At 65.5% G+C, this 55,096-nt stretch carries 59 protein-coding genes and 1 other RNA gene (1 of these 60 cut by a window edge); 23 read left to right on the forward strand and 37 right to left on the reverse strand.

What is annotated here, in order from left to right; translation table 11 throughout:
- The 4 genes from JKL46_RS17380 to pal all read right to left on the reverse strand — a co-directional run.
- The coding region (locus JKL46_RS17380; RefSeq protein WP_201835167.1) for an ATP-dependent metallopeptidase FtsH/Yme1/Tma family protein at positions 1–707 on the reverse strand (707 nt) is incomplete at its 3' end.
- A gap of 145 nt (positions 708–852) precedes the next feature.
- Positions 853–1,878: a tRNA lysidine(34) synthetase TilS gene (tilS, locus tag JKL46_RS17385; RefSeq protein ID WP_201835175.1), complete on the reverse strand. Its 1,026-nt coding sequence runs from the start codon at positions 1,876–1,878 to the stop codon at positions 853–855.
- Between the two features lie 29 nt (positions 1,879–1,907).
- Positions 1,908–2,873 carry a tol-pal system protein YbgF gene (gene ybgF, locus JKL46_RS17390; RefSeq protein WP_201835177.1) on the reverse strand — a complete coding sequence of 322 codons (966 nt, stop codon included), beginning with the start codon at positions 2,871–2,873 and terminating at the stop codon, positions 1,908–1,910.
- A 113-nt stretch (positions 2,874–2,986) separates the two neighbouring features.
- On the reverse strand, positions 2,987–3,487 hold the full coding sequence (gene pal, locus JKL46_RS17395; RefSeq protein ID WP_201835179.1) for a peptidoglycan-associated lipoprotein Pal: 501 nt from the start codon (positions 3,485–3,487) through the stop codon (positions 2,987–2,989).
- Between the two features lie 246 nt (positions 3,488–3,733).
- Here pal and JKL46_RS17400 point away from each other — a divergent pair, with 246 nt between their 5' ends.
- Positions 3,734–5,248, forward strand: a complete 1,515-nt coding sequence (locus JKL46_RS17400) for a phospholipase D-like domain-containing protein (RefSeq protein WP_201835181.1) — start codon at positions 3,734–3,736, stop codon at positions 5,246–5,248.
- A 100-nt stretch (positions 5,249–5,348) separates the two neighbouring features.
- On the forward strand, positions 5,349–5,963 hold the full coding sequence (locus JKL46_RS17405; protein ID WP_201835183.1) for an HdeD family acid-resistance protein: 615 nt from the start codon (positions 5,349–5,351) through the stop codon (positions 5,961–5,963).
- 222 nt (positions 5,964–6,185) lie between these two features.
- On the opposite strand, the gene tolB is transcribed toward JKL46_RS17405, so the two are convergent.
- From tolB to tolQ, 4 genes are read right to left on the reverse strand one after another with little or no spacing between them, the layout of a single operon-like run.
- On the reverse strand, positions 6,186–7,511 hold the full coding sequence (gene tolB, locus JKL46_RS17410) for a Tol-Pal system beta propeller repeat protein TolB (protein WP_201835185.1): 1,326 nt from the start codon (positions 7,509–7,511) through the stop codon (positions 6,186–6,188).
- 27 nt (positions 7,512–7,538) lie between these two features.
- Complete coding sequence (gene tolA, locus JKL46_RS17415; RefSeq protein WP_343074075.1) at positions 7,539–8,660, reverse strand: cell envelope integrity protein TolA; 1,122 nt, start codon at positions 8,658–8,660, stop codon at positions 7,539–7,541.
- A 28-nt stretch (positions 8,661–8,688) separates the two neighbouring features.
- Positions 8,689–9,132, reverse strand: a complete 444-nt coding sequence (locus tag JKL46_RS17420) for an ExbD/TolR family protein (RefSeq protein ID WP_201835187.1) — start codon at positions 9,130–9,132, stop codon at positions 8,689–8,691.
- Between the two features lie 12 nt (positions 9,133–9,144).
- Positions 9,145–9,885 (reverse strand): protein TolQ, encoded by a 741-nt coding sequence (tolQ, locus tag JKL46_RS17425; RefSeq protein WP_201835189.1) that lies wholly within the window; start codon positions 9,883–9,885, stop codon positions 9,145–9,147.
- A gap of 375 nt (positions 9,886–10,260) precedes the next feature.
- Between tolQ and JKL46_RS17430 the strand changes: the two genes are divergently transcribed.
- Positions 10,261–10,638 carry a nuclear transport factor 2 family protein gene (locus tag JKL46_RS17430; protein WP_201835191.1) on the forward strand — a complete coding sequence of 126 codons (378 nt, stop codon included), beginning with the start codon at positions 10,261–10,263 and terminating at the stop codon, positions 10,636–10,638.
- A 163-nt stretch (positions 10,639–10,801) separates the two neighbouring features.
- On the opposite strand, the gene ybgC is transcribed toward JKL46_RS17430, so the two are convergent.
- The 11 genes from ybgC to JKL46_RS17485 form a co-directional block, all read right to left on the reverse strand.
- Complete coding sequence (gene ybgC / locus JKL46_RS17435) at positions 10,802–11,212, reverse strand: tol-pal system-associated acyl-CoA thioesterase (RefSeq protein ID WP_201835193.1); 411 nt, start codon at positions 11,210–11,212, stop codon at positions 10,802–10,804.
- Between the two features lie 151 nt (positions 11,213–11,363).
- Entirely contained in the window at positions 11,364–12,410 is a 1,047-nt protein-coding gene (gene ruvB / locus JKL46_RS17440; protein WP_201835195.1) for a Holliday junction branch migration DNA helicase RuvB, read from the reverse strand.
- 235 nt (positions 12,411–12,645) lie between these two features.
- Positions 12,646–13,263, reverse strand: coding sequence for a Holliday junction branch migration protein RuvA (ruvA, locus tag JKL46_RS17445; RefSeq protein WP_201835197.1), 618 nt, complete (start codon positions 13,261–13,263; stop codon positions 12,646–12,648).
- Between the two features lie 254 nt (positions 13,264–13,517).
- Complete coding sequence (gene ruvC, locus JKL46_RS17450) at positions 13,518–14,021, reverse strand: crossover junction endodeoxyribonuclease RuvC (RefSeq protein ID WP_201835198.1); 504 nt, start codon at positions 14,019–14,021, stop codon at positions 13,518–13,520.
- Positions 14,022–14,129: 108 nt separating this feature from the next.
- Positions 14,130–14,876 carry a YebC/PmpR family DNA-binding transcriptional regulator gene (locus tag JKL46_RS17455; protein ID WP_201835199.1) on the reverse strand — a complete coding sequence of 249 codons (747 nt, stop codon included), beginning with the start codon at positions 14,874–14,876 and terminating at the stop codon, positions 14,130–14,132.
- 111 nt (positions 14,877–14,987) lie between these two features.
- Positions 14,988–15,680, reverse strand: coding sequence for an exopolysaccharide biosynthesis protein (locus JKL46_RS17460; RefSeq protein ID WP_201835200.1), 693 nt, complete (start codon positions 15,678–15,680; stop codon positions 14,988–14,990).
- Positions 15,681–15,874: 194 nt separating this feature from the next.
- Entirely contained in the window at positions 15,875–16,696 is an 822-nt protein-coding gene (locus tag JKL46_RS17465; RefSeq protein ID WP_201835201.1) for a TIGR00282 family metallophosphoesterase, read from the reverse strand.
- A 9-nt stretch (positions 16,697–16,705) separates the two neighbouring features.
- The gene (locus JKL46_RS17470; protein ID WP_201835202.1) at positions 16,706–17,290 is read right to left on the reverse strand and encodes a 5-formyltetrahydrofolate cyclo-ligase; all 585 of its coding nucleotides are present in this window, start codon (positions 17,288–17,290) and stop codon (positions 16,706–16,708) included.
- A gap of 5 nt (positions 17,291–17,295) precedes the next feature.
- Positions 17,296–17,452: non-coding RNA, 6S RNA (gene ssrS, locus JKL46_RS17475), on the reverse strand.
- Between the two features lie 216 nt (positions 17,453–17,668).
- Positions 17,669–18,037, reverse strand: coding sequence for a cell division protein ZapA (locus JKL46_RS17480; RefSeq protein ID WP_201835204.1), 369 nt, complete (start codon positions 18,035–18,037; stop codon positions 17,669–17,671).
- 2 nt (positions 18,038–18,039) lie between these two features.
- Positions 18,040–18,336 (reverse strand): DUF4164 domain-containing protein, encoded by a 297-nt coding sequence (locus JKL46_RS17485; protein ID WP_246529366.1) that lies wholly within the window; start codon positions 18,334–18,336, stop codon positions 18,040–18,042.
- Positions 18,337–18,568: 232 nt separating this feature from the next.
- On the opposite strand from JKL46_RS17485, the gene tkt reads away from it, so the two are divergent.
- The 10 genes from tkt (at position 18,569) to JKL46_RS17535 (ending at position 29,715) form a co-directional block, all read left to right on the forward strand.
- Positions 18,569–20,572, forward strand: a complete 2,004-nt coding sequence (tkt, locus tag JKL46_RS17490; protein WP_201835208.1) for a transketolase — start codon at positions 18,569–18,571, stop codon at positions 20,570–20,572.
- A 44-nt stretch (positions 20,573–20,616) separates the two neighbouring features.
- Complete coding sequence (gene gap / locus JKL46_RS17495) at positions 20,617–21,624, forward strand: type I glyceraldehyde-3-phosphate dehydrogenase (protein ID WP_201835211.1); 1,008 nt, start codon at positions 20,617–20,619, stop codon at positions 21,622–21,624.
- A gap of 13 nt (positions 21,625–21,637) precedes the next feature.
- Positions 21,638–22,828, forward strand: a complete 1,191-nt coding sequence (locus tag JKL46_RS17500; RefSeq protein WP_201835213.1) for a phosphoglycerate kinase — start codon at positions 21,638–21,640, stop codon at positions 22,826–22,828.
- Between the two features lie 66 nt (positions 22,829–22,894).
- Positions 22,895–23,983, forward strand: a complete 1,089-nt coding sequence (fba, locus tag JKL46_RS17505) for a class II fructose-bisphosphate aldolase (protein WP_201835215.1) — start codon at positions 22,895–22,897, stop codon at positions 23,981–23,983.
- A gap of 284 nt (positions 23,984–24,267) precedes the next feature.
- Entirely contained in the window at positions 24,268–24,918 is a 651-nt protein-coding gene (locus JKL46_RS17510; RefSeq protein ID WP_201835224.1) for a thiamine phosphate synthase, read from the forward strand.
- Positions 24,918–25,817 (forward strand): tetratricopeptide repeat protein, encoded by a 900-nt coding sequence (locus tag JKL46_RS17515; RefSeq protein WP_201835226.1) that lies wholly within the window; start codon positions 24,918–24,920, stop codon positions 25,815–25,817. Before JKL46_RS17510 ends, JKL46_RS17515 begins: the two co-directional genes overlap by 1 nt.
- Positions 25,818–26,080: 263 nt before the next feature.
- On the forward strand, positions 26,081–26,875 hold the full coding sequence (locus tag JKL46_RS17520) for an inositol monophosphatase family protein (RefSeq protein ID WP_201835228.1): 795 nt from the start codon (positions 26,081–26,083) through the stop codon (positions 26,873–26,875).
- A 219-nt stretch (positions 26,876–27,094) separates the two neighbouring features.
- Positions 27,095–28,057 (forward strand): flagellar motor protein MotA, encoded by a 963-nt coding sequence (locus JKL46_RS17525; protein ID WP_201835230.1) that lies wholly within the window; start codon positions 27,095–27,097, stop codon positions 28,055–28,057.
- Positions 28,057–29,085, forward strand: coding sequence for a peptidoglycan -binding protein (locus tag JKL46_RS17530; protein ID WP_201835232.1), 1,029 nt, complete (start codon positions 28,057–28,059; stop codon positions 29,083–29,085). The genes JKL46_RS17525 and JKL46_RS17530 overlap by 1 nt, the downstream gene beginning before the upstream one ends.
- 207 nt (positions 29,086–29,292) lie before the next feature.
- A complete protein-coding gene (locus JKL46_RS17535; protein WP_201835234.1) occupies positions 29,293–29,715 on the forward strand; it encodes a GFA family protein in 423 nt (140 codons plus the stop codon).
- 47 nt (positions 29,716–29,762) lie between these two features.
- Here JKL46_RS17535 and JKL46_RS17540 read toward each other — a convergent pair whose 3' ends face one another.
- Positions 29,763–29,930, reverse strand: a complete 168-nt coding sequence (locus JKL46_RS17540; RefSeq protein ID WP_201835236.1) for a DUF3606 domain-containing protein — start codon at positions 29,928–29,930, stop codon at positions 29,763–29,765.
- A gap of 98 nt (positions 29,931–30,028) precedes the next feature.
- Entirely contained in the window at positions 30,029–31,828 is a 1,800-nt protein-coding gene (locus JKL46_RS17545) for an ABC transporter transmembrane domain-containing protein (protein ID WP_201835239.1), read from the reverse strand.
- A 165-nt stretch (positions 31,829–31,993) separates the two neighbouring features.
- Here JKL46_RS17545 and rpmE point away from each other — a divergent pair, with 165 nt between their 5' ends.
- On the forward strand, positions 31,994–32,233 hold the full coding sequence (gene rpmE, locus JKL46_RS17550) for a 50S ribosomal protein L31 (RefSeq protein WP_201835393.1): 240 nt from the start codon (positions 31,994–31,996) through the stop codon (positions 32,231–32,233).
- 88 nt (positions 32,234–32,321) lie between these two features.
- On the opposite strand, the gene JKL46_RS17555 is transcribed toward rpmE, so the two are convergent.
- From JKL46_RS17555 to JKL46_RS17565, 3 genes are all read right to left on the reverse strand, one after another.
- Positions 32,322–32,579 carry a low affinity iron permease family protein gene (locus JKL46_RS17555; RefSeq protein ID WP_246529368.1) on the reverse strand — a complete coding sequence of 86 codons (258 nt, stop codon included), beginning with the start codon at positions 32,577–32,579 and terminating at the stop codon, positions 32,322–32,324.
- Positions 32,580–32,889: 310 nt separating this feature from the next.
- Complete coding sequence (gene rcdA, locus JKL46_RS17560) at positions 32,890–33,420, reverse strand: protease adaptor protein RcdA (RefSeq protein ID WP_201835241.1); 531 nt, start codon at positions 33,418–33,420, stop codon at positions 32,890–32,892.
- Between the two features lie 352 nt (positions 33,421–33,772).
- Positions 33,773–33,979 carry a DUF1192 domain-containing protein gene (locus JKL46_RS17565; RefSeq protein WP_201835244.1) on the reverse strand — a complete coding sequence of 69 codons (207 nt, stop codon included), beginning with the start codon at positions 33,977–33,979 and terminating at the stop codon, positions 33,773–33,775.
- A 103-nt stretch (positions 33,980–34,082) separates the two neighbouring features.
- Between JKL46_RS17565 and JKL46_RS17570 the strand changes: the two genes are divergently transcribed.
- Both JKL46_RS17570 and JKL46_RS17575 read left to right on the forward strand, forming a co-directional pair.
- Positions 34,083–35,081, forward strand: a complete 999-nt coding sequence (locus JKL46_RS17570; RefSeq protein ID WP_201835246.1) for an NAD(P)H-quinone oxidoreductase — start codon at positions 34,083–34,085, stop codon at positions 35,079–35,081.
- A gap of 233 nt (positions 35,082–35,314) precedes the next feature.
- Entirely contained in the window at positions 35,315–36,037 is a 723-nt protein-coding gene (locus JKL46_RS17575) for a DUF1013 domain-containing protein (RefSeq protein WP_201835248.1), read from the forward strand.
- Positions 36,038–36,301: 264 nt separating this feature from the next.
- Here JKL46_RS17575 and JKL46_RS17580 read toward each other — a convergent pair whose 3' ends face one another.
- The gene (locus JKL46_RS17580) at positions 36,302–36,511 is read right to left on the reverse strand and encodes a hypothetical protein (RefSeq protein WP_201835250.1); all 210 of its coding nucleotides are present in this window, start codon (positions 36,509–36,511) and stop codon (positions 36,302–36,304) included.
- A 12-nt stretch (positions 36,512–36,523) separates the two neighbouring features.
- Complete coding sequence (locus tag JKL46_RS17585) at positions 36,524–38,437, reverse strand: propionyl-CoA synthetase (protein ID WP_201835252.1); 1,914 nt, start codon at positions 38,435–38,437, stop codon at positions 36,524–36,526.
- A 113-nt stretch (positions 38,438–38,550) separates the two neighbouring features.
- Here JKL46_RS17585 and JKL46_RS17590 point away from each other — a divergent pair, with 113 nt between their 5' ends.
- Positions 38,551–39,309: a TSUP family transporter gene (locus JKL46_RS17590; protein WP_201835254.1), complete on the forward strand. Its 759-nt coding sequence runs from the start codon at positions 38,551–38,553 to the stop codon at positions 39,307–39,309.
- Positions 39,310–39,385: 76 nt separating this feature from the next.
- Here the strand turns inward: JKL46_RS17590 and JKL46_RS17595 are convergent, their stop codons facing one another.
- Positions 39,386–39,568 (reverse strand): YdcH family protein, encoded by a 183-nt coding sequence (locus tag JKL46_RS17595; protein ID WP_201835256.1) that lies wholly within the window; start codon positions 39,566–39,568, stop codon positions 39,386–39,388.
- 179 nt (positions 39,569–39,747) lie between these two features.
- On the opposite strand from JKL46_RS17595, the gene JKL46_RS17600 reads away from it, so the two are divergent.
- The 6 genes from JKL46_RS17600 to JKL46_RS17625 all read left to right on the forward strand — a co-directional run bounded on the left by JKL46_RS17600 (position 39,748) and on the right by JKL46_RS17625 (position 43,719).
- On the forward strand, positions 39,748–39,948 hold the full coding sequence (locus JKL46_RS17600) for a YdcH family protein (protein ID WP_201835258.1): 201 nt from the start codon (positions 39,748–39,750) through the stop codon (positions 39,946–39,948).
- Positions 39,949–40,021: 73 nt separating this feature from the next.
- Complete coding sequence (purE, locus tag JKL46_RS17605) at positions 40,022–40,513, forward strand: 5-(carboxyamino)imidazole ribonucleotide mutase (RefSeq protein WP_201835260.1); 492 nt, start codon at positions 40,022–40,024, stop codon at positions 40,511–40,513.
- A 7-nt stretch (positions 40,514–40,520) separates the two neighbouring features.
- Positions 40,521–41,600: a 5-(carboxyamino)imidazole ribonucleotide synthase gene (locus tag JKL46_RS17610; RefSeq protein ID WP_201835262.1), complete on the forward strand. Its 1,080-nt coding sequence runs from the start codon at positions 40,521–40,523 to the stop codon at positions 41,598–41,600.
- 167 nt (positions 41,601–41,767) lie between these two features.
- Positions 41,768–41,998, forward strand: a complete 231-nt coding sequence (gene rpsU / locus JKL46_RS17615; RefSeq protein ID WP_009763401.1) for a 30S ribosomal protein S21 — start codon at positions 41,768–41,770, stop codon at positions 41,996–41,998.
- 215 nt (positions 41,999–42,213) lie between these two features.
- Positions 42,214–43,077, forward strand: coding sequence for a tetratricopeptide repeat protein (locus JKL46_RS17620; RefSeq protein ID WP_201835270.1), 864 nt, complete (start codon positions 42,214–42,216; stop codon positions 43,075–43,077).
- An 18-nt stretch (positions 43,078–43,095) separates the two neighbouring features.
- Positions 43,096–43,719 carry a nucleotidyltransferase family protein gene (locus tag JKL46_RS17625; RefSeq protein ID WP_201835272.1) on the forward strand — a complete coding sequence of 208 codons (624 nt, stop codon included), beginning with the start codon at positions 43,096–43,098 and terminating at the stop codon, positions 43,717–43,719.
- Here JKL46_RS17625 and JKL46_RS17630 read toward each other — a convergent pair.
- From JKL46_RS17630 to JKL46_RS17675, 10 genes are all read right to left on the reverse strand, one after another.
- A complete protein-coding gene (locus JKL46_RS17630; protein WP_201835274.1) occupies positions 43,689–44,168 on the reverse strand; it encodes a GNAT family N-acetyltransferase in 480 nt (159 codons plus the stop codon). The genes JKL46_RS17625 and JKL46_RS17630 overlap by 31 nt on opposite strands.
- A 211-nt stretch (positions 44,169–44,379) precedes the next feature.
- The gene (locus JKL46_RS17635) at positions 44,380–45,777 is read right to left on the reverse strand and encodes an NAD(P)(+) transhydrogenase (Re/Si-specific) subunit beta (protein WP_201835276.1); all 1,398 of its coding nucleotides are present in this window, start codon (positions 45,775–45,777) and stop codon (positions 44,380–44,382) included.
- 4 nt (positions 45,778–45,781) lie between these two features.
- The gene (locus JKL46_RS17640) at positions 45,782–46,231 is read right to left on the reverse strand and encodes a proton-translocating transhydrogenase family protein (RefSeq protein WP_201835278.1); all 450 of its coding nucleotides are present in this window, start codon (positions 46,229–46,231) and stop codon (positions 45,782–45,784) included.
- 21 nt (positions 46,232–46,252) lie between these two features.
- Positions 46,253–47,389 carry a Re/Si-specific NAD(P)(+) transhydrogenase subunit alpha gene (locus JKL46_RS17645; protein WP_201835282.1) on the reverse strand — a complete coding sequence of 379 codons (1,137 nt, stop codon included), beginning with the start codon at positions 47,387–47,389 and terminating at the stop codon, positions 46,253–46,255.
- 73 nt (positions 47,390–47,462) lie between these two features.
- Positions 47,463–47,756: an aa3-type cytochrome c oxidase subunit IV gene (locus JKL46_RS17650; protein ID WP_201835284.1), complete on the reverse strand. Its 294-nt coding sequence runs from the start codon at positions 47,754–47,756 to the stop codon at positions 47,463–47,465.
- A 112-nt stretch (positions 47,757–47,868) separates the two neighbouring features.
- On the reverse strand, positions 47,869–49,086 hold the full coding sequence (locus tag JKL46_RS17655) for a glycosyltransferase (RefSeq protein WP_201835286.1): 1,218 nt from the start codon (positions 49,084–49,086) through the stop codon (positions 47,869–47,871).
- 169 nt (positions 49,087–49,255) lie between these two features.
- The gene (locus JKL46_RS17660) at positions 49,256–50,623 is read right to left on the reverse strand and encodes an ABC1 kinase family protein (protein WP_201835288.1); all 1,368 of its coding nucleotides are present in this window, start codon (positions 50,621–50,623) and stop codon (positions 49,256–49,258) included.
- Positions 50,624–50,699: 76 nt separating this feature from the next.
- Complete coding sequence (locus JKL46_RS17665) at positions 50,700–52,022, reverse strand: adenylate/guanylate cyclase domain-containing protein (protein WP_201835290.1); 1,323 nt, start codon at positions 52,020–52,022, stop codon at positions 50,700–50,702.
- A 95-nt stretch (positions 52,023–52,117) separates the two neighbouring features.
- A complete protein-coding gene (locus JKL46_RS36335; protein WP_201835292.1) occupies positions 52,118–54,055 on the reverse strand; it encodes a PQQ-dependent sugar dehydrogenase in 1,938 nt (645 codons plus the stop codon).
- A gap of 96 nt (positions 54,056–54,151) precedes the next feature.
- A protein-coding gene (locus JKL46_RS17675) for a M3 family oligoendopeptidase (RefSeq protein ID WP_210381390.1) crosses the window boundary here: on the reverse strand, positions 54,152–55,096 show its end. 951 nt of this gene lie beyond the right edge of the window; only the last 945 of its 1,896 coding nucleotides appear in the window; the start codon falls outside the window, past its right edge; the stop codon is at positions 54,152–54,154.

A 55,096-nucleotide genomic window follows, 5' to 3' on the forward strand; every position in this document is an offset into this window, starting at 1 on the left:
CGGGAGGCGCCGACGCCGACGAACATCTCGACGAAGTCCGAGCCGGAGATGGTGAAGAACGGCACATTGGCCTCGCCCGCGACGGCTCGCGCCGTCAGGGTCTTACCGGTGCCGGGAGGGCCGACGAGCAGCACGCCGCGCGGAATGCGGCCGCCCAGGCGTTGAAACTTCTGCGGATCGCGCAGGAACTCCACGACCTCCTGCAAGTCCTCCTTGGCCTCGTCGATGCCGGCGACGTCGTCGAAGGTGACGCGGCCATGGGCCTCGGTCAGGAGCTTCGCCTTAGACTTGCCGAAGCCCATGGCCCGGCCGGCGCCGCTCTGCATCTGGCGCGACAGGAAGACCCAGGCGCCGATGAACAGCGCGATGGGCAGGATGTTCATGAGAACCGCGATGAACCAGGGTGTCGAATCCGATTGCGGACGGGCGGTGATCTGCACGCCCTTCTGCTGCAGCTTCGTCACCAGCATCGGGTCGCTCGGCGCGTAGGTCGTGAAGGTACGACCGTCGGTATAGGTACCGCTGATCTCCGGGCCGGAGATCACCACGCTGGTAATGCGCCCAGAATCGGCATCGCTGAGAAGCTGGCTATAGGCGATGTCGCTGCCGCCGCCGCGCTGGCCCGGGCTCTGGAAGAGGGTCACGAGCGCCAGCACCAGGAGGAAAATGACGACCCACAAGGCGAAGTTGCGGAAATTTGAATTCATCGGATCAGGTTCTGCCCCAGAGGGAGATGAAGCGTGAGGAGATCTCCCCGCGCGGCTAAACTCAATGTAGGCACACCGTCACGCCTTGCCAAGGGAATGCGGCGCCCATGCGGCACGATCCCATTCACCCGGCTAAGAGATTTGGCTAACGGCCGCGCCGGCGCGGCGGTTCCGGTGCAATGAAGACCTGCCCCGAATGACCCAGGCGCACGAGCGCGCCTGCGATGGTGAGGCGCAGCCCCTCCCCCGCCCGGACGGCCTCGCGCAGACGCACGGTGCAGGATTCCAGTCTGTTCAGGCGACTATTGTCCAGATCGAGACCGGCCTGGGCAAGGGCCAGTTCCAGCACCCGCAGGGCGATCTCGAACGGCTCGTCGGCAAGGATGCCGCCCCTGAAGGACAGGCCCCCCTCGGCGAGCACCGGCGCGGCGCACGCCAGCGCCTTCCGCGCCGTGAGATCGAGCGCCGCGTCGGCCTGGGCCGCCCGCTCCGCGAGGCGCGCGAGGCGCTCGGCCGTCAGGCCCTCCTCCGCGAGAAGCGGCATGAGCCGGCGCCAGCGGACCCTGGCATAATCCTCGCTCGCGTTCGAAGGATCGACGACGAAGGGCCAGCCCTGTCCATGGCAGAGGTCGAGGAGGCGCGATTTCGGCCAGTCGAGAAGCGGCCTCGCATGGCAAATGCCCTGCCTGTCCGTCTCAGGACGCATGCCGGCGAGGCCGGAGAGACCGGAGCCGCGGGAGAGCCGCATCATCACCGTCTCGGCCTGGTCGTCGAGGGTATGGGCGGTGACGAGATGCGAGGCGCCTTCCTTGCGGGCATAGGCGACGAGAAGCCGGTAGCGCGCCTCGCGCGCCGCCTCCTGGATCCCGGTCGACGGCTTGTCGCCCGTCCAGACCATGATGCGATGGGACAGGCCGAGAGCGGCGGCCTCGCGGGCCACGAAAGCGGCTTCGTCGGCGGCTTCCGGCCGCAGGCCGTGATCGATCGTTGCGACGAGAACAGGCGGCTTGTCGGACCTGGCGCGCCAGCGGGCCAAAAGGTGCATCAGCGCCATCGAGTCAGGCCCGCCGGAAACGGCGGCGACGATGCCCGAGGCGCGATTGAGGGAAGCGAAGAGGCTGTCCAGCCCATCGTCCGAGAGCTTGTCGTCGGGCGGCGGAAGGGCGGACATGGCTTAAGCCCTACGAATTCTTCAGCGGCTCAGCTGCACTTGATGCGCTTCTGCTCGCGGTCGGAGGCCTGACGGACGGGGGCGGAGGCCTGCGGATACTTGCGGTCGAGTTCGGAGAAGACAGCGCAGGCGCGATCCTTGGCACCGATCCCGTTCAGCGAAATGCCGAGCCGCAGCAGGGCATCGGGAGCCTTGGACGCATCGGGGTGTTCGGCGGAAACGTTCAGGAACTGCTCCGCGGCCTCGCGGTAGCGGCCGCGCTGGAGATAGGTCTCGCCGAGCCAGAACGTCGCCTCGGGCACGAGCTTGTCGCGCGGGTTGGACTGGAGGAAGCGGCGGAAGCCCATCTCGGCCTGATCGTACTGCTTCTGCGAGAACGAGGCGTAGGCCGCATCGAAATCAGCACGCGGGTTGCCGACGCTGGTCGCAGCGACGCTCGGGCCGGGACGCTCGGCAATGGCGCCCTGCGGAAGGGCTCCCACGCGGTCGTGCCCGCCCCCGTCCATCGGCGCGCCGTCAACGCCGTCCTGCTCGATGAGGTCGCCGATTCCCGCCAGCTGCCCACCGGGCAGCGGCATGGGACGGCCCGCATCCGCCGTGAGAGGGGCCGATGGCGTCGTCGAGCCGAGCGGCCGGGGCGAACCGGGCGCATCCGGCGTCTCGGACGGATCGAAGACATCGCTGCGGCGCTGAGGCTGTGCGGGTGCCGGCTGCGGCTGGGCCGGACGCGAGGGCGTCGCGGTCGGGGGTGAGGAGGACGGCCGCGAGCCGCCGCTTCTCTCCTGGAAGCGGAACTCCACATCTTCCTGGAACTTGCGCAGCTGATCCTTCAGCTGCCGGTTCTCGTATTGGAGTTGCTCCATCTGGCCGGAGATCTGGCGGAACTGGCTCTCGAGCCGGTTCAGCCGCACGATCGCGTCGGCGGCATCCTGCGCCGCGGCGGGGCCAACGGAAGCCATGGCTAAGGCGAAAAAGACAAACAGGCGTCGAAACATGCTGGGATTACCGTGAGGTCCTCGATCGAGGAGGCCGATAACACAAAAGCGCCGCCACGGCGAGGTCGTGGCGGCGCTCTTCGCTTTCACGAGAGGTTGAAGCCGGTGAGGCTTTATGCCCCGGCGCCGCCGCCGAGCACCGTCACGGCGCGGCGATTCTGCGACCAGCAGGAGATGTCGTTGCAGACCGCGACCGGGCGCTCCTTGCCGTAGGACACGGTGCGGAAGCGGTTGCCCGGGATGCCGCGGGAGATCAGGTAGTCGCGCACGACCTGCGCGCGGCGGGCCGAGAGCGAGAAGTTGTACTCGCGGGTGCCGCGCTCGTCAGCATGGCCTTCGAGGATGAAGGTGTATTGCGGATAGCGCTGCAGCCACTGGGCCTGCTTGTCGAGGGTCGCGACGGCGGTGGGGGTGAGATCGGTCGAGTCGGTCTCGAAGAACACGCGGTCGCCCACGTTCACGACGAAATCCTGGGCACTTCCGGGGGTGGCCGCACCGCCGGCACCGAAACCGCCGGCCCCATCGGCCATGCCATCTTTGTTGGACGAACACGCCGCCGCCCCGAGGGCGAGGACGATAGCAGCGGCGAACTTGACGGCGCGCAGCGTCATCATTGGCAATACTCCTTACACATACGTTTGCCGAACGTTGTGACTTTCATATCGGGGGGATGGTTAAAGGAGGGTTCCGTCAACCGGTGGGGCGACACGCGGGATTAAGGTGAATTATGGCCAAGTTGTGGAAGTTGGGGTTAGGGTTAATCCACCGTAAATGAACTTCGTGTGACCCTATGCAGTGTGCCGTTGGGTAAGAACGAAGCTGAGCTGCTGCGAATTGCCGGTCTCGTGCGTTGAGAGGTCATGAATATCGTGACGACCCAGCCTGTGAGTTTCGGACGACCCCATCGCCAGGGCATGGACGACCCGCGTCTCGAGCGGGCCTTCGCCCGCATCGCCGACAGCGATTTGCGCCACGGCAATGCGATCGCGCTCCTGCGGGATTCGCGGGAGAACTATCCCGCCTGGCTCGAGGCGATCCGCGAGGCCAAGGACGTCATCCATTTCGAGAACTTCATCGTCGCCGACGACGAGACGGGCCGGGCCTTCGCGGATGCCCTGATCGAGCGGGCCCGCGCCGGCGTTCGGGTGCGCGTTCTCTACGATTGGCTCGGATCAACCTTCCGCGCCCTGCCCGGCTACTGGCGCCGTCTGCGCGAGGCTGGGGTCGAGACCCGGGTCTTCAATCCGCCCCGGCTGACGGATCCGTTCTGGGTTCGCCGCAACCATCGCAAGCTCATCACCGTCGACGGCCGCATCGGGTTCGTTTCGGGCCTGTGCATTTCCGACAGCTGGATCGGCAAGAATGGAAGCGAGCCCTGGCGCGACACGGGCCTTTCCGTGGAAGGACCGCTGGTAGCCGACCTCGACGCCACTTTCGCGGAGAGCTGGGTTCTCGCCGGCATGAAGCCGATCCCGAAATCGGAGCTGCCGGATGCGGACGACATCCCACAGGCAGGCTCGGTGGCGGCGCGGGTGATCAGCGGCGAGCCCGGCATGTTTCGGACCTACCGGGTCGATCAGTTCATCGCCGCGACGGCGCAGCGCAATCTCTGGCTCACGGATGCCTATTTCGTCGCCACCACCTCCTACGTTCAGGCGCTCGGCGAGGCGGCGCGGGACGGCGTGGACGTGCGCATCCTCGTGCCCGGATCGAGTGACGTGCCGGCGCTGCAGCCGGTGGTGCGGGCGGGCTACCGCTCGCTGATCGAGGCCGGCATCCGCGTCTACGAGTGGAACGGCTCCATGCTGCACGCCAAGACGGCGGTGTCGGATGGGCGCTGGGCCCGTATCGGCTCGACCAATCTCAACATCGCGAGCTGGGCGACCAATTGGGAGCTCGACGTGGTGGTCGAGGATACGGCCTTCGCCGAGGCCATGGAGGCGATGTATCTGGAAGATCTCGCCAACGCGACCGAGATCGTTCCCGGCTGGCAATCCCGCCGCCGGCAGGCGAGGAACATGCGCTCACGACGCGGGCTACGGCCGAAGAAGAAGGGCGGCGTACGCAGGCTGGCGGCGGGCGCCCTGGCGCTCTCGAGCACGGTGGGCAAGGCCGTCGGCTCGCGGTCGCTGACCGCGACCGAGGCGGGCAGCGTCGCCATCATCGGCTTCGCGCTTCTCGCCCTCGCCGCCCTGATCATGTTCGTGCCCGTGCTGGTCGTGGCCCCAGTCGTGATCGTCCTCGCCTGGCTCGCCCTCGCCCTGCTGATCCGCGCCTTCCGGCTGAAGCGGCGGGTCCGCCTGAGGCGCCGCAAGCTCGCCCTGCGACGCAAGCTCGCCCAGATCAAGGCGCATGAATCCCCTCCAGGGGAATAAGAAGAGGGTAATAAGAGGAAGTGACTTAGGGGAAACAAACGGTCAAGCTTGGCGTTGACCTCAGTCAAGGTCGTTGCGTCCCTTTTCGAGGAGGACATCCATGGCTACAGGCACCACAGGCTCTTTCGATTCCTTTGACCGCACCCACGCCATGAGCCAGCTTCTGGCACAGAACTGGTGGGCACTGGCGCTCCGCGGCGTTTTCGCCATCATCTTCGCGCTCATCGCCTTCTTCTCGCCGGGAGCGACGCTCCTGTCCCTGGTCTGGGTCTTCGCGGCCTACATGCTGGTCGACGGCGTGTTCGAGATCGTCTCGGGCATCAGGGCAGCCTCCAACCACCAGCGCTGGGGCCTGCTGATCCTCGCCGGCGTCCTGAACATCCTGGTCGGCATTGTCGCCTTCCTGATGCCGGGGCTGACGGTCCTGTTCTTCGTCACCCTGATGGCGGTGTGGTCGCTGATCACCGGCGTGCTGATGATCGTGGCGGCGTTCAAGCTCAACGCAACCTACGGCCGCGGCTGGCTGATCTTCAGCGGCATCGTCTCGGTGCTGTTCGGCATCGCGCTTCTGGTCGCTCCGCTCGTCGGCGCCGTGGTGCTGACCTGGTGGCTCGGCGCCTACGCCCTCGTCTTCGGCATCTCCCTCATCGCCCTCGCCTTCAAGCTCAAGGGCCGCAAGGACGAGATGGGCACTGCGACTCCGATGCGGGCGTGAGCGCAGAAGGCAAGAGGTAAGAGCGCCTCTAGGCGCCCTTTTGTCTTCGTGGTCGGGAGCGTCAACGATGATCCTGCATCGCAAAACGAGTGTGGCGCTATTTCCCTCCCTCCTTGTGGGGGAGGGCTAGGGAGGGGGGTGCCGGCGCCGGAGCCTGAAAGGTTCGCCCTCATACCCCCCTCTCCAACTCTCCCCCACAAGGGGGGAGAGGGCCTGTTGCGATTACCGCGCCTCGCTCAGGAGCGGCGACCAGGTCGGGTCGGAGGCGAAGGACGGGGTCGGCACCGGCTGCTCGACGCGGCCGGTGATGTCGACCATGTAGAGCTTGCCGCCGGCCTGTCCGCCCGGATCGCGGAAGAACAGGATGTACTGGCCGTTGGGCGCCCAGGTCGGGCTCTCGTTGTGGAAGCCTTCCGTCAGGATGCGCTCGCCCGAGCCGTCCGGCTTCATGATGCCGATGGCAAAGCCGCCGGCGCGCTGCTTGGTGAAGGCGATGTAGTCGCCGCGCGGCGACCAGGCCGGCTGCGAATAGGAGCCGTCGCCGAACGAGATGCGGCGCTGGTCCGAGCCGTCTACGTTCATCACGTAGATCTGCTGCTTGCCGCCGCGATCGCTCTCGAACACGATCTGCTTTCCGTCCGGCGAGAACGACGGCGAGGTGTCGATGGCACCCGTCGAGGTCAGGCGCGTGGTCGCCTGCGAGCCGAGATTCATCATGAAGATGTTGGCGTTGCCGCCCTGCTGCAGGCTCATGACGATGCGCTGGCCCTCAGGCCCGAAGCGCGGCGAGGAGGCCATGTCGGGGAAGTTGCCGAGCACCTGCCGCGAACCGCTCTCCAGGTTGATCACCTGAACGCGCGGCTGCTGGCCCTCGACCTGCGACATGTAGGTGATGTCCTGCGTCGCCGGCGAATAGCGCGGCGCCACGACGGACGTGTCGCCTTGCGTCAGGTAGCGCACATTGGCGCCGTCCTGGTCCATGATCGCGAGACGCTTGCGACGGTGCTCCTTCGGGCCCGATTCATCGACGAACACCATGCGCGTGTCGAAGAAGCCGCCGAAACCGGTGACCTTGGTGTAGACAGCATCGGAAATGATGTGGCCGACGCGGCGCCAGAAATTGGCGTCCGTAACGTATTGCTGGCCCGCAAGCTGCTGGCCCGATTCGATGTCCCACAGGCGGAACTCGGCGCGAAGCCGGCCGGAGGGATCACGCGAGACGCGGCCCGTCACGAGCGCCTGGGCGCCCGCCATCTTCCAGGCATCGAAGCGCGGAGCGGCGTCGAAGGACGGACGCTCGGGAAAGCGCGACTTGTCGAGCGGTGCGAAATAGCCCGAGCGCTGCAGGTTGTTGGTGATGATGCCGGAGACGCGCTGGCCGAGATCGCCCTCGCCGGAGAAATCGGCAATGGCGATGGGCATGGGCTGGAACTGGCCGCCCGGTCCGACGCGGAACGAGAGCTGCGCCTGCGCTGCGGGCACGAGCACCGCCATCGGCAGGACGACGGCCAATGCGACGAGAAAACGGGAAACGAAGCGGGTAATCATGGGATGATGTCTCAAGCTTGATGGGCTTTAAGAGAGAGGAGGGTCGAACTGGACGTTCAGGACCTTCCAGTCGGAGTAATACGGCGCGAATTTCGCCGGGATCTCGAACTGGCGGCACCGGCGGATGGCCCTGACGGCGGCATCCGCGACCGCGCGGTCGGTGGAGGAGCTCCCCGCCTGAAGAACCCGCGGCTCGGTGCTGAGCGAGCCGTCCTGGTTGAGGCGGATATCGAGGATCGGGGCCGTGACCTGTCCGCCCGAGGCCGCGATCGGCGCGCTGTAGCAGCGCTCGATCTGCGAGACCAGCAGGCCGATGAGGGCATCGCGCAGGCTCGGCGACAGCTTCGCAGCCGATCCCGTCGCGGTGCCGAGCGAAGCGGTCTTCTGGACCTCCGCGCCGGTCGCGCCGGTGGATTGATGCTTTTCCTTGCTGTCGAGGAACTGCTTCAGGTCGCCCATGTCGAGCTTCTTGGCGGCCTGCGCTTCCTTGCGCGCCTTGGCCTCGGCCTCTTCCTTGGCCTTGGCTTCCGCAAGCTTCTTCGCTTCCGCCTCGGCTTTCGCCTTGGCTTCCGCTTCAGCCTTCGCCCTGGCCTCTGCGACCTTCCTGGCTTCCGCCTCGGCCTTGGCTTTCGCCTCAGCTTCGGCCTTGGCCTTCGCTGCGGCCTCGATCTTGGCCTGCTCGGCGGCCTTGGCCTTCTCGATGGCCTCGGCTTCCGCCTTTTCCTGCAGCTTTTTCTCTTCCGCAGCCTTGGCCTCGGCGGCCTTTTCTTCCTGCGAGCGGGTCGGCGGCGCGGGCGGCGGCGGCTGGGCGGCGACCGGCTCTTCCTTGTCGGCGACCTTCATCTCCTCCGGACGCTTGGGCGGCGCGGGAGCGTCGCGCTTGTCCTCGCCGGGATCCTTAATCTCGGCCTTGTCGGCGACGCGCTCGGCACGCGGCTTCGGTTGCGGTGCCTTGGCGTTGGTCTCGCCCTTGGTGATCTGCGAGAGCTGATTGTCGGTGATGATCTCGACGGGGATGCCTTCCTGCGCCTCGGGAAACTCCGAGACGGCGGACAGGCCGATCATGGCGGCAGCCAGAAGCGAGGCGTGCGCGACGCCCGAGACCCAGAAGCCCGGCTCGGAGGTGTTGAATTTCAGCTTCAACGCCACGTTTGTTTGCCCCTTGTCCTTATCCCGCTCAGCGCTGGTCGACCTCGGTCACGAGGGCGACGCGCTTGTACCCCGCCGTCGTCACGATCGACATCACCTGGGCGACGCGTCCGTAATCGACCTTCTTGTCCCCGCGGACGAAGATACGCTCATCGAAGCCCGACTTCGAGACCTCCGCGAGCTTGCCGACGATGGCCTCGTCCGTAAGCTCGCTCTCCCCCAGGAACACCTGGCCGTTCGCCTTGATGGAGAGCGTCACCGGCGTCGCATCGGAATTCAGCGGCGCGGCCTTGGTCTGCGGCAGATCGAGCGGCACGCCGGCCGTCATCATGGGGGCTGCCACCATGAAGATGATGAGCAGCACCAGCATGACGTCGATGAACGGCGTCATGTTGATCTCGTTGATCGCACCGGCCGTGCGGGCGCGCCTGCGCCGCCGTCCGCCTCCTGCCGCTCCTGTGATCATCGCCATGCCGGTTCCCCTTTAAGCGGCGTTGGCCGGGGGACGGCCGGCATGGCCGATACGCTCGTCGATCTGGCGCGACAGGATGGCCGAGAACTCATCGGCGAAGCCTTCGAGCCGCGATTGCAGCTTGCTGACCTCGGAATTCAGCTTGTTGTAGGCGAGCACGGCGGGAATGGCCGCGAAGAGGCCGATGGCGGTGGCGAACAGCGCCTCCGCGATGCCCGGAGCCACGACCGCGAGGCTGGTGTTCTTGGAGGCCGCGATCGAGGTGAAGGAATTCATGATGCCGATCACGGTGCCGAAGAGGCCGATATAGGGACCGGCGGAGCCGATGGAGGCCAATACCGTCAGGCGGGCGTTGAGGCGCTCCACCTCGCGCTGGATGGTGACGTCGAGCACCTTGTCGATGCGCTGCGGCAGGCTCTGGAACGAGCGACCCGAGCCTTCGAAGGAGCGCTTCCACTCGCGCATGGCGGCGACGAAGACGGCGGCGAGGCCCGTGGCCGGACGGCTCTGGAGGGAGCGGAAAAGCTCCTCGAGCGACTGGCCGGACCAGAAAATGTCCTCGAAACGGTCCATGGCGCGCTTGGTGCGGCCGTAGAGCAGGGTCTTGTCGATGATGATGGCCCAGCACCAGACGGAAGCGGCGAGCAGGCCCAGCATCACGAGCTTGACGATGAGATGAGCCTGCCAGAACAGGCCAAAGAAGGACATGTCGTGGGCCACAGGAACGGCCTGGGCCACATCAGCCGGGTTCATGAAACTCGTCCTCGCTCTTCGAGCAGCCCTGGAAGGAGATCCAGGACCCACCGCAGAATGGTCTTAGGAAAATCTGTTCTTGTATTACTGCTCGTTCGCCCTTGAATCTGTCGAAAATAAGGGCGGCGGGCGACAACACGCGCAATCGTCCCAGACCGTTACCTGTTAAGCACAGAGTAGGGTTAAGGTCTGGTTTAACTTGAGCTTAATCGAGGCGAATTGCCTGAAATAAATATGGAAATTATGGATGGTCTGCATTTGAAGCAGACCCCGGATGCATCTGCCCATACGGCATCCGACCCCATCGCTTCAGCTCGTCCGTCGTGACGCCGGATGCAACACTGTCCATGGGCGATTGAAAGGAACGAGACCGCGATGGCTGAGCCGCAGATCGATCCGGCCGACGTGGTGGGCAGGCAGCTCGAGGCCTATAACGCCAAGGACATCGACGCCTTCATGAGCTGCTGGGACGAGGATGCGCAGTACTTTGGCTTCCCGTCCGACCTTCTGGCGGAAGGTGCCGCGCAGATCCGTGAGCGCCATATCGCCCGGTTTCAGGAACCCAATCTCTTCGGGGAGCTCGTCGGCCGGATGAATGTCGGCAATCTCGTCGTCGACCGGGAGATCGTAACCCGCAATTTTCCGGAAGGCCCGGGTCGCGTGGATGTGATCGCGATCTACGAGGTCGAAGGCGGCAAGATCGCGAAAGCCTGGTTCAAGATGGGCACGCCGGTGCTCGACAAGGCGTCGTAGGTCGAAAAATCTGGCCCATTAGGCTCTACCCTCATCCTGAGGAGCAGCGCAGCTGCGTCTCGAAGGAGGTTCCAGGGAGCACTGGAGACGCCCTCGTCCTTCGAGACGGCCTGATGGCCTCCTCAGGATGAGGGCTTCAGTGGATATTGATTTGGGCTACGCTTCAGGGCGCACTGATCGTCAGCGCCGCCCGCAGCTCGTCCGGGATGCGCACGGCCCGCCCTCCCCTGACCGCGGCGACCATGACGTCTGCGGCGACCAGAACCTCGTCGCCGCGCCGGACCTCCTGGGCAAGCGTCATCGAGGCGCCGCGCATCTCCTTCGGGCGGGTGACGATGGTGAGCACGTCGTCCATGACCGCACCGCCGCGGAAATCGATAATCATCTTGCGGACGACGAAGGCGAGGCCGTTCATGTCGGCGTGAAGGTCCGACTGCGCCACCTCGACCGCCCGCAACAGCTCGGTGCGGCCGCGCTCCATGAAGCGCAGATAGCTCGCATGGTAGACACGGGCGGAGAAATCCGTGTCCTCGTAGTAGACGCGGATGGGGAGGATATGCGCGCCGTCCTGCATGAAGCCGGAGAGGTGGGAGCCAACGACCCCTCTCCCCCCTTGTGGGGGAGAGCCGGAGAGGGGGGTATGAGCGCCAACAGACGAAGGTCCGGCGCCAACACCCCCCTCCCTACCCTCCCCCACAAGGGGGGAGGGAAACTGGTTACGCCTCTCACTCATCCCCAGCCCCGTTGAACAGCCCGAACTGCGCCGCCGTTTCGCGGGAAGGCTCCGGAATGCCCAGGTGCTTGAAGGCATGCGGGGTGAGGACGCGCCCGCGCGGAGTGCGCTGCACGAAGCCCTTCTGGATCAGGTAAGGCTCGATGATGTCCTCGATGGCATCGCGCGGCTCGGACAGCGCCGCCGCGATGGTCTCGATGCCGACCGGGCCGCCGCCGAAGGAATTGGCGATCATGGTCAGGTATTTGCGGTCCATCAGGTCGAGGCCGATGGGATCGACGTCGAGGAGGCGAAGCGACCGGTCGGCGAGATCGCGGGAGACGGTCTGGACGCCCTCCACGATGGCGAAGTCGCGCACCCGGCGCAGCAGGCGTCCGGCGATACGCGGCGTGCCGCGGGAGCGGCGGGCGATCTCGTTCGCGCCCTCCTCGCTCATGCCGAGGCCGAGCACGCGGGCGCCGCGGCGCACGATCAGCTCGAGCTCGTCGACCGTGTAGAATTCGAGCCGGATCGGGATGCCGAAACGGTCGCGCAAGGGCGTGGTGAGGAGGCCCGCGCGGGTGGTGGCGCCGACGAGCGTGAATTTCGGCAGCTCGATCTTCACCGAACGCGCCGCCGGGCCCTCGCCGATGATCAGGTCGAGCTGATAATCCTCCATGGCGGGATAGAGGATTTCCTCGACCGCCGGGTTGAGGCGGTGGATCTCGTCGATGAAGAGCACGTCGCGCTCTTCCAGGTTGGTGAGCTGCGCCGCAAGGTCGCCCGCCTTGGCGATGACGGGGCCGGACGTCGAGCGGAAATTGACGCCGAGCTCGCGGGCGACGATCTGGGCGAGCGTGGTTTTTCCTAAGCCCGGCGGGCCGACGAAGAGCACGTGGTCGAGGGCATCGCCGCGCGATTTCGCGGCATCGATGAAGACCTGGAGATTGGCGCGCGCGGCCTTCTGGCCCGTGAAATCGTCGAGCGAAAGCGGCCGGATCGATGCTTCGGCATCGTCCTCGCGCTTTTCGGGGCTGATCAGGCGGCGGGAATCGGTCAAAGAGGCTCACCTTCCAGGGGCTTCATATAAAGGCAGCCTTTCTAATACGCTACCTTTAACAAGATCAAAACAGGAACACGCCCATGGGCAATCGGGACCCGTCATCACCTCTCACGTCATGGCCGGACTTGGTCCGGCCACCCACGTCTTAAGAACCACAACGTTGCAGAAGGCGTGGATACCCGCGAAAAGCGCGATGAAAAAGAGGGAGCCCTGACGCCGGAGCTGACAGAGACTACCGCGCCAGCTCCCGCAATCCCAGTCGGATCAGCGTCTTGGCCTCGGCCTCGTCCCCGGCCTGCTTCATGGCGGCGGCGACGGCGGCGGAGGCCTGGACCTGGGGGTAGCCGAGATTGACCAGGGCCGAGATGGCGTCGGCCACGGGGGCCGGCGCGCTCTTGTCCTCGACGGCGCCGGTGAGGCGGATGAGGGCCGGGTCGACGGAGGCATAGGCCGGGGCCTTGTCCTTCAGCTCCGACACGATGCGCTGCGCGAGCTTCGGCCCGACGCCAGGCCCGCGGGCGACGGAGGCCTTGTCGGCGGTGGCGATGGCGGTCGCCAGGCTGCCTGGATCGAGCACGGAGAGGATGCCGAGCGCCACCTTGGAGCCGACGCCCTGGACCGATTGCAGCAGGCGGAACCATTCGCGCTCCGAATCCGAACGGAAGCCGAAGAGGCGGATCATGTCCTCGCGGACATGGGTCTCGATGGACAACACCGCCGCCTCACCGGTGGGCGGCAGATTCTGAAGCGTTCGGGAGGAGCAATGAACCACATAGCCGACCCCATGCACGTCGAGGATCACGAAATCCTCGCCGTAGGAATCGACCACGCCTTTGAGTTTGCCGATCACGTTCGTCTCTGCTCCTGCTTCCCTCCCCCTTGCGGGGAGGGATTGAGGGTGGGGGTCGAAAAGTCAAAACGCTGCGCCTCATCATGGACGCATGAGGTCAATACAGTGCCGGTCTCACCTGATCGCCCACCCAGTCGCACCACCCCCACCCCTACCCCCTCCCCGCAAGGGGGAGGGAAGAGGCGCCTCATTCGTCCGACGATCCCGGATCGGCTCACGCCGTCCGGGATGACGCTCTGCATTTCTGTAACAAATTAATAGCTCGCCGCCAAAGCGCGGGCCTTGCGGTGGTGGGCGTGGGCGATGGCGATGGCGAGCGCGTCGGCCGCGTCGGCCTTCTTGAAGTCGGCCTTGGGAAGAAGGATCCTCACCATGGCCTGGACCTGGTCCTTGTCCGCATGGCCGACGCCGACCACGGTCTTCTTGACCTGGTTGGCGCCGTATTCCGCCACCGGCAGGCCGTGGAGAGCCGGCACCAGCAGGGACATGGCGCGAGCCTGGCCGAGCTTCAGGGTCGCCTGGGCGTCCTTGTTGACGAAGGTTTCCTCCACCGACACCTCGTCGGGCGTCCAGGTGCGGATCACCTCGGTCAGCCGGTCGTGGAGCTGCTTGAGGCGCAAGGCCAGGTCGAGATCGCCATCCGAGGTCACGACCCCGCAGGCGACGAAGGACAGCTTGGTCCCCTCGACGGTGATGACGCCCCAGCCGGTATTACGCAGGCCGGGATCGAGGCCGAGGATGCGGACGCGTTCGCTCAAAGATCGTACTCCACCGTCATGCCCGGGCTCGTCCCGGGCACCCACGTCTTCTTACCCCGCAAAGGCGTGGATGGCCGGATCAAGTCCGGCCATGACGACAATGCTGCCTTACCCAGCCATCTTCTGCATCAGAGCTTCGGAGAGCTCGAAATTGCCGTAGACGTTCTGGACGTCGTCGTGCTCTTCCAGCGACTCCATGAGCCGCATGAGCTTCTCGCCGGCCTCGTCGTCGACGGCGACGGGGGTCTGGGGCTTCCAGACCAGCTTGGAGGCTTTCGGCTCGCCGAACTTGTCCTCGAGCGCCTTGGTCACCTCGTTGAGCGAGCCCTGGTCGCAATAGATCTCGTGGCCGTTCTCGGAGGAGACCACGTCGTCGGCGCCGGCGTCGATGGCGGCTTCCAGCACGGCGTCCGCATCGGCGACGTCCGGCCCGAACTCGATATAGCCGACCCGGTCGAACATGAAGGAGACCGCGCCTGTTTCGGCGAGGTTGCCGCCGCTCTTGGTGAAGTAGGAGCGGATGTCGGAGGCGGTGCGGTTGCGGTTGTCGGTCATCGCCTCGACGATGAGGGCGACGCCGCCGGGGCCGTAGCCCTCGTAGCGGATCTCGTCGTAGTTCTCGCCGTCATTGCCGGCGGCCTTGTTGATGGCGCGCTGGATGTTGTCCTTGGGCATGTTCTCGGCCCGCGCTGCGAGGATCGCGGCGCGCAGGCGCGGGTTCATGTTGGGATCGGGCATGCCCATCTTGGCCGCCACGGTGATCTCTCGGGCGAGCTTGGAGAACACCTTGGAGCGCACCGCGTCCACCTTGCCCTTGCGGTGCATGATATTCTTGAACTGTGAATGCCCGGCCATGGGGGCCTCCGGAATATTCGGCCGAGGGCAGCTTGGGTTCAAGCGCCCGTCAGGCCGGAAAAGTTGACGATGGCAGGCTTATAGGACGGCGGAGGGCATCAGGCAAAGCCCTTAAAACCCGAGCCAGGACGGCAGGTTGTGAATGGTCGCCAGGATGAGGTGATAGGATGCGCCGACGACCGTGGCCGTATAGGCGAGGCCCGCGAAGCCGATGAGATAGCCGACGATCAGCAGATAGCCGTCCTCCTCCATGATGGCGATGGACGCGATCACCAGCGCGATGGAGGGCGGGAAATTGGTGCCCGGGAACGGGATCAGCACCGACACGGCGACCAGGAAGGCGAAGAACCCCACCACCCGGTCGCCGAAAGGGCCGAAGAGCTGGAGCAGCCGCGGCCTGCAATAGCTCTCGAGCTTCTGCAGCCTGGGCTCGGCGATGTCGATCAGGCGCTTGAACTTCGCGGTCGAGACCGTGCGCCGCAGGATGAAGCCCGGCAGCCACGGCCTCTTATGGCCCAGCATCATCTGGATGCCGAAGATCAGGACCGGAGTACCGACGATGCCCGCGATGCCAGGCGGAGCCGGCACGCAATTGGGCAGGGAGAACAGGATCAGCACGAATCCGAAAGCGCGCTCGCCGAAGGCCTCGATGATCTCGCGGATGGAAATCGTCTCGCCCTTGGCCTCGTCGATCACGGCACGCAGCACCGCCGAGGCGCTCTGGTGCTCATGCGCCCGGTGGAATTCGCTCTCCTCGCGATAGATGCTCTTCTTCGCGCCCTTCGACTCTGTATCCGCGTCCACCGGTTTCCTCCGTGACGGGAGAGATGGGAACGGCAACGCTCCCCGCCAAGGGAGTGTGTGTCGCCGAGCGATTCCCATCCAAACGTCTCACGTCATCACCGGCCTTGTGCCGGTGATCCCGACTGGATAAGCGCTGCGCCCCACCGTATCGGGATGGCCGGGACAAGCCCGGCCATGACGTCAAAGGATGCTACTCAATCCCAGAACCGCGGCCAGGTCTCTTCCAGGTTCGGCCCGAGCCGCACCGCGGCGACGCGCTTCGCCAAGCCGGTGCGATCGTCGGTCTCCACCGCGATGCCGGAGAGCGTGCCCTCGCCGAGGGCCGGTTCCATGCGCGGACCGGGAGTCTTCTGAAGGAAGCGGCGGATCGATTCCTCCTTCTGCATGCCGAGCACGGAATCGTAATCGCCGCACATGCCCGCGTCCGACATGTAGGCCGTGCCGCCGGGCAGCACACGATGGTCGGCGGTCGGCACATGGGTGTGGGTACCGACGATCAGGCTCGCGCGCCCGTCGCAGTAATGGCCCATGGCCTCCTTCTCGCTCGTCGCCTCCGCGTGGACGTCGACGATCACCGCATCGGCCACCTGGCCCATGGGGCAGGTCTCGAGCTCGCGGTCGACCGCCGCGAAGGGATCGTCGAGGGGATCCATGTAGAGGCGGCCCATGACGTTGATCACGAGAACCCGGGCCCCTGAGCGAGTGTCGATGAGGTTCGCGCCGCGTCCGGGCGTGCCGGGCGGATAATTCACCGGGCGTAAGAGCCGCGGCTGGCGCTCGATGAAGACGAGGGTCTCGCGCTGGTCCCAGGAATGGTTGCCGAGGGTGACGGCATCGGCGCCGGCGGCCAGAATCTCGTCGCAGATCGCCTCGGTGAGGCCGAAGCCGCCGGCGGAATTCTCGCCGTTGATGACGACGCAGTCGAGCTGCCAGCGGTCGCGAAGGCCGGGCAGGCGCTCGATCACCGCATTGCGGCCCGGCCGCCCGACGATGTCGCCGAGAAAAAGAAGACGCATGATGGGTCCCTATGCGGGTTTGGTCCGAATGAGCTCGGCTTCCGTGACGATGATGTCGAGGAGCCGGTCATGGGGCTCGATCGGAACCTCGTCGATCTCCTGAACCGCATAAGCGAGCCCGACCGTCAAGACCGGATGCTGCGCTTCGAGCGCCGCGATGGCCCGGTCGAAATGCCCTTTGCCGTAGCCGATGCGCCCTCCCCTGCGGTCGAAGGCGACGAGCGGCACGATGAGCGCCTTGGGGAAAACCTCGGGCGCATCGGGCCCCGGCTCGCGCACGCCGAAGCCGCCCTTGATCAGCACGTCGCCGGGCTGCCAGAGGCGCCAGCTCAAGTGGGGATGAAGGATCTGGGAAAGGGCGACATCCTGCCCGCGCTGGAGCAGCGCCTCCATGAGCGGGCGCGGATCGACCTCGCTGCGGATCGGCCAATAGGCGCCGACGGGCGTGACGCCCTCGAGGTCTGGGCAATCGAGAACGCGGCGCAGGATCTGGCTGGCGGCCTCTCCGCGAACGCCCTCGTCGAGCGCATCGCGGCGCGCGAGCATTTCGCTGCGCAGGCGCTCTTTCGATTCGGGAGGGGAAGGAGATTGCATGAAGGTGCGGAGCCACAGAAACCGTCGGAGAAGCGATCCCGGGAACCTACAAAGTAGGTGGGCGCCGTATGTCCCGGTCCAGGGACCGGGTCAGGGACAGCTCCCTTCAGGATCGATAAGGCCCCGGGGAATATGAACTCCTAACGCGCCCCGCAGCCCCGCCCTGTCTATGTAGGGATCGGAAGCGCCCGGGGGAAGGGGAAAGTTTGAGGGAGGAGCGAGAAAGGCGCCCTCTGTCATTCCGGGGCCGCGCAGCGGAGCCCGGAACCCATAACCGCCGACGGTGCAGAAGAGGCACAACGCCGATCGCTCTTTCTTGAGACGACATGTTTATGGGTTCCGGGTTCGCCTGCGGCGCCCCGGAATGACAATGGTGTGCTACCCCTGCCCCGCCCCGTTGAGGCTGCGTGCGAGGCCTTCGATCCGTTCCGCCGCCATCTGGATGCCCTCGGCGAGCCGCAGCTCGATCCGCTCCAGGCGCTCGTCCCTCGCAGTGTTGACGCTGTTGAGCGCCGCCACCTCGGCTTCGAGCGCGGCGATGCGCTGCCGGGTCTCGTGCAGCTCGTCGGCCTGCGCGATGGCCGCCATGACGTGGAGGCGAAGGTCGCCGATTTCGCCGAAGGATCCGCGCATTTCCTCGACCCTCGCATCATAGGCCGCGGCAAGGCCTTCAAGATGGCCCTCCTCGCCCTCGGCGCAGGAGATCCGGTAGGTGTGGCCGGCAATGGTCACGGTGACCTGGGGCATCCTCAGCCCTCCTCGGTCACGAGCTGGCCGGCCTGGGCGAGCACGGTCTCGACCGCGCCGATCGCATGCCGGACCCTGCGGCTCACATCGTCGGTGGCGGCCTCGAAGCGGTGCAGGCGGGTGAGCGCCCCATCGAGCTCGACGGCAAGGCGGGCCCGGTCGTCCTGCATCAGCTGCAGTTCGGTCTCCAGGCCGCCGCGCCGCGTATCGGCATCCAGGCGCCGCGAGATCGAAGCCTCCAGAAGCCCGAGAGCTACTTCCAGCCGCTTCATCGCCTCGTCGAGTGTGGGTGCCGCCATCATGCCTCCAGGAATCGGGAACGACACTACCCCATAGTCCGGAAAAGTGGACCCGGTTTTCTGCTGGAAAATGCCTCGAGCAGGATAGCCTCAAGCATGGCGCTGACAACGCTCCTGAAGGGGAATTAGCCGCCAGGTGCCTTTGACTCGCCCCGGTCGCGTGTTAAGGAGCCCACGCCTTTCTCCGGACAGACCGCCCCGTTGCGGGGCCCTCAAGACTGTGGATCTCGCCGTGCAAGATACCGTCCCCGCCGATCGCGTCACCCATTCCGATCTGGCGAACGCCGTGCGCGTCCTCGCCATGGACGCCGTCGAACAAGCCAAATCCGGCCATCCCGGCCTGCCCATGGGCGCCGCCGACATCGCCACGGTGCTGTTCACAAAGTTCCTGAAATACGACGCCACGGACCCGACCTGGCCCGACCGCGACCGGTTCATCCTGTCGGCCGGCCACGGCTCGATGCTGCTCTATTCGCTCCTGCACCTGACGGGCGTGAAGGGCATGACCATCGACGAGCTGAAGAACTTCCGCAAGCTCGACTCGAAGACCCCGGGCCACCCCGAGAACTTCATGACCCCCGGGGTCGAGACCACCACCGGCCCGCTCGGCCAGGGCATCGCCACGGCGGTCGGCTTCGCGCTTGCCGAGCGCATGCTCAACGCGGACTACGGCGACGACCTCGTCGACCACCATACCTATGTGCTCGCCTCCGACGGCGATCTCATGGAGGGCATCAGCCAGGAAGCGATCGCGCTCGCGGGCCACCTGAAGCTCAACCGCATGATCGTCCTGTGGGACGACAACGAAATCTCCATCGACGGTCCCCTGTCGCTCTCGGATTCCGTCGACCAGGTGAAGCGCTTCCAGGCCTGCAACTGGAACGCTCTGCGCGTCGACGGTCACGATCCGAAGGCGATCCAGCGCGCCATCGCCCGGGCCCAGAAATCCGACAAGCCGACCCTGATCGCGTGCAAGACCACCATCGGCTACGGCGCCCCGAAGAAGGCCGGCACCTCGAAGGCCCACGGCGAGCCGCTCGGCGCCGAGGAGCTTGCCGGCGCCAAGGCCGCCTATGGCTGGAACCATGAAGCCTTCACGATCCCGGACAACATCCGCGACGCCTGGGCCAAGGCCGGCAAGAAGGGCCGTCGCCTGCGCAAGGCCTGGACCGATCGCCTGAAGGCCTTGCCGGCGGAGAAGCGCGCCGAATTCGAGCGCCGCGTGAAGGGCGTGCGCCCGAACGGCCTTGCCGACGCCGTCGCCAAGCTGAAGGACAGGCTCGTCGCCGAGCCGCAGAACGTCGCCACCCGCAAGGCGAGCGAGATCGCGCTCGAGGTCCTCACCGAGGCCGTGCCGGAGCTGGTGCTGGGCTCGGCCGACCTGACGCCCTCGAACAACACAAAGACCAAGAACCTGACCGCGATATCGCCCGGCAATTATGCCGGCCGCTACATCCATTACGGCATCCGCGAGCACGGCATGGCCGCGGCCATGAACGGCATTGCGCTCCATGGCGGCTATGTGCCCGCCGGTGCGACCTTCCTGGTCTTCACCGATTATGCCCGCCCCGCCATGCGCATCGCGGCGCTCGCCGGCATCCCGGCGATCTACGTGATGACCCACGACTCGATCGGGCTGGGCGAAGACGGCCCGACCCACCAGCCGGTGGAGCATCTGGCTGCGCTTCGCGCCATGCCGAAGATGCGCGTGTTCCGCCCGGCGGACGCCATCGAGACGGCGGAGGCCTGGCAGCTCGCCCTCGAGCGCACCGACGGCCCATCGACGCTGGCGCTGACCCGCCAGAACCTGCCGCAGGTGCGCAAGGACAGCGGTGCGAACAACCTCTCCGCTACCGGCGCCTACGAACTCTCGCCGGCGAATGGCAAGGCCCGCGCCACCATCTTCGCCTCCGGTTCCGAGGTCGAGATCGCGCTCGCCGCCCAGAAGCTTCTTGCCGAGCAGAATTTCGAAGCCCGTGTGGTTTCCGTGCCCTCGCTCGACCTGTTCCTGGCCCAGCCGGAGAAGGTCCGCGCCCGCATCATCGGCGATGCGCCGATCAAGGTTGCGGTCGAGGCAGCCGTGCGCTTCGGCTGGGATTCGGTCATCGGCCCCGACGGAATTTTCGTCGGCATGCATGGGTTTGGGGCGAGCGCGCCCTACAAGGACCTGTACAAGCACTTCGGCATCACCCCCGAAGCCGTGGCTGAAAAGGTTCTCCGGACACACAATCTCTGAGGCACGGAAACTTCTAAGCCTCGTTACACAAGGGAGCTAAGACTATGACGGTGAAGGTCGCGATCAACGGATTCGGTCGCATCGGACGCAACATCCTCCGCGGTATCGTGGAGAGCGGCCGCAAGGACATCGAGGTGGTCGCCATCAACGATCTCGGCCCGGTCGAGACGAATGCTCACCTGCTCCGCTTCGATTCCGTGCACGGCCGCTTCCCGGCCGAGGTGAAGGTCGACGGCGAGTTCCTGGTCATCAACGGCAAGAAGATCCGCGTCACGGCGATCAAGGATCCGGCGACCCTGCCGCATCGCGAGCTCGGCGTCGACATCGCCATGGAATGCACCGGCATCTTCACCTCGAAGGAGAAGGCCTCGGCGCATCTCACCGCCGGAGCCAAGCGCGTCATCGTCTCGGCTCCGGCCGACGGCGCCGACCTGACGGTCGTCTATGGCGTCAACCATGACAAGCTCACCAAGGAGCACATGGTCATCTCGAATGCCTCCTGCACCACGAACTGCCTCGCCCCGGTGGCGAAGGTGCTCCAGGACGCGGTCGGCATCGAGAAGGGCTTCATGACGACGATCCACTCCTACACCAACGACCAGCCGACGCTGGATCAGATGCACAAGGACCTCTACCGCGCCCGCGCGGCGGCCCTGAACATGATCCCGACCTCGACCGGCGCTGCCAAGGCCGTGGGCCTCGTCCTGCCGGAGCTCAACGGCAAGCTCGACGGCTCCTCGATCCGCGTGCCGACCCCGAACGTATCGGTGGTCGATTTCAAGTTCGTCGCCAAGAAGAACACCTCGAAGGAAGAGATCAACGCGGCGATCAAGGCGGCCGCCGACGGCCCGCTCAAGGGCGTCCTCGGCTACACGGATCAGCCGAACGTCTCCACGGACTTCAATCACGATCCGCACTCCTCGATCTTCCATCTCGACCAGACCAAGGTGATCGAGGGCAACCTGGTGCGCGTGCTGTCCTGGTACGACAACGAATGGGGCTTTTCGAACCGCATGGCGGACACCGCCGTCGCCATGGCGAAGCTCATCTAAGGGAGGCCGCTTCATGACCGCCTTCCGCACGCTCGACCAGGCCGACGTCAAGGGAAAACGCGTTCTCGTCCGGGTGGACCTCAACGTCCCGATGGAGAACGGAAGGGTGACGGACGCGACGCGCATCGAGCGCGTCCTTCCCACCATCCGCGAGATCGCCGACAAGGGCGGGAAGGTAATCCTTCTCGCCCATTTCGGACGCCCGAAGGGACGTGATCCCAAGGAATCCCTGAAGCCGGTCGCGGAAGCGGTCTCGAAGCATCTCCACAAGCAAGTGGCCTTCGCCGACGACTGCATCGGCGAAGCCGCAGAGAAAGCCGTCGCCGCCTTGAAGGAAGGCGACGTGCTTCTCCTCGAAAACACCCGCTTCCATGCGGGCGAGGAGAAGAACGATCCGGCCTTCGTCAAGGACCTGGCGACACTCGGCGATCTCTATGTCAACGATGCCTTCTCGGCTGCGCATCGTGCTCACGCCTCGACGGAAGGCCTCGCACGCGCGCTGCCTGCCTACGCCGGCCGCACCATGCAGGCGGAACTCGATGCCCTCACCAAGGGACTGGAGGCGCCGAAGCGACCGGTCGTCGCCATCGTCGGCGGCGCCAAGGTCTCGAGCAAGATCGACCTGCTCGAAAACCTCGTCACCAAGGTCGACGCCCTCGTCATCGGCGGCGGCATGGCCAACACCTTCATCCACGCCACCGGCCTCGGTGTCGGCAAGTCGCTGGCCGAGAAGGATCTTGCCGCAACCGCCATGCGCATCATCGAGAAGGCGCGGGAAGCCAACTGCGCCATCATCCTGCCCGTCGACGGCGTCTGCGCCTACGAGTTCAAGGCGGGCGCGCATAACCACACCTACGGCATCGATGCGATCCCCGAGGATCAGATGATCCTCGATGTGGGCTCGCAATCGGTCGAGCGCGTCTCGGCGGCGATCAACGATGCCGCGACGCTGGTCTGGAACGGTCCGCTCGGCGCCTTCGAGATCCCGCCCTTCGACCAGGGCACGGTGGCAGCCGCCCGGCATGCGGCGCAGCGCACCAAGGACGGCAAGCTCGTCTCGGTCGCCGGCGGCGGCGATACGGTGGCGGCGCTCAACCACGCTGGCGTTGCCGACAGCTTCACCTATGTATCCACCGCAGGCGGCGCATTTCTCGAATGGCTCGAAGGCAAGCCCTTGCCCGGCGTGGACGCGCTGCGAGCCTGAGAGATCGCTTAAGCTTCGGTTCAGTTTCGGTGCGCTTAAAAACGCGCGCCCAATAAGGAGGACGAGATGGCACGCATCACCATGAGGCAGCTTCTGGATCACGCAGCCGAGCAAGGCTATGGCGTGCCTGCCTTCAACATCAACAACATGGAGCAGGCGCTCGCGATCATGGCGGCGGCGAGCGAGGTCGATGCGCCGGTGATCATCCAGGCGAGCCGCGGCGCGCGATCCTATGCCAACGACGTCATGCTCAAGCACATGATGGATGCGGTCACCGAGATCTATCCGCATATCCCGGTCTGCGTGCATCTCGACCACGGCAACGAGCCCTCCACCTGCATGACCGCGATCCAGGCCGGCTTCACCTCGGTGATGATGGACGGATCGCTGAAAGCGGACGGCAAGACCCCGGGCGATTGGGACTACAATGTCGGCGTCACCAAGAAGGTGGTCGACATGGCCCATCTCGGCGGCATTTCGGTGGAAGGCGAACTCGGCGTGCTCGGCTCGCTGGAGAGCGGTGAGGGCGAGGCCGAGGACGGCCACGGCGCCGAGGGCAAGCTGTCGCACGATCAGCTGCTGACCAATCCCGACGAGGCCGTGAAGTTCGTGGCCGAGACCAAGGTCGACGCGCTCGCCATCGCCATGGGCACCTCGCACGGCGCCTACAAGTTCACCCGCAAGCCCGACGGCGCGATCCTCGCGATGAACGTGATCGAGGAGATCCACAAGAAGCTCCCGAACACGCATCTCGTGATGCACGGCTCGTCCTCGGTGCCGCAGGACCTGCAGGACATCATCAACCAGTATGGCGGCCAGATGAAGCCGACCTGGGGCGTGCCGGTGGAAGAGATCCAGCGCGGCATCAAGCACGGCGTGCGCAAGATCAACATCGACACCGACAACCGCATGGCCATGACCGGCCAGATCCGCAAGGTTCTCACCGAGAACCCGGGCGAGTTCGATCCGCGCAAGTATCTCAAGCCCGCCATGGAGGCGATGACGAAGCTCTGCAAGCAGCGCCTGCAGGAGTTCAACACCGCCGGCCAGGCCTCGAAGATCAAGCGCGTCTTCACCCTCGCCGAGATGGCCAAGCGCTACGCCTCCGGCGAACTCGACCCGACCATCGCCTCGAGCCGCCAGGCGGCGGAGTAAGCGATCAGGCACCACGCCTCTTCCCTCCCCCTTGCGGGGAGGGACCGAGGGTGGGGGTCGAAAAGTCAAAGCGCCGCGCGATCCACAGGCCGATCAGGTCTTTACAGCGCCAAACCCTCGATACGCCTTACCCAGTCATACCACCCCCACCCCTCCCCGCAAGGGGGAGGGAAAAGCGGTCGCGCTGAACATTCGCCTTAATCATGATCGACAAGCGGGGCCTCGCAAGATGGCCCCGTTTTCGCTATGGGAACCTGTCTTTCCTCTTTGTGACCGTAAGCTCCATGGCCGATACCGCCGCCCGCCTCTACCTCATCACCCCCGTCCTGGACGATGCAGCCTTCGCGCCGCGCCTCGCCGAGGCCTGCGCGACCGGAGCTGTCGCGGCCGTCCTGCTGCGGCTGGCATCGGCCGACGAGCGCGGCCTCACCAATCTGGTGAAGGCGCTCGCTCCCGCCGCGCAGGAGCATGGAGCGGCGGTCATCGTCGCCTCTGAGGCCAAGGCGGACCTCGCCAACGTGGCCGCAAGAGGTGGTGCCGACGGCGTCCATGTCTCCGGCGATGCAGCCCGCCTGCGAGAATTGCGCGAGCGGCTGAAATCGGAGCGCACCATCGGGGTCGGAGCGATCAGGACCAAGGACGACGCCATGAGCCTCGGCGAGGCCGGAGCCGATTACCTGCTCTTCGGCGAGCCCCGTCCCGACGGCTCCCTCCCCTCGCTGGACAGTGTGGTCGAACGGGCTTCCTGGTGGGCCGAGATCTTCGAGACGCCCTGCGTCGCCTATGCCCCGAGCCTCGATGCCGTCGAGACCGTGGCCGCCACCAACGCGGAGTTCGTGGCGCTGGGAGATGCCGTATGGTCACATCCGGACGGTCCGGCTGCCGCCGTGAAAACGGCCCTGGACATCCTGGAGCGCCAGGAGGCGTCGCGCTGATGCGGCTCTCCTGGACCATCGGCGGAATGCTTCTGGCCTTGTCTGCCACTGCGGGCTCCGCAGCGGAGCCCGATCTCGCCTACGGGGCCTATCAGCGCGGCCTCTACCAGACGGCGTTCCGCGAGGCGAACCTGCGGCTGGAAAAGAACAACAAAGATGCCGCCGCCATGACCCTTCTGGGCGAGCTCTACAACCAGGGCCTCGGCGTCGCCATCGATCCGAAGAAGGCCTCCGAATGGTACCGCCTCGCAGCGCAGCGCGGCGATGCCAATGCGCTTGCCTCCCTCGGCCTGATGGCGCTCGATGGGCGCGGCATGGCGAAGAACACCGCCCAGGGCCGTGCCTGGCTGGAAGAGGCCGCGGCCAAAGGCAATCCGCTCGCCTCCCACAACCTCGCCCTGCTCCTGCTGACCAGCGGCAACGATGCCGACGTGCAGCGCGCGGTCGAACTCCTGAAGAGGGCGTCCGAGGCGGAGATCCCCGATGCGCAGCATGCGCTCGGCGTGCTCTATCTCAAGGGCCGCGGCGTCGAGCGCGACCCGGTGGAGGCGGCTCGCCTGTTCGAGCGCGCCGCGAGGAACGGCAGCTCGGTCGGCGAGGTGGAATACGCGATCCTGCTCTTCAACGGCGACGGGGTTCCGGCCAGCGAATCCCAGGCTGCGCGCTATTTCCGCCGCGCCGCTGCCAAGGGCAACGCCATCGCGCAGAACCGTCTCGCGCGCCTTCTCGTCGCCGGGCGCGGGGTGCCGGCCAACAAGATCGATGCCGCCGCCTGGCACATCCTCGGTGCGGCCCAGGGCCTGAGCGATCCGTGGCTCGACAATGCCCTCAAGGACCTGAGCGCCGAGGACCGCAAACGCGCCGAGAAACTGGCGGCCGAACGCCTTGGGATGCGGTAAATATCGCCTCTACCGTCATCACCTCCCCGGACTTGATCCGGGGACCAGTGCCGGTGATCTCGATTCGAGAAGCGCAGTACTCTTCCGATCGGGATGGCCGGGACGAGCCCGGCCATGACGAGGGATGGAGATACACCGCAAAATCGCAAAACACGGGATCATTCGAGCGGCTGCCCGGTTGATCCACCGCTTGACGTTCCCCCCGCTGTGGTCCATCGACCACTCTTCCCTTTTGAAAATCGCTCTTTGCCAGGACCTGTACGATGATCCGCTCGCCCCTCATGACCGTCATGACCGATGCCGTGATGAAGGCTTCGCGCTCCCTGAAGCGCGATTTCGGAGAGGTCGAGAACCTTCAGGTCTCCCGGAAAGGCCCTGGCGATTTCGTCTCCGCCGCCGACCGCAAGGCGGAGAAGATCCTGCGCGAGGCGCTTGAGAAGGCCCGTCCCGGCTACGGCTTCATCATGGAAGAGGAAGGCATCGTCGAGGGAACGGATCCGAGCCATCGCTGGCACATCGATCCGCTCGACGGCACCACGAACTTCCTGCACGGCCTGCCGCAATTCGCCATCTCCGTCGGTCTCGAGCGCGACGGCCAGATCGTTGCCGGCGTGATCTACGATCCGGCCAAGGACGAGCTCTTCATCGCCGAGCGCGGCAAGGGCGCCTATCTCAACAACCGCCGCATCCGCGTGGCCGCGCGCGGCGATCTCGCCGATGCGGTGGTGGCCAACGGCCTGCCCCATATCGGCAAGGGCGATCACGGCCTTTACCTGCGTGAAGCGGCTTCCGTCATGGCCTATGTGGGCGGCATGCGCCGCTGGGGCGCAGCGTCCCTCGATCTCGCCTATGTGGCCTGCGGCCGCTTCGACGCCTATTGGGAGCGCGGGATCAACTCCTGGGACGTGGCCGCGGGCATCCTCATGATCCGCGAGGCGGGCGGCTTCGTCTCCGATGCGGATGGCGGCAGCGATCCGCTCGCCAAGGGCTCGATCGCCTGCGGCAACGAATTCATGCACCGCGAACTGCTCAAGCTCCTGAAGAAGGCCAAGGGTTGATATTTCTGTTCGTGCAGGTTGCAGAGCACCACGGTCGCGCTTGATCCTTCGGACGGGCGCGGTCACATTAGCGCATCGTGCGGAAAAGTGGCCCCGGTTTTCCGCAGGGAACGATGCGCCGCTCAAAGAGTGGAGCATCGGACTAGTCCCAAAAGTGCAAATCCACTTTTGGGTCCGAGGCTCTAGAGCGGCCCCGAAGCACGAATGCACAGGATCACGATGGCGGACCAACCCCTAACCCCACCGCGGATCTATCTGATCCGCATGGCGGTCTTTCTGGTTCTGGCAGGGTTTGTCGCCTTCATCCTGTACCGGCAGATCTGGGAAGCCTTCCAGGCCAATCCCGGCCTCAACGCCCTGATTCTCGGCGTGATGTTCATCGGCATCATGCTGGCGATCCGGCAGGTCTGGCGCCTGTTTCCGGAAGTGCGGTGGGTCAATGCCCAAAGACAGGGCGAAGACGACATCGTCACCCCCGATCAGCCGGTGCTGCTGGCGCCGCTCGCCGCCCTCCTCGGCAACAGGCCCGGCCAGTCGGGCTTTTCCGTTGCGGCGACCCGCTCGGTCCTCGATTCCATCGGTGCCCGCCTCGACGAGAGCCGCGAGATCGTGCGCTATCTCGCCGGCCTCCTGGTGTTCCTGGGACTGCTCGGCACCTTCTGGGGCCTCATCGACACGGTCGGCTCGGTCGGCCGCATCATCTCCTCGCTCCGGACCGGCCAGGATTCGGCCGTGCTCTTCGACGAGCTGAAGAATTCGCTCGCCGGCCCCCTGCAGGGCATGGGCCTGTCGTTCTCGGCCTCACTCTTCGGCCTCGCAGGCTCCCTCGTCCTCGGCTTCCTCGACCTTCAGGCCGGCCAGGCTCAGAGCCGCTTCTACACCGAGCTTGAGGATTGGCTCGCCACCTCGACGACCGACGCTCCCGTCGAGCCCACCCTTCGCACCGGCACGCCGCAGGAACTGGCCATCGCCCTCAACCGCCTGACCGCCGCCGTCAATGACGGCGCCGGCGGTCGGGCGGCGACCCAGGCCATGGCGAACCTCGCCGAGGGCGTGCAGGGCCTCGTGCAGCACATGCGGGCTGAGCAGCAGATGATCCGCGACTGGGTCGAGGCGCAGGCCGCCCGCGAGAAGGAGCTGAAGCAGGTTCTCGACCGCCTCTCCCGTGAAAGGCTGCCCTGATGCCGGCCTCATCAGCAGGAGGACGACGCCGCGGCGGTCGGGGCCAGCTCAACTACTGGCCCGGCTTCGTGGACGCCCTGTCCACGCTGCTGCTCGCCATCATCTTCCTGATCTCGGTCTTCACGGTCGGCCAGTTCTTCCTCTCCCGCGAATTGTCGGGCCGCGATACGGTTCTCGACCGGCTGAACCGCCAGATTTCCGAGCTGACCGACCTTCTCTCTCTCGAGCGCTCCAACCGGCGCAACATCGAGGAGAGCGTCACCTCCCTGCAAACGACCCTGCGGGCCAACGAGGCCGAGCGCGCGCGCCTGCAGGCGCTCCTCGACACCGGCGGCGCGGTACAGGCCCAGGCGCGGGAGCTGAACTCCCAGCTCGAGACCGAGCGCCAGACGACCGGCCGGGCGCTGAGCCAGGTCGAGATCCTCAACCAGCAGATCGCCGCCATGCGCCGGCAGCTCGCGGCGCTCGAAGAGGCCCTCTCGGCCTCCGAGAACCGGGACAAGGAAAGCCAGGCCCGCATCGCCGATCTCGGCAGCCGCCTCAACGTGGCGCTTGCCCAGCGGGTGCAGGAACTCGCCCGCTACCGCTCCGATTTCTTCGGGCGCCTGCGGCAGATCCTCGGCAACCGACCCGACGTTCGCATCGTCGGCGACCGCTTCGTGTTCCAGTCGGAGGTGCTCTTCCAGGCCGGCCAGGCGACGCTGCGCCCGGAGGCATCCGGCGAGATCGACCGCATCGCCTCCGCCCTGGTGGAGCTGGAGCGTCAGGTGCCGCCGGATATCCCCTGGGTGATCCGGGTCGACGGCCACACCGATCAGCGCCCCATCGCGACCTCGCAGTTCCCGTCGAACTGGGCCCTGTCCTCGGCCCGCGCCATCGCCGTGGTGCAGGCCCTGATCGCCCGGGGCGTCCAGCCCCAGCACCTCGTCGCCGCCGGCTTCGGCGAGTTCCAGCCCCTCGACAACGGCACGACGGAAGAGGCTTTCGCCCGCAACCGGCGCATCGAGCTGAAGCTCACGGAGCGCTGAGCCGCGCGAAGCGCTCCGTGGCGGCGACGTCGACGATCTGCGTCGAGGACGTGTCGCCCGTCACATCGGCCTTTCGCATCCTTGACTATAATCACGGCGCGGTTCGGCTTATGATGGCAGGAGCGCCGGCCGGTTCGCTTGACCGGTCCCCGTGTCGTTCTCCTGCATCGGCCGGCCGCCTGGGGGGCAAACCTGAAAGGGTGAGCCATGACGCATCAGGGAAGCTGTTTCTGTGGCGCAGTCACGTTGGAGGTCGACGGGGCACCGGAGGCCATGGGCTATTGCCATTGCCAGTCGTGCCGGTCGTGGTCGGCCGGCCCCGTGAACGCCTTCAGCCTCTGGAAGCCGGAAGCCGTGCGGATCACATCGGGCGAGGAGCATATCGCCACGTTCCAGAAAACCGAGCGCAGCCAGCGTCAATATTGCGCGAAATGCGGCGGGCACCTGATGAACAGGCATCCGCTCTGGGGTGTCGTCGACGTGTATGCCGCAACGATTCCGACGCTGGCCTTCGTCCCTGCCGTCCATGTCAATTACGCGGAGACGGTGCTGCCGATGCGGGACGGATTGCCCAAGCTGAAGGATTTTCCGGCGGAGCTCGGCGGTTCGGGAGAGACGGTGCCCGAGTGATCGTTGCGGGGCCGCGTTGACGGGATTTCCGGCTAGTTCTTGCCGAGCTAATTTTTACCCAGCGCCTGGGCGACGTCATCGACCTGGTCGCCGACGCGCCGGATGGTCTCCACGAGCTTGTGGCGCGGGACGTTCCACCGGTCCGACCAATATTGCAGGTCCCAGGCCTCATACCTGTTGATGCGGCGAGAATCCTGCGGATGCCGCCTGCTCACGACCATGCCTCCTCCCTGCCGGTCCGGCTTGACCTGAATCAAATGGGAGTAGCCCGAAGGAAGTCAGCCCGCGGAGGTGCATCTTTTTGAGGCAGCTTCTATTCGGCCGCCGCGACGTGCTCGTCGTCGGCCGTGAACTGAAGCCGGGCCAGCCGGGCGTAGAGGCCGCCCTGGCCGAGGAGAGCCTCGTGCGTGCCCTCCTCCACGATTCGGCCCTGGTCCATCACCAGGATGCGGTCGGCGGAGCGCACGGTGGCCAGGCGATGGGCGATGACCAGGGTCGTGCGGTTCTCCATGAGCCGGTCGAGCGCCGTCTGGACCTTGCGCTCACTCTCCGCATCGAGAGCGGAGGTGGCCTCGTCGAGGAGCAGGATGGGTGCGTCCTTCAGAATCGCCCGGGCGATGGCGAGGCGCTGGCGCTGGCCGCCGGAGAGGGTCACGCCGCGCTCGCCGATCAGGGTCTCGTAGCCCTGCGGCATAGCCCGGATGAAGCCGTCGGCGGAGGCGAGTTCGGCCGCACGGCGCACATCCTCCTCCGTCGCCTGCGGGCGGCCGTAGCGGATATTGTCGAGCACGCTGGCGCCGAAGATCGTCGGCTCCTGCGGCACCAGGGCCATGCGGGCGCGTAAGCCGAAGGGATCGGCCTCGGTGATCGGCACGCCGTCGACCCAGATCGTGCCGGATTGCGGATCGTAGAAACGCAGGAGCAGCTGCAGGATCGTGCTCTTGCCGGCGCCCGAGGGGCCGACGATGGCGACCCGCTCGCCGGAGGAAATGGCAAAGCTCAGGCCATGCAGGGCGCGCTGCTCGGAGCGGGTCGGGTAAGAGAAATGCACGTCCTGGAAGGCCACGGTTCCCAGCGGCGGATTGGGCAGCGGCTTGGGATTGCGCGGAGCTTCGACCGCAGGCTTGGCGGCGAGGATCTCGCCGAGGCGCTCGGCGGCGCCTGCCGCCTGGGCGAGTTCGCCATAGACCTCCGAGAGCTGTCCGAGGGAGCTTGCGGCGAAGACGGCATAGAGCACGAATTGCGACAGGCGCCCGCCGGTCATCTCGCCCGCCAGCACGTCCTGCGCACCGTACCAGAGCACGCCGACCACGCTCGCGGAGACCAGGAAGATGCCCGCGCCCGTGAGAAAGGCCCGCATGGTGGTGGACAGCCTTGCCGCATCGAAGGCTTCCTCGGCGGCGGCGGTGAAGCGGGACGCGGTGAAGCTTTCCATGCCGAAGGCCTGCATGGTCCGCACCGCGACGATGGCCTCCGCCGCATAGGCCGAGGCATCCGCGAGCCGATCCTGCGCCGCCCGCGAGCGGCGTCGCACGGCGCGGCCCGAGAACACCAGCGGCAGCACGATCACGGGTATGGCGAGGAGCACGAGCGCGGAGAGCTTCGGGCTCGTGATGATCATGAGCACGGTCGCGCCGAGGAAGAGGAAGAGGTTGCGCAGGGCGATCGAGATGCTGACGCCGAAGGCCGCCTTGACCTGGGTGGTGTCGGCCGTGAGCCGCGAGACGATCTCGCCGCTCTTGGTCTGGTCGAAGAAGGCGGGATCGAGGGAGGTCAGGTGCCGGAACACGGCGGAGCGCAGATCGGCCACCACCCGCTCGCCCAGCGTGATGACGAGGTAATAACGCAGCGCGCTCGCCAGCGCGAGCACGCCCACCACCACGATCAGGAGAATGAAATAGGCATTGATGTAGGCCCTGCCCTGGTCGGTGAAGCCGAAATCGATGACGCGACGCACCGCCACGGGCACGACGAGCGTCGCCGCAGAGGCCATGGCGAGAGCCACCAAGGCCGCCGCGATCCGGCCCTTGTAAGCGAGGCCATAGGGAATGAGCGGCTTCAAGGCGCTCAGCGCAGCCTTGGGGCGGGTCTGCCCTTCGGAGAAATCGGCCATGACACCCTTCGTTTTCGGGGAATCTCGTTGCGGCAGGGTTTAGCACCTTTGCCCCGGCTTGTTTCAAGGTCTTAAGTGAGGTATAGGCGCGCATTCATCAATTCAGGCTCGATCTCAACATTGCGGGCTGACCAGATTTGGCTGGCCGCAAGAAGGACTATGGCAATGGCGCGCAAGGCAACCGAACATCCCGACTACCACTACATCAAGGTGGTCATGACCAACGGCACCGAGTTCACGACCCGCTCGACCTACGGCAAAGAGGGCGACACCCTCAACCTCGACATCGACCCGAACACCCACCCGGCCTGGACCGGCGGTACGCAGCAGCTGCTCGACCGCGGCGGCCGTCTGTCGCGCTTCAACTCGAAGTTCGGCAACCTGGGCCTCGGCGGCAAGAAGTAATCCGGCGCCTCGCGCGATTACTTCAGACCGGAATGCAAAAGCCCCGCTTCGGCGGGGCTTTTTCTTTGATCGTTGTCCAGTCAGCGGTTCACGCCGCCTCCCTGGAGGCGGTTTCCCGAGCCCGCTGGTCGCGGATCTCCCGCAGGAGCTCGCGGTTGAGCTTCTCCAGTTCCCGCAGGCGCTCCTCCATCTCGTCGATGGTGCGGTTGCCCGTATTCTGAAGCAGAAACACCATCAGGAAGGTACAGATCGTGGTGCCGGTGTTGATCACCAGCTGCCACGTGTCGGAGAATTGGAAGAGCGGGCCGGACAACGCCCACACGATCACCAGCAGGCAGGCAATCATGAAGGCATAGGGGCTGCCCAGATTGTCGGAAATCCACTCCGACAGGATTTCGAAACGGTTCGTGAGAATGTCTTCATGGAACTCTCCTTACGACCAGCCGCCACAGGCCCGATCGCAGGAGAGCCAAGCAATCAGCCCTCTGCGCGAGCCTCTGACGGCACGGTCTTTCGACTGTCGCTTGACATGGGTTTCATCCCTGAATTGACGGCACGAGTGCGGCCGACAGAAGAGGTGTAGCTCCGGGAGCCGTGCTTTCAAGTCGCCCGGGAGATCGTAGGGCGAGGTGCGGCATCATGGCCGCTCCCCAGGGCTATTCCGCTGCCCCGAAAGCCTTCTGAAGCATTCCGAGCTGGACGGCGACCGGATTGGGGGCTGCGGGACGGCCGGATCCTTCGGCTTCGACGATGAGGCGCTCGAGATGCAGGATGCGGGCGTGGAGCCGTGTGGCGAGGCCCATAAGGTCACGCAGGCGCTCCGGCAGCGCCTCGTATTCGGCGATGGTCGTGGCGCCGTCCGGCGTGTTGAGACGCACGCGGTTCTTCTCGGTCTGGGCCTGGTCTGCCGAGATCTCCCCCTCCGCCACGGCGCGCTGCAGCAGGAGCCACGAGGCGACCTGCATCAGGCGGGTGGTGAGACGCATGCTTTCGCTGGCATAGGCGAGGCTGGCCTGGCGCGAGAGGTGGCGGGATTCCTCGCGCCCTGCGCCATCGAGATAGGCAGCCGTCTCCTCGACGAGTTCCATGCCCTCCTGGAACAGCGCCTTGAAGGCTTCGGAACCCACGAAACTCTGCCCGAACCGGACAGGATCGACGTCGAGCTGGATCACGTCGGGTTCGTTCACGCTTATCTCCCGGGGACTGACCATCCGCCGCGAACGGCCGGAGGTCTGTGTTCGAATTTATGGGAGGATTATAGGACGGTACGTCAGCACTTGCTTCGGTAACCTCTTCTTAAGGTTAAGCCGGCGCCTCAGGCGAACCCAGAGGGCAACTTCAAACGAGGTGCCCGCTTTCGGGTCTGATGCCCGCATAAAAATCGAGCCGCCCGCGGCGGCTCTTCAAGTCTAACAGGGAAGCGTCAAACAGAGTGGGCTTTCAGAGCCACTCGACATCCGGGAGAAGACTCCGGACACGCTCACTCATAATCGGGAATGGTTAACGCGCCGTTAAGGACGTTTCCCCGTTACACCCGCGTCAATCCTGCCCCAGCTTGAAGAAGGCGCTCGCGGCGGCACGGGAGTTTTCCTTGCCGGCCCTCTCTTCCTTGAGGCGGGCGATCTCGCGCTCCAGCACCTCGACCCGTTCGTCGAGTTCGTCGATGGAGAGCAGAGAAAGGTCCTGGCCGATCTGGTGCCCGCTCAAGATCTTGCGCGGTTCATCGGCGAAGGGATCGAAGGCCATTGCGTTCTCCTCTTCAGCGGTTCGTCGTCAACTTAATCCGGCATGTATTCCTTGCCAACGGAGCCTATATGCGGGGGGAGATTGTTGGCCAAAGGAGGGAAAAATGGGGCAGCTTCCGAGCATGATGCGGGCGGTCGTCGCCGAGGGCAGCGGCGGACCCGAAGTCCTGAAGGTGGTCGAGCGTCCCGTTCCTCGAGCCAAGGAGGGCGAGATCCTGGTGCGTGTGAAGGTGGCGGGCGTGAATCGCCCGGACGTGATCCAGCGTCAGGGCGGTTATCCCCCTCCTCCCGGGGCTCCCGACATTCTCGGGCTCGAGATCGCCGGCGAGGTGGCGGCCGCAGGCCCGAACGCCACGCGATTTCCCGTGGGCACGCCGGTCATGGCCCTGGTGCCGGGCGGCGGCTATGCGGATTACGCGGTCGTCCACGAGAGCAACGCGCTGCCCATCCCCGCAGGCCTGTCCGTCGAGGAGGCGGGCGCAGTTCCGGAAACCTTTTTCACCGTCTGGACCAACGTGTTCGACCGCGCCCGGCTGCAGGCGGGCGAGACCTTCCTCGTCCATGGCGGCACATCGGGCATCGGGACCACCGCGATCCAGCTCGCCAAGGCCTTCGGGGCCAGGGTGATTGCCACCGCCGGAAGCCAGGAGAAATGCGACGCCTGCCTGCGGCTCGGCGCCGATATCGCGATCAATTACCGGGCGCAGGATTTCGTCGTCGCCGTCAAGGAGGCGACCGGCGGACAGGGCGCCGACGTGATTCTCGACATGGTCGGCGGCGATTACATTTCCCGCAATTACGAGGCGGCGGCCCAGGATGGGCGGATCGTGCAGATCGCCTTTCTGCAAGGCCCCAAGGCCGAGGTCGATTTCCGCCGGCTGATGGTCAAGCGCCTGACCCACACGGGTTCGACCCTGCGGCCGCGCTCGCCCGCGGAGAAGGCTGTGATCGCGCGCTCCCTCGAGGACAAGGTCTGGCCGCTCCTGGCGCAGGGGCGCTGCCGCCCGGTGATGGATTCGCGCTTTGCCTTCGCGGACGTGGCCAAGGCCCATGCGCGGATGGATGGCAGACAGCATATTGGCAAGATCGTTCTGACCCTCTGATGCGTGGAGGCTCGCGAACGGCCCAGGTTCCGGCTCATGGGGGGACAGGAAGCGAGATGGATTTGCCGCGTGATGCTCCAAATATTTGCAACATCGCGGCACGATCCCTATAATCACCTCGTTTCCCTCACATCGTGAGACGAGATGCTCCGGTCCGCACCGGTTCGGAGCGCGAGAGAGTTTTGCCGTGCGGCGCCGACATCCGGCGCCCGGCCTGAAGGAGGTTCGCTTACATGTCCCAGGGACCGCTGATGCCGAAGGCGACAGCCGTTTGGCTCGTCGAGAACACATCACTGTCGTTCGACCAGATCGCCGATTTCTGCAAGCTGCACCCGCTCGAGGTGAAGGGCATTGCCGACGGCGAAGTCGCGGCAGGCATCAAGGGCTCGGACCCGATCACCATGGGCCAGCTGACCCGCGAGGAGATCGAGAAGGCTCAGGAGAACCCGAGCCACCGCCTCCGGCTCGCCGAGTCGCGGGTGAAGCTGCCGGAGCAGAAGCGGGTCAAGAAGGGGCCGCGCTACACCCCGGTCTCCCGCCGTCATGACCGCCCGAACGCGATCCTCTGGCTGGTGCGCAACCATCCCGAACTGAAGGACGCGCAGATCATGCGCCTCGTGGGCACCACCAAGACCACGATCCAGCAGGTCCGCGAGCGCACCCACTGGAACTCGGCCAGCCTCTCCCCGATGGATCCGGTGACCCTCGGCCTGTGCTCGCAGATCGATCTCGATTTCGAGGTCCAGCGCGCCGCCAAGGACCGTCCGCACGTGGAGGTCCAAGAGCATGGCGGCACCCTCATGCCGGCGGAAGTCTCCACCGCGCCCGAGCGGCCGGCCGACCCCTTCGCCGATATGAGCCGGCCGAAGCCGGCCCAGGAAGAGAAAATCGACGTCAACTCGGTCTTCGCCAAGCTCAAGCAGCTCAAGCGCGACGAGGACGAAGACGAAGAGTAAGATTTTTCACGCAAAAGGCCCGGAGCGATCCGGGCCTTTTCGTTTCATGGGATGTCATCCCGGACGGCGCAGCCGATCGGGGATCGCGAGCAGGACAAAGCGCTGGGACCCTCTCCCCCTTGTGGGGGAGAGTTGGAGAGGGGGGTGCTGGCGCCTGACCTTCATAGGCCATCGCTCACACCCCCCTCCCTAGCCCTCCCCCACAAGGGGGGAGGGGATGATCCGCGCCACGCTCCGAAACTGTGGCGCAATTGGATCCCGACACTAACCTGATGGTTTCGGCTGCCGCCGACGTGCCTTTGCAGGCCTCTCGCGATTGCGCACGGAACTCGCCCTGGCATCGACCGCGTCGTCGCGCGAGGCGCTGCGCCGGTCCTTGGCGGCGCGATGCGCGAGCGCTTTCTCATCGTCGCCGAGAGCCTGCGCCAGCAAAGCCTCGAACTTGGCCTGCTCGTCCTCTTTCGGCTTCGTCATCGGTCAATCCTTTCAGGCAGGCAATCCGCGAACCCGCAGCGCATCGCCGATCTCGTTCAGGATCATGGGATCGTCGATGGTGGCGGGCGTCGACCAGGCGTCGCCGTCGGCGATCTTCTTCATGGTGCCGCGCAGGATCTTGCCGGAGCGGGTCTTGGGCAAGCGCGCCACGGTGATCGCGAGCTTGAAGGCGGCGACCGGCCCGATCTTGTCGCGCACCAGCGCCACGAGTTCCTTCTCGACTTCCTCCGGAGGCCGGTTGATGCCGGATTTCAGCACCACGAAGCCACAGGGAACCTCACCTTTCAGAGGATCCTTCACGCCGATCACCGCGCATTCGGCGACCGCCGGGTGGGAGGCCAGCACCTCCTCCATGCCGCCGGTCGACAGGCGGTGGCCGGCGACGTTGATGATGTCGTCGGTGCGGCCCATGACCCAGATGTAGCCGTCCTCGTCGAGATAGCCGGCATCGGAGGTGTTGTAATAGCCGGGATAGACCGAGAGGTAGGAATCCTTGAACCGCTTGTCCGCCTGCCAGAGCGTCGGCAGCGCGCCGGGAGGCAGCGGCAGCTTGATCACGATGGCGCCCATGGTGTTGGGTGCGACAGGCTTGCCGCCCTCGTCCAGCACCTCGAGGGTGTAGCCCGGCATCGCCACCGTGGGCGAGCCGTGCTTCACGGGAAGCGCGCCCAGGCCCAGCGGATTGCCGGCCACCGGCCAGCCGGTCTCCGTCTGCCACCAATGGTCGATGACGGGCACCTTCAGGATGTCCTCGGCCCATTTCACCGTGTCGGGATCGGCGCGCTCGCCGGCGAGGAACAGGGCGCGGAACGAGGAGAGGTCGTATTTCTTGAGGAGCTCCGCCTTCGGATCCTCCTTCTTGATGGCGCGGAAGGCGGTCGGTGCAGTGAACAGCGTCACGACCCCATGATCGGAGATCACCCGCCAATAGGCGCCGGCATCGGGCGTGCCCACCGGCTTGCCCTCGTAGAGGATCGCCGTGCAGCCATGGAGGAGCGGCCCGTAGACGATGTAGGAATGGCCGACCACCCAGCCCACATCGGACGCGGCCCAGAACACCTCGCCCGGCTTGACCCCGAAGAAATGGCCCATGGACCATTTCAGCGCGACCATGTGGCCGCCATTGTCGCGCACCACGCCCTTCGGGATTCCGGTCGTGCCCGACGTGTAGAGCACGTAGAGCGGATCGGTCGCCGCCACCGGCACGCATTCGGCCCTGCGGCCCTCGGCTCTCGCCGCATCGACCGCGCTCGCCCAATCCCGGTCGCGGCTTTCGTCGAGATCGCAGGCGAGCTGCGGACGCTGGAAAACGAGGCAGGCCTCCGGCTTCGAGGTGGAGAGCGCGATCGCCTCGTCGAGCAGGGGCTTGTAGGGAATGACGCGGGCGCCCTCGACGCCGCAGGAGGCGGAGAGGATGACCTTCGGCTTGGCGTCGTCGATGCGGGTCGCGAGTTCCTTCGAAGCGAAGCCTCCGAAGACGACGGAATGGATCGCCCCGATGCGCGCACAGGCCAGCATCGCGAAGCTGGTCTCAGGGATCATGGGCATGTAGATGACGACGCGATCGCCTTTGACGACGCCCATCTCCTGCAGCACGGCGGCGAGCGTCGCCACCTCGTCCTGCAGCTCGGCATAGGTGATGCTGCGCTCCGTGTTCGTAACCGGGCTGTCGTAGATGATCGCCGCCTGATCGCCGCGCGTCGCCACATGCCGGTCGACGGCGTTGTAGCAGGTGTTGCACTCCGCGCCGACGAACCAGCGCCCGTAGACGCCGGCCTCGCCGTCGAACACCTTGTCCGCCGGCTTGATCCAGTCGATGTCGCGCGCGGCTGCCTCCCAGAAGCCAACCGGATCCGATTGCCATCCGGCATAGACCTCGCGATAGCGGCTTTGGGTCGATGACATGGCGCTCCCCGTTGCGTTCACTGCATGAGACTTCAGGCGCCTGCTGTGGTAGCAGGCGCTTGAGCCGTGGTCAGGGGCGACTTTCGGTGAGTCGACTTTCGGCGAGTGCTTTCGTGATAACCGATCCTCTCTTCTACGCCGCCGCCATTCCAGCAGTGATCCTGCTTGGACTTGCCAAGGGCGGTTTCTCGGGGCTCGGGCTCCTGTCGCTGCCTTTGATGGCGCTGGTGGTCTCGCCGGTCCAGGCGGCCGCCATCACCCTGCCGATCCTGATCGTGCAGGATGTGGTGTCGGTCTGGGCCTATCGGCATACCTGGGACCGCCGCAACGTCGTGATCCTGGTCCTCGGCGCGATATCGGGCATCCTGACGGGCTATCTCCTGGCGTCGCAGGTTTCCGATGCGGCGGTCAAGCTGGCGGTCGGCGTGATCTCGGTGGCATTTGCCGCCCGCCGCATCGTGGTGGAGCGCCGCGCGGTCCCGCCGAAGCCCGCGCCGGCCGATGTGCCGCGCGGAATCTTCTGGGGCTGGTTCACCGGATTCACCAGCATGATCGCCCATGCGGGCGGGCCGCCCTTCCAGATCTACGTGATGCCCCAGCGGCTGCCGCGCGACGTCTTCGTCGGCACGGGTGCCATCGTCTTCGCGCTCGTCAACTGGATCAAGGTGCCGCCCTATCTGGCGCTTGGGCAGTTCACGACGGAGAACATGGCAACTGCCGCAGCCCTGTTCCCAGTGGCCATCGCCTCGACCTGGGCCGGCGTGCTGCTCGTGCGGCGCGTCTCCGGACAGAATTTCTATACGGCCGTCTATGTGCTTCTGGTCTTCGTCGGAGCCAAGCTGATCTATGACGGCGCCGTAGCCTTGTTCTGAGGGGCCAGCAAAAAGCCGTCGCCCCGGATGGAAAGCGACGGCTTCCTGGTGTGGGAATTTCTGAGGAACCGTACGGCTAATGCACCGCCGTATCGGAGGTTCTCAACCTTGCAATCTCGTCCTTGAGTTGAAGCTTCCTTCGCTTGAGTTCTGCCAGTCTCATATCATCTGCCGCGGGTCTGTTGAGGGTATCCTGGATCTCTCTTTCGAGAGCCCGATGCTTCCGTTCCAGTTCGGACAGGTGATTCTGCAAAGGCATGTCAGTTCCTCCTATGTGTCTACTGACGGTAACGATTGTGCCAGCGAGAGTGTGGCGAGTCGAAGGCGAAATTTGAAGAATCGACCCTGGAAGAAGCTTGCCCTCCACAGGCCCGGAGAGCATACTTCCGCCCCTCTTGCCGGGCAGCCGAAGGCAGCTTGGCATTCTAGGTAGAATAAATGACCGAATTGGCTGAACTGGAAGCGGAATTGGCCCGCCTCAAGCAGGAACATCGCGATCTGGATATGGCGATCGACGCCCTTGAGAGCATGGTTGCCGGAGACCAGCTGCAGGTTCAGCGTCTGAAGAAGCGCAAGCTCGCCCTCAAGGATGTGATCATCCGGCTCGAGGATCAGCTCACCCCCGACATCATCGCCTGATCGGCCTTGCCTGCCGGGAGCGGCTTCGCTATTCCCGCTTCAAACCCTTAAGGCCTTACGCCGGAGCCACGCCATGGCGGGACCCTCCATTGCCATCATCATGGGAAGCCAGTCCGACTGGGCCACCATGCGCCATGCCGCCGAGACCCTCGACGCGCTCGGAATCGCCTACGACGCCCGCATCGTCTCGGCCCATCGCACCCCAGACCGGCTCTATGCCTTCGCCAAGAACGCCAAGGCGGAAGGTTTCCAGGTGATCATCGCAGGCGCGGGCGGCGCGGCCCACCTTCCCGGCATGACTGCCGCGATGACTCCCCTGCCCGTCTTCGGCGTGCCCGTGGAATCAAAGGCTCTGTCGGGCGAGGACAGCCTGCTCTCCATCGTCCAGATGCCTGCCGGCATTCCCGTCGGCACGCTCGCCATCGGCCGGGCGGGCGCCGTGAATGCGGCCCTTCTCGCCGCCGCCGTTCTCGCCCTGCACGATTCGGCCCTCAGCCAGCGCCTCGACGAATGGCGCAAGCGCCAGAGCGACAGCGTGGCCGAGCGGCCCTCCAACGAAAGCTGACCACCCGATGATCCGTCCCGGCTGCACCCTCGGTATCCTCGGCGGCGGACAGCTCGGCCGCATGATCGCCATGGCCGCAGCCCAGCTCGGCCTGAAGACCCACATCTACGCGCCGGAGGAGAACAGCCCCGCCTTCGAGGTGGCGACCGAAATCACCATCGCCCCTTACGAGGACGAAGCGAACCTGGTGCGCTTCGCCAAGGCGGTCGACGTGGTGACCTACGAATTCGAGAACGTGCCGAGCGAGACCGCCTCCATCTTGAGCGCCCATGCCCTTCTCGCCCCCAACGCCCAGGCCTTGGCCGTGTCGCAGGACCGGTTCCTGGAGAAGAGCTTCATCGCCGGCCTCGGCATCGACGTCGCCCCCTTCGCGACCTTTTCGGACGAGGCCGAGCTTGCCGCGGCTTTGGAGCGAATCGGCCGCCCCGCCGTGCTCAAGACCCGACGCTTCGGCTATGACGGCAAGGGGCAGGTGATGATCCGGCCCGACACCGATCCCGTCGCCGCCTGGGACGAGATCGGCCGCGCGCCCTCCATCCTCGAGGGCTTCGTGCCCTTCGAGCGCGAGGTCTCTGTCGTCGCCGCGCGCACCGCCTCCGGCGCCTTCGCGGCCTATGATCTTTGCGCCAACGAGCACCGCCACCATATCCTCGACACCACCCAGGTTCCCGCCGGCGTCTCCAACGCGACCGAGACACAGGCAATGCGGATCGCCTCCTCCATCGCGGAGGCACTGGATTATGTCGGCGTGCTGGCGGTGGAGCTGTTTCTGGTGACCGACGGCGGCGGGGAGCGGCTCGTGGTGAACGAGATCGCCCCGCGGGTGCATAATTCCGGCCACTGGACTCTTGGCGGCGCCAGGACCTCGCAGTTCGAACAGCATGTCCGCGCCGTCTGCGGCTGGCCGCTCGGCGAGACCGCCCGCCTCGGCCGGGTCGAGATGAAGAACCTGATCGGGCACGACGCCGATGCCTGGGAGGAGATTTTGGCCGAGCCGGGGGCGCAGCTGCACCTCTACGGCAAGGCGGAGGCCCGGCCCGGGCGCAAGATGGGGCACGTCACCAGGGTTTTTCCGGAGAGGGGTTGAACCTTTTCAAACCGGGGCCGTTGTCATCCTTGACCGGCGCTTTTCTTGGGAAGCAACCCTGGACAGGCAAGGCTTCTTCTGGTATCGACGCCGGCCAGTGAGAGGTGCGCATGACGCGCCTCGTTGTTTTTTATCACAATCGAAACGCTCCAATACGAGGAATTCGCGTGCAGGTTCTTGTCCGGGATAACAACGTCGATCAGGCGCTCCGCGCTCTCAAGAAGAAGATGCAGCGTGAGGGCATCTTCCGCGAAATGAAGCTTCGCGGTCATTACGAGAAGCCGTCTGAGAAGAAGGCCCGCGAGAAGGCTGAGGCCGTTCGCCGCGCTCGCAAGCTGATCCGCAAGCGCATGCAGCGCGAAGGCCTGCTGCCTTCGAAGCCCCGCCCGACCCGCTAAGCTCTTTTCGAGCAAGCCTTTCTCAAGGCTGGCCTATCGGTTGTGAATCAGCGCCTTCGCGTGAAGCGAGGCGCTGTTTGCATGTCTGGGCCCTCCGGCCGGGTCCTTGGCCTCTTGCGCGGCAGCGCCTTTTTGATGCCTTGTTTCACGGCTGTTAAGGATTCCCCGCCAGAGTGCCGCTTCCTGGTACCGCGTTAAGTAAGCCGGAGACGAACGTGTTCGCCCCATCGATTCGCCGTTTTGCCCCCTTGAGCCTGACCCTCGTCGCCCTCGGCCTGTCCGCCTGCAGCACCATGAGCAGCGGCCCCGCCCAGCGCATCGCCGTAGTGGAAGAGGACACGCAGGGCACGAGCACGGTCAACATCTCCTCGCTCTCCGACGTGATCCAACGCAACCCGAACGACCCGGGCGCCTATAACACCCGCGGCGCGGCCTACGCCCGCGTCGGCAACTACAGCAGCGCCATGTCCGACTTCGGCAAGGCGGTGCAGCTCGATCCCAATTACGCGCCGGCCTATACCAACCGGGCGCTCGCCCTGCGCCAGACCAACCGCAGCGATCAGGCGCTCGCCGATTTCACCCGCGCGATCCAGGCCGATCCGAATTACGGCCCGGCCTATATCGGCCGCGCCAACCTGTACCGGGCGCAGAACCAGTATCAGGAAGCTCTCAGCGACCTGAACATGGCGACCCGTCTCCTGCCCGAATCGGCCGAGGCGCTCCATTCCCGCGGCCTGCTCTATCAGCGCCAGGGCATGCATCAGCAGGCGATTCTCGATTTCGACGCCACCATCGACCGCAACCCCTTCGTCGGGGCTCCTTATGCCGCCCGCGGCCAGAGCTTCGTGGCGACGAACCAGTTCGACAAGGCGATCGAGGACTTCAACGCGGCCCTCAACGTCGATGCCAAGGATTCCAATTCCTGGGCCTGGCGCGGCGTCGCCTATGAGCGCAAGGGCGACCGGAGCCAAGCCCTCGAGAGCTACCAGCACGCTCTGGCCATCGACAACGGCAACAGCGTCGCCCGCCAGGGCTCGTCCCGGCTCCAGGGCGGCGTCGGAGGCATCTTCCGCTCATAAGCGCCAGGGCGCGGCGGCATGACCTCCGCCCCTCCCCTGCGGAATATCGGCGACATCGAACGGATTCTGGAAGCGCAAGCGGACCTGCATGCGCTTCTTTTGCATGTAGAGAGCCTGGGGCTGCCCGATTGCTGGATCGGCGCAGGCTTCATCCGGAACAATGTCTGGGACGTGGTGCATGGGCGGGACATCGACGTCTCACGCCTCAACGACGTGGATGTGCTCTTCTTCGATCCCGGCGATACGAGCAAGGAACGGGAGGCCGAGATCGAGCGCCGGCTTGGCGCCCTCGCCTCCAACATTCCCTGGTCGGCGAAGAACCAGACGCGCATGCATCTTGGCAACGGCGACGCGCCCTACCGCGACACCTGCGATGCCGTCGCCCATTGGGCGGAGACGGCCACCGCCATCGCAGCGAGAACGGTTCACGGCAGGGTCGAGGTGATGGCGCCTTACGGGATCGACGATCTCCTTAAGCTGATCGTGAGGCCGACGCCTGTCTTCGGGCACAAGATAAATGTCTACCGCGAACGGGTAGCGGGCAAGAACTGGCCTGCCCGCTGGCGGAATCTAGTGATGCTAATGACGTGGGAGGAGGCATATCCCGGCTTTCAGAGCTCCTTCGACATGATCGACACGTAGGGCTCGAAGCCGAAGGTGCGGTAGGTGCGCTCGGCGCGCTCGTTGGCGACGAGGACGCCGATGAACAGACGCTTGAGTCCGGCTTCCTTCGTCAGGCGCTCGGCCTCGCTCAGCAGCATCTGGCCGATGCCGCGGCCGCGCCAGTCGTCGTGGACGATCAGGTCCGTCACCGTGCCGTGGTTGCGCAGCCCGTCGGACACGTAAGCCGCGTCCTGATCGAGCGAGAAGCCCATGGCGCCCACGACGAAACCTTCCGCTTCCGCCAGGACGACGCGGCCGTTGCGCCGGGACAGGCGCTGCATCAGCTCGTCGTAATATTCCGCAGCCGCGCCGTAATCGCGCCGCCGGTCGCCGACGAGATCGGCTTCGAAGACGTTGAGCCGGTGGATCAGCTCGACGACCTTGTCCTTGTCGAAAGGAAGGGCGGTGCGGAGGGTGATGGACGACATGGGGATTTTCCGGAACAGGAGATGCTTCTTAAACCAGCTTTTGCTTGAGCCGTCATTCCATCTCTCGTCATGGCCGGCCTTGTGCCGGCCACCCACGTTTTCGAACCGGCTTAAGACGTGGATCCCCGGAACAAGTCCGGGGATGACCGCCTCATACAAACAAAAATGCCCGACACATGGCCGGGCATTTTCACAAGAATCCGATCGCTAATCAGAGGTTCTTCAAGATCGAGTCGACGACCTTCTTGGCGTCGCCGAAGAGCATCATGGTGTTGTCGCGGAAAAAGAGCTCGTTCTCGACGCCGGCGTAGCCGGAGCCCATGCCGCGCTTGATGAAGAGCACGGTCTTGGCGCGCTCCACGTCGAGAATCGGCATGCCGAAGATCGGCGAGGCCGGATCGGTCTTGGCGGCGGGATTCGTCACGTCGTTGGCACCGATGACGAAGGCGACGTCGGCCTGCGGGAACTCGCCGTTGATGTCCTCAAGCTCGAACACCTCGTCGTAGGGCACGTTCGCTTCCGCGAGCAGCACGTTCATGTGACCCGGCATGCGGCCCGCCACCGGATGGATGGCGTATTTCACCTCGACGCCCTCGGCCTTCAGCTCGTCCGCCATCTCGCGCAGGGCGTGCTGGGCCTGAGCCACCGCCATGCCGTAGCCCGGTACGATGATGACCTTCGACGCGTTCTTCATGATGAAGGCCGCATCGTCCGCCGAGCCCTGTTTCACCGGCCGGGTCTCGACCGTGCCGGCGGCGGCGGACGTCGTCTCGCCGCCGAACCCGCCGAGGATCACGGAGATGAAGCTCCGGTTCATGCCCTTGCACATGATGTAGGACAGGATCGCACCCGAGGAGCCGACGAGCGCGCCGGTGATGATGAGCGCGAGGTTGCCGAGCGTGAAGCCGATGCCTGCCGCTGCCCAGCCCGAATAGGAGTTGAGCATCGACACCACCACCGGCATGTCCGCGCCGCCGATGGGGATGATGAGCGTCACGCCGAGCACGAAGGAGACCGCCACGATCAGCCAGAAGACTGCGTGGCTCTCGGTGCGGATGAAGAAGACCAGCAGCACGAGAAGCAGCAGGCCGAGGCTGGCATTGATGAGATGCCGGCTCGGCAGCAGGATCGGCTTGCCGGACATGCGCCCGTCGAGCTTCAGGAACGCGATCACGGAGCCGGTGAAGGTGATGGCGCCGATGGCGACGCCGAGCGCCATCTCAAACAGCGAGCCGCCGTGGATGGTGCCGACCGAGCCGATGCCGAAGGCCTGCGGCGCATAGAGCGCACCTGCAGCGACGAGCACCGCCGCGAGGCCGACCAGGGAGTGGAAGGCGGCGACGAGCTGCGGCATCGCCGTCATGGGCACGCGCTTGGCGACGACGGCACCGATGCCGCCGCCGATGCCGAGGCCCAGCACCACCAGCGCCCAGCCGCCGATGCCGCTTGGCGGGGAGACGAACAGGGTGGTGAGGATGGCGATCCCCATGCCGACCATGCCGTAGAGGTTGCCCTGCCGGGAGGTGGTCGGGTGCGACAGGCCGCGAAGGGCCAGGATGAACAGGACGCCCGAGACGAGGTAGAGGATCGAGGCTAGATTGGCCGACATCGCCTCACCCCTTCTTGCGGTACATGGCGAGCATGCGCTGGGTCACCAGGAAGCCGCCGAAGATGTTGATCGAGGCGAGGACGAGCCCGATGAAGCCGAGCGCCCGCGCCCAGATCGGTCCCTCGCCCAAGGTCGGCGCGACGTTGACGCCGACCGCCAGAACGGCGCCGACCACGATGACCGAGGAGATCGCGTTGGTGACCGACATGAGCGGGGTGTGCAAGGCCGGGGTCACCTGCCAGACCACGTAATAGCCGACGAAGATCGCCAGCACGAAGATGGCGAGGCGGAACACCGTCGGGTCGACGGCCCCGTGGGTGACGGCAGCAGCGGCGACGCCTGCCGCGTCGGCGACCTGATCGGCGATGGTCTGGGCGGCATCGGCGGCACGTTGAGCGGCTGCAGCCGCCGCTCGGGCCTGCTCGACGGCCTGTTCGGGCGTAAGCGTTGCCATGGTGTCCTCCCCTTGGACGGGTTAAGCGGTCGGCTGGAAGGCGGTGTGAACGATGGCTCCGTCGCGGGTCAGGCAGGTCGCCTTGACCAGCTCGTCGTCCCATTTCACGGCCAGAGCCTTGGTTTCCTTGTTCACCAGCGTCTCGACGAAGGCGTAGAGGTTCTTCGCGTAGAGGCTGGAGGCCGTGGCGGCGAGGCGTCCGGGCACGTTGAGATGGCCGACGATCTTCACGCCGTTATGCTCGACCACCTCGCCGGCCTGAGCCAGCTCGACATTGCCGCCGCGCTCGACCGCCAGGTCGACGATGACCGAGCCGGGCTTCATGGATTCGACCATGGCTCGGGAAACAAGCTTCGGCGCCGGACGGCCCGGGATCAGGGCCGTGGTGATGACGATGTCCTGCTTGGCGATGTGGGAGGCGACGAGATCGGCCTGCTTGGCCCGGTATTCCGCCGACATCTCCTTGGCGTAGCCGCCGGCGGTCTCGGCCTGCTTGAACTCCTCGTCCTCCACCGCGACGAACTTGGCCCCCAAGCTTTCCACCTGCTCCTTGGCGGCGGGGCGGACGTCGGTGGCGGTCACGACCGCGCCGAGGCGGCGGGCCGTGGCGATGGCCTGGAGGCCGGCGACGCCGGCGCCCATGACGAAGATGCGGGCGGCAGGCACCGTGCCGGCTGCGGTCATCATCATCGGGAGCGCGCGGCCGTATTCGGCGGTGGCATCGATCACGGCGCGGTAGCCGGCGAGATTGGCCTGGGAGGAGAGCACGTCCATCACCTGGGCGCGGGTGATGCGGGGCATCAGCTCCATGGCGAAGGCCGCCACCTGGGCGTCGGCGAGGCTTTTAAGGGCGGCGTCCTGGCCGTAGGGGTCCATGATGGCGATGACCAGCGCACCCGGCTTGGCGCCGGCAAGCTCGCCCTCGGCCGGGCGACGTACCTTCAGGACGACATCCGCGTCCTTGAGGGCCCCGGCCGCGTTTGCGGCAATCGAAGCCCCCGCCGCCTCGAACTCGGCGTCGGGGACGCCGGCCTTGGCGCCGGCTCCGGCCTGCACGACAACGTCGGCGCCGAGGCTCTTGTATTTCTTGACGGTTTCAGGGGTAGCGGAAACGCGTGTCTCCGCTCCATCGGTTTCGGAGAGAACGGCGATCCGCATTGTGGTCCCCCTGCGATATGGTCAGTGGCTTGAGGTCAAGCTCTTGTCGTTTCCGTCAACAATCTCATGCAACTCAGTAGAAGACGAGCGCCAGGAGAAGAAGGACGGCGACGGCAGCCGGAGCACGCACGCCGATGGAAGGAGCCATGGCGCCGAGCCCGCCCGCCGCGAGCGAGAGGATGACGCCGAAGATCGCGGTGATCCAGGCATGCTTGATGCCGCCGACGGCCAGCGCCAGGACGTGGCAGATGATGACGGCAGTCCCGATCTCGGCGAACCTGACGAACCCCTGATAGGTCTCCTCATGGGTGCGGGCATCCATATCCGGACTGTAGCCCCCATGCGGCGCGTGTTTTGTATCGGCCATGATTCAAGCCCCGTTCAGCGTCACGTGTTAATGGCTGCGTTTAGCGCATGAGATGAGGAGCCGCAATCTTTCGAATGGCTCCAAATGAAAACTTTATGAATGGTTTTCGCCCTTATTTGATCCCGAGAAACTCGCGCCATTGCGGCAGGCAGACGGTCTCGTAATCATATTGCGCAACCGCGATTCGGCGCGCCTCCGCAGCCATCGCGGCGGACTTGTCCTTATCCGCGAGAGTTTCCCGCACCCGCTCGGCGAGCGCCTTCTCGTCGAAGAAGGGGAAGAGGCGTCCATTGACCCCGTCCTGGATGATCTCGCGCACCGGTTCCGTGTCCGAGGCCACGATCCGGCATTCGAGCGCCATGGATTCGATGGAGGACCAGGACAGCACGAAGGGATAGGTCATGTAGACATGGGCGGAGGAGACCTGCAGCACCTTCACGAACTGGTCGTAGGGCAGGTTCCCGACGAAATGCACCCGGGACCAGTCGACCGGCCGTTCGATCCGCGCCTTGAAGACGTCGAACCAGGTCTGCCCATCCGGCGCGGAGCCGGAATAGCTGGTGCCCCGTCCGCCGATGATCACCACCCGGAGTTCCGGATCGATGTCGAGAAGATGGGGCAGGCTCTTGAAGACGATATGGGCGCCCCGCATCGGCTCGATATTGCGGGTCACATAGGTGACGACCGGCGTGTCGCGGGTGAGATGCGGCCCGTCCTGACCGAGTCGGATTTGGACCTTGGGGTCGGGTTGGAGCCGCTGGGTGTCGATGCCGTCGTGGATGATGGCGAGCCGGTCGCGCAGATAGGCCGGGAACGTGTCGCGCTGGTAGCGCGTCGGCGCCACGGCGACATCCGCCGCATCGAGGGCGCCGAGCTGCATGGAGTTCTTGAGGCGCAGGCGCCAGATCACCTCCTCGTTGGTGACCGGGAACTCGGGGTCGAAATCCAGATCCTGCCCCTTGGCATGGTAATAATATTCGAAATAGGCGACGTGGCGGGCCTTGGGCCAGATGTCCTTCAGAAACAGGTTCTCACCCCAGCCCGTATTGACCACCACCACGTCCGGCTCGAAACCCTGGCTCGCCAGCTCCTTGGCCCGGTGCGCGACGCCATAGGCCCGGCGCAGGCGTGGAATGACGGGGGAATAGCGGTTCTGATAGGGTGCGTCCTCAGGGCCCGGAACGGCATTGTAGGAAAAGTACTTCACGCCCGGGATCGAGCATTGCTTGACCATCCCGAGGCCCACGACCTCGTGCCCCTCGGCGACGAAGCTCCGGGACAGGCGCAAAAACTGGCCGGGAAAGTTCTGGTGGACGAAAGCAATCTTCATCGGTGCCTCTCGAGCATCGGACCCAAAAGTGGCCTCCACTTTTGGGATCCATTCGATGCTCTTTTCTCTTGCTGAGAGCATCGTCCGGAGCGGAAAACCGGATCCACTTTTCCGCACGATGCACTCCTCCGTCATGCCCTAAGGCCGAACGGCGCGAGATGCAACCTCATTACACGGGACTTGGTAAACCGGAGGCGCGTAACGCCTCTTTCTGCTTCCGCTCCAGGTTTTCGAGGGAGAAGCGCTCGATCTCGTTCTCGAACAGCCGATGGTAGTTCAGCTCGGCCTTGAGGTGCAGGAAGACGGCGCCCAGACCCACGGCGGCCCGGTCCATGAAGACGAATTCCCGCGGCACCGTGACAGGCCCCTTTTCCTTCAGCGCCTTGTGCACCCGGAATGCCTCGCGGCGGCCGTACTCGCCGGGCTTCACCCCGTCCGCCACGGTGCGGACCCGGTCGTCGAGAAGAGGCGCGTAGATGAAGCGGGCCCAGATGTTGAGGATGTCGATCAGCTCGTTCGACAGGTTCTTGAAGCCCCAGGTCTCGTAGGCATGGACGACGCGGGCGCGGTCGTCGGTCTGAAGGCCGCGATAGAGATCGACCACCCCGCCGACGAAGCGCGGATGGAAGATACGGATGCAGCCGTAATCGAGGAGGTTGATGCCCCCCGGCTCGCCGCCTTCGGAAAAGACCGTGTAATTGCCGAGATGCGGATCGCCGTGGATCACGGCCGCATGGCTGAAGGGATGCCACCAGGCCTTGAACATGGCGACCGCCAGCCGGTTGCGGATCTCGACGAGGCTGTCCGTGAACTGCAGGATCTTCTCGCCTTCCAGCCATTCCAGCGACAGCAGGCGCTTCGTCGACAATTCCGGATGGACCCGCGGCACCCGGACCTCCTCCACGTCGGCGAGGGTCTGGGCGTAGAGGGCCGCGTGCTTGGCCTCACGCTCATAATCGAGTTCCTCGCGCACCCGCTCGCCGATCTCCTTGGCGATCTCGCGGGTGTCGATGGCAGGATCCATGCGGCGATGGACGGCAAAGACCCATTCGAGCTGCTGCAGATCCGCTTCCACGGCGGATTGCATGTCGGGATACTGGAGCTTGCAGGCGATGGCCTCGCCATCCTTGGTGCTCGCCCGGTGAACCTGACCGAGCGAGGCGGCTGCGGCGGGGCTGAGGTCGAAGGAGCCGAACCGGCCCTGCCATTGCGGCCCGAGTTCCGCCTGCATGCGGCGCTTGACGAAGGCCGCCCCCATGGGCGGTGCCTCGCTCTGCAGCTTCTGCAGCTCGGCGGCATATTCCGGCGGGATGAGGTCAGGAATGGTGGCGAGAAGCTGCGCCACCTTCATGATCGGCCCCTTCAGTCCGCCGAGCGCCTGGGCCAGCACCGCCGCGTTGGAGGCATCGCGCGCATCGCCGCCGAAGAGCCGCGATCCCGCCATGCGCGCCGCCACCCCGCCCATATTGGCGCCGACCCGGGCATAGCGGGCAGCGCGCGCGGAGAAGCGGTTCGCTTCGCGGTCGGAATCGGCCATGACGTGAGATCTCTTGCTCTGAAACCGGAGAGCTTAAGATATGTCCTGAAGCTCCGAACGCTAGGCCGCTGCGGCGTCAGGGCCTCTGACCACCGACGGCGGCAAAAAGCGGCATGCTTTCGCTCAGGCCCTTGAGGGCGAAGGTGCCCCGATCCTCCAGGTGCAGGTTGGAGCCGGCGACGAGATCGCGCACCGTGCGCGACACGAGAACCTCGCGGCCATCGGCCAAGGCGGCGATGCGGGACGCGATATGCACGGCGATGCCGCCGATATCGTCGCCCTTCATCTCGATCTCGCCTGTATGGACGCCGCAGCGGATTTGCAGGTTCAAACCGCGCAGGGCCTCGATGATGGCGCCGGCACAGCGCACGCCGCGGGCGGGACCGTCAAAGGTCGCGAGAAACCCGTCGCCGAGCGTCTTGATCTCCCGACCCCGGAAGCGGAGGATCTCGCCGCGCACGATCCGGTCGTGCCGGTCGAGCAGGACGCGCCAGGCGCGATCGCCCATCTCCTCGGCCCGGCGGGTGGAATCGACGATATCGGTGAACAGCACCGTGGCCAGCACCCGGTCCGGCTCGCTGTCCGCGTGGGTGCCGGTGAGAAATTCCTCGATCTCGTCGGCGACGGGACTCGCATCGTTGGCCCACAGCAGGTGGTCGATGCCGGGGAAACCGACATATTTCGCACCGGGAATGTTGGCGGCAAGATAGCGGCCGCCCTCGACATTCACGCGCGTGTCGCCTTCCCGATGCAGGACGAGAGTCGGCACGCGGATCGTCGGCAGGATGTGCCGCACGTCGATCTGGCTGTTCATGCGCATGAGCGCGATCACCGCCGACGGGCTGGCACCCAGCCGCTCGAAGCGTCCCCACCATTGCCGGAAGCGTTCGTCCGCGATCTTCGTCGGTGCGAAGGCGTTGAGGCTCTCGCCCTGCCCCCAGGTCCGGTCGATCTTCTCCAGGAAGGTCTCGAACCGGTCGCGCGGCAGAACCCAGGTGTGGAAATCGGCATAGGTGCCATAGAGGACGAGCGCCTGCGTCCGCTCCGGATAGGTCGCGGCGAAGAGCATGCTCATGGCACCGCCCTCCGAAATCCCGAAGAGCGCAGCCTTCTCGCTGCCCACCGCATCCATCACTGCGCGCACGTCGTCCATGCGCTCCTCGAGTGACGGCAGATCGCCGAGGCGGTCCGAGAGGCCGGTGCCCCGCTTGTCGAACAGGATCAGGCGGCTGAAGGAGCCGAGCCGCGACAGGAAGTGAGCCATGTTCGGCTCGTCCCAATAGAGATCCAGGTTGGAGATGAAGCCCGGGACGAACACGAGATCGAGCGGGCCATTGCCGACCACCTGATAGGCGATCCGCAGATCGCCGCTTCTGGCGTAATGCGTGTCCACCGGCATAATGGGCGTTCCAACTCTGTCGTGGGCAACTTGGGACTTTCCGAGTTTAGCGAGTCGGGCCGGACAACGCCATTTCCGCGTCTGGCGCATCGTGGTCAGAGAAGGAAATCGCCCGCCTTCAGGCTGCGGATGCCGTCAAGCCGGATGATGCCGTCCGCATCCCTATCGCCATCGATGTTCAGAAGTACGTGCGCTTCGGATCCCACAACCTCATAGCGGACCTGTCCCGCCGCCGTGAACTCGCCCCTGCCGATGAACGTGAAAGCCTGATTGCCGCCGCGGAGGCTGTTGGCGTCGACCCTTGCCAGATCCAGCAGATCGTGAGCGCTGCTGCTGAAGTCGCGCACGACATCCACGCGATCGAGAGAAAGACCGACGGAGCCGATGCTCTGCCAGCGGAACACGTCGGCGCCCTGTCCACCCGACAGGAAGTCCTTGCCCGAACCTCCGACAAGGGTATCGCGGCCGTCATCGCCATAAAGCCGGTCGTTGCCTGCATCGCCGGCGAGGCTGTCGTTCCCTCCCCCGCCGCGAAGGATATTCTGGGACGCGGACCCTTTCATGACATCGTTGAACGCGCTGCCCCACACGGCCTCGATGCTCGAGAAGCGGTCGCCGGAGGCATCGCCGCCGGCCTGCGTCCGTTTCGCAAGGTCGATGAGCACGCGGCCCGCAGAATCGCGGTAATCGGCATAATCGAAGCCGCTGCTGCCCGACAGGAGATCGGCGCCCGGCCCGCCGCGGAGATTGTCGTCACCGGTGCCGCCATAGAGCGAGTCGTTGCCGCCGCCGCCGAAGATCCGATCGTTGCCGCTGCCACCTCTGAGGATGTCCGCCGCATCGTCGGCGGGATTGGGGCCGCTGGCAGACCTGAAATCGAGACGGAAGATCTTGCCGCCGTAATCGACGATGTAGAGGTTTCCGGATGCGTCCTCTCCGAGGGAGGAAACGGACCCGATCGGACCGCCGCCGACGGCGACGCGACCGGTCAGATCGGTAAACGACCAGGAGCCCGCGACGCGTTCGAGAGACCAGATCTTGTGGCTGACGAAATCCGAGAAGACATACGTGCCCTGGAAATCCTGCTCCGGCCCGCGATAGACGTAGCCGCCCGTCACCGCCTGACCGATGCTGCGGTCATAGGCGTGGATCGGATTCGTGAAATTCGGAAAGGATCCGGGCGGGAAAGGCCCCTCGGTGACGCTCCATCCGTAATTGGCGCCGGCTCTTCCGAGATCGATCTCCTCGTATGAGCTCTGGCCGACATCGCCGATATACAGCTCGCCGGTCAGCCGGTCGAAGCTTGCGCGCCATGGGTTGCGCAGGCCCGCCGCATAGATCCCGCTCCCAGCAGCGCTGCCTGAGATCCCGTCGATTGCGGTCGGATTGTCCGCAGGCAAGGCGTAGTTCCTGGTCGCGTCAGCGGGAAAGGCATCACCGCTCACGTCGAGACGCAGGATCTTGCCGAGCTGGTTGAGGCTCTGGGAATTGGCGCCGTTCGCCCCGTCGCCTGTCGCCACATAGAGATAGCCGTCCGGCCCGAAGCCGATCCACCCGCCGCGATGGTTGGTGGAAGACGGGTAATCGATCCGGTCGATGAGCCTCATGCTGGACGGATTGGCGACCAAGGGATTGTTGGCCAGCGTCTGGTACTCGCGGATCTCCACATCGCCGTCCGTCGTGCTGAGATAGACGTAGAACCTCCGGCTCGCCGCGAAATCGGGAGAGAATGCGAGGCCGAGGAGGCCCTGTTCTCCGTCCGTTGCGACATTCACGGTGAGGAAGGGCGTGCCGAGAACCTGGCCGGTGCCGGTGTCATAGACCTTCACCTGTCCTCGCTTCTCGAGGATGAAGAGGTGGTTGGAATTGCCCGGGGCCGAGGTCAGGTACAGGGGATTGACCAGTCCTGATGCGATCGCGTTGGCCGCTATCGTGGACGGGGTTCGTGCGCCAGGATCGTAGCCGTAGATCGTATCGGCGGCGCTGGTGCCGCTCAACCGGTCTGCGCCCTGAGTCCCTGTACGAACGGCCATGGCCGACCTCCGGATGTGGCCCCCACACAGCGATCGTTATGTGATTTAGTTCGGATACCCTGAGCGGCAAGTCGCTCGCTGCTCAGGGCATGAGGTTTACGCCGCTGTGGCTTCCATCGCCTCCAGCTCGCCGATCAGCCGCTCGATCATCGACAGGCCGATCTGCCAGAACGCCGGATCGCCGGCATCCAGGCCGAAGGGCGCGAGAAGCTCGGAATAATGCTTGGTTCCGCCGGCCGAAAGCAGCGCGAAATAGCGGTCGACGAAGCCCTCGTTCGAGCGCTCGTAGACTCCGTAGAGGGAGTTCACGAGGCAATCGCCGAAGGCATAGGCGTAGACGTAGAACGGCGAGTGGATGAAGTGCGGGATATAGGTCCAGAAGCTCTCGTAGCCCTCGCCGAGGCGGATGGCCGGGCCTAAGCTCTCGTCCTGCACGGACATCCAGAGTTCGCACAGTTTGTCGGCGGTCAGTTCACCGTTGCGGCGCTCGATATGCACCTTGCGCTCGAAGGAGTAGAACGCGATCTGGCGCACCACCGTGTTGAGCATGTCCTCGACCTTCGCCGCCAGCATCGCCTTGCGCTGCACGGGGTTCGTGGTCTGGTCGAGAAGGCGGCGGAAGGTGAGCATCTCGCCGAAGACGGAGGCCGTCTCGGCGAGCGTCAGGGGCGTCGGCGCCATGAGCGCGCCGTTGGGGCTCGCCATGACCTGGTGCACGCCGTGGCCCAGTTCGTGAGCGAGGGTCATCACGTCCCGCGGCTTGCCCTGGTAGTTGAGCAGTACGTAAGGATGTGCCGATGGCACGGTCGGATGCGCGAAGGCGCCGGGCGCCTTGCCGGGACGGGTCGGCGCATCGATCCATTCCTCGTCGAAGAAGCGTTGCGCGATGTCCGCCATGCGCGGCGAGAAGGCGGAATAGGCGGAGAGCACCGTGTCCTTCGCCTCGGTCCAGGGAATGGTGCGCTGCTCGACCTTCGGCAGCGGCGCATTGCGGTCCCAATGGTCGAGCTTGTCCTTGTTGAACCACTTGGCCTTGAGGGC

Source organism: Microvirga zambiensis WSM3693, from assembly GCF_016735695.1.
GTDB classification, from domain to species: domain Bacteria; phylum Pseudomonadota; class Alphaproteobacteria; order Rhizobiales; family Beijerinckiaceae; genus Microvirga; species Microvirga zambiensis.

Excerpts from the sequence above, each read along its gene's own strand:
- JKL46_RS17510 (WP_201835224.1), top strand. The coding sequence starts at position 24,268 with ATGGCCGATACCGCCGCCCGCCTCTACCTCATCACCCCCGTCCTGGAC.
- JKL46_RS17480 (WP_201835204.1), bottom strand. The coding sequence starts at position 18,037 with ATGCCCCAGGTCACCGTGACCATTGCCGGCCACACCTACCGGATCTCC.
- JKL46_RS17570 (WP_201835246.1), top strand. The coding sequence starts at position 34,083 with ATGGGGCAGCTTCCGAGCATGATGCGGGCGGTCGTCGCCGAGGGCAGC.
- tolB (WP_201835185.1), bottom strand. The coding sequence starts at position 7,511 with ATGATTACCCGCTTCGTTTCCCGTTTTCTCGTCGCATTGGCCGTCGTC.
- JKL46_RS17655 (WP_201835286.1), bottom strand. The coding sequence starts at position 49,086 with ATGAAGATTGCTTTCGTCCACCAGAACTTTCCCGGCCAGTTTTTGCGC.
- JKL46_RS17400 (WP_201835181.1), top strand. The coding sequence starts at position 3,734 with ATGAATATCGTGACGACCCAGCCTGTGAGTTTCGGACGACCCCATCGC.
- JKL46_RS17645 (WP_201835282.1), bottom strand. The coding sequence starts at position 47,389 with ATGCGGATCGCCGTTCTCTCCGAAACCGATGGAGCGGAGACACGCGTT.
- fba (WP_201835215.1), top strand. The coding sequence starts at position 22,895 with ATGGCACGCATCACCATGAGGCAGCTTCTGGATCACGCAGCCGAGCAA.
- JKL46_RS36335 (WP_201835292.1), bottom strand. The coding sequence starts at position 54,055 with ATGGCCGTTCGTACAGGGACTCAGGGCGCAGACCGGTTGAGCGGCACC.
- ybgC (WP_201835193.1), bottom strand. The coding sequence starts at position 11,212 with ATGCAGGACGGCGCGCATATCCTCCCCATCCGCGTCTACTACGAGGAC.
- JKL46_RS17650 (WP_201835284.1), bottom strand. The coding sequence starts at position 47,756 with ATGGCCGATACAAAACACGCGCCGCATGGGGGCTACAGTCCGGATATG.
- gap (WP_201835211.1), top strand. The coding sequence starts at position 20,617 with ATGACGGTGAAGGTCGCGATCAACGGATTCGGTCGCATCGGACGCAAC.
- JKL46_RS17515 (WP_201835226.1), top strand. The coding sequence starts at position 24,918 with ATGCGGCTCTCCTGGACCATCGGCGGAATGCTTCTGGCCTTGTCTGCC.
- JKL46_RS17405 (WP_201835183.1), top strand. The coding sequence starts at position 5,349 with ATGGCTACAGGCACCACAGGCTCTTTCGATTCCTTTGACCGCACCCAC.
- JKL46_RS17530 (WP_201835232.1), top strand. The coding sequence starts at position 28,057 with ATGCCGGCCTCATCAGCAGGAGGACGACGCCGCGGCGGTCGGGGCCAG.
- JKL46_RS17585 (WP_201835252.1), bottom strand. The coding sequence starts at position 38,437 with ATGTCATCGACCCAAAGCCGCTATCGCGAGGTCTATGCCGGATGGCAA.
- JKL46_RS17640 (WP_201835278.1), bottom strand. The coding sequence starts at position 46,231 with ATGGCAACGCTTACGCCCGAACAGGCCGTCGAGCAGGCCCGAGCGGCG.
- JKL46_RS17545 (WP_201835239.1), bottom strand. The coding sequence starts at position 31,828 with ATGGCCGATTTCTCCGAAGGGCAGACCCGCCCCAAGGCTGCGCTGAGC.
- JKL46_RS17575 (WP_201835248.1), top strand. The coding sequence starts at position 35,315 with ATGTCCCAGGGACCGCTGATGCCGAAGGCGACAGCCGTTTGGCTCGTC.
- rpmE (WP_201835393.1), top strand. The coding sequence starts at position 31,994 with ATGGCGCGCAAGGCAACCGAACATCCCGACTACCACTACATCAAGGTG.
- JKL46_RS17635 (WP_201835276.1), bottom strand. The coding sequence starts at position 45,777 with ATGTCGGCCAATCTAGCCTCGATCCTCTACCTCGTCTCGGGCGTCCTG.
- JKL46_RS17465 (WP_201835201.1), bottom strand. The coding sequence starts at position 16,696 with ATGCGTCTTCTTTTTCTCGGCGACATCGTCGGGCGGCCGGGCCGCAAT.
- JKL46_RS17520 (WP_201835228.1), top strand. The coding sequence starts at position 26,081 with ATGATCCGCTCGCCCCTCATGACCGTCATGACCGATGCCGTGATGAAG.
- JKL46_RS17420 (WP_201835187.1), bottom strand. The coding sequence starts at position 9,132 with ATGGCGATGATCACAGGAGCGGCAGGAGGCGGACGGCGGCGCAGGCGC.
- JKL46_RS17610 (WP_201835262.1), top strand. The coding sequence starts at position 40,521 with ATGATCCGTCCCGGCTGCACCCTCGGTATCCTCGGCGGCGGACAGCTC.
- tilS (WP_201835175.1), bottom strand. The coding sequence starts at position 1,878 with ATGTCCGCCCTTCCGCCGCCCGACGACAAGCTCTCGGACGATGGGCTG.
- pal (WP_201835179.1), bottom strand. The coding sequence starts at position 3,487 with ATGATGACGCTGCGCGCCGTCAAGTTCGCCGCTGCTATCGTCCTCGCC.
- JKL46_RS17600 (WP_201835258.1), top strand. The coding sequence starts at position 39,748 with ATGACCGAATTGGCTGAACTGGAAGCGGAATTGGCCCGCCTCAAGCAG.
- JKL46_RS17665 (WP_201835290.1), bottom strand. The coding sequence starts at position 52,022 with ATGCCGGTGGACACGCATTACGCCAGAAGCGGCGATCTGCGGATCGCC.
- purE (WP_201835260.1), top strand. The coding sequence starts at position 40,022 with ATGGCGGGACCCTCCATTGCCATCATCATGGGAAGCCAGTCCGACTGG.
- JKL46_RS17555 (WP_246529368.1), bottom strand. The coding sequence starts at position 32,579 with ATGATTGCCTGCCTGCTGGTGATCGTGTGGGCGTTGTCCGGCCCGCTC.
- JKL46_RS17535 (WP_201835234.1), top strand. The coding sequence starts at position 29,293 with ATGACGCATCAGGGAAGCTGTTTCTGTGGCGCAGTCACGTTGGAGGTC.
- JKL46_RS17630 (WP_201835274.1), bottom strand. The coding sequence starts at position 44,168 with ATGTCGTCCATCACCCTCCGCACCGCCCTTCCTTTCGACAAGGACAAG.
- JKL46_RS17625 (WP_201835272.1), top strand. The coding sequence starts at position 43,096 with ATGACCTCCGCCCCTCCCCTGCGGAATATCGGCGACATCGAACGGATT.
- JKL46_RS17595 (WP_201835256.1), bottom strand. The coding sequence starts at position 39,568 with ATGCCTTTGCAGAATCACCTGTCCGAACTGGAACGGAAGCATCGGGCT.
- JKL46_RS17500 (WP_201835213.1), top strand. The coding sequence starts at position 21,638 with ATGACCGCCTTCCGCACGCTCGACCAGGCCGACGTCAAGGGAAAACGC.
- JKL46_RS17455 (WP_201835199.1), bottom strand. The coding sequence starts at position 14,876 with ATGGCCGGGCATTCACAGTTCAAGAATATCATGCACCGCAAGGGCAAG.
- JKL46_RS17525 (WP_201835230.1), top strand. The coding sequence starts at position 27,095 with ATGGCGGACCAACCCCTAACCCCACCGCGGATCTATCTGATCCGCATG.
- JKL46_RS17430 (WP_201835191.1), top strand. The coding sequence starts at position 10,261 with ATGGCTGAGCCGCAGATCGATCCGGCCGACGTGGTGGGCAGGCAGCTC.
- JKL46_RS17565 (WP_201835244.1), bottom strand. The coding sequence starts at position 33,979 with ATGGCCTTCGATCCCTTCGCCGATGAACCGCGCAAGATCTTGAGCGGG.
- ybgF (WP_201835177.1), bottom strand. The coding sequence starts at position 2,873 with ATGTTTCGACGCCTGTTTGTCTTTTTCGCCTTAGCCATGGCTTCCGTT.
- JKL46_RS17660 (WP_201835288.1), bottom strand. The coding sequence starts at position 50,623 with ATGGCCGATTCCGACCGCGAAGCGAACCGCTTCTCCGCGCGCGCTGCC.
- JKL46_RS17580 (WP_201835250.1), bottom strand. The coding sequence starts at position 36,511 with ATGACGAAGCCGAAAGAGGACGAGCAGGCCAAGTTCGAGGCTTTGCTG.
- tolQ (WP_201835189.1), bottom strand. The coding sequence starts at position 9,885 with ATGAACCCGGCTGATGTGGCCCAGGCCGTTCCTGTGGCCCACGACATG.
- JKL46_RS17470 (WP_201835202.1), bottom strand. The coding sequence starts at position 17,290 with ATGCAATCTCCTTCCCCTCCCGAATCGAAAGAGCGCCTGCGCAGCGAA.
- JKL46_RS17485 (WP_246529366.1), bottom strand. The coding sequence starts at position 18,336 with ATGGCGGCACCCACACTCGACGAGGCGATGAAGCGGCTGGAAGTAGCT.